The sequence below is a fragment of the Rhizobium sp. M10 genome, from assembly GCF_002531955.1.
Lineage (GTDB): Bacteria > Pseudomonadota > Alphaproteobacteria > Rhizobiales > Rhizobiaceae > Rhizobium > Rhizobium etli_C.
The window spans coordinates 1-55,634 of the sequence record NZ_NWTA01000006.1 but is presented as its reverse complement, the minus strand read 5'-3'; the positions used below and the strand labels follow the sequence as shown (position 1 = coordinate 55,634).

The 55,634-nt window shown below is 62.2% G+C and carries 60 protein-coding genes (2 of these 60 only partly in view); 30 read left to right on the top strand and 30 right to left on the bottom strand.

The genetic code is table 11. From position 1 onward, the window contains the following. A protein-coding gene (locus CO671_RS11720; protein WP_097606055.1) for a GlxA family transcriptional regulator crosses the window boundary here: on the top strand, positions 1–4 show its end. The gene continues 986 nt to the left of window position 1, outside the view; 4 of the gene's 990 nt are visible here — the last part of the coding sequence; its start codon lies beyond the left edge, outside the window; the stop codon is at positions 2–4. On the opposite strand, the gene CO671_RS11715 is transcribed toward CO671_RS11720, so the two are convergent. Next, on the bottom strand, positions 1–854 hold the 5' portion of the coding sequence (locus CO671_RS11715) for a LysR substrate-binding domain-containing protein (RefSeq protein ID WP_097606301.1). 19 nt of this gene lie to the left of the window's left edge; only the first 854 of its 873 coding nucleotides appear in the window; it begins with the start codon at positions 852–854; its stop codon lies beyond the left edge, outside the window. The genes CO671_RS11720 and CO671_RS11715 overlap by 23 nt on opposite strands. 110 nt (positions 855–964) lie before the next feature. Between CO671_RS11715 and CO671_RS11710 the strand changes: the two genes are divergently transcribed. After that, positions 965–1,870: an EamA family transporter gene (locus CO671_RS11710; RefSeq protein WP_097606300.1), complete on the top strand. Its 906-nt coding sequence runs from the start codon at positions 965–967 to the stop codon at positions 1,868–1,870. A 284-nt stretch (positions 1,871–2,154) separates the two neighbouring features. On the opposite strand, the gene CO671_RS11705 is transcribed toward CO671_RS11710, so the two are convergent. Next, a complete protein-coding gene (locus tag CO671_RS11705) occupies positions 2,155–2,589 on the bottom strand; it encodes a hypothetical protein (RefSeq protein WP_097606054.1) in 435 nt (144 codons plus the stop codon). Between the two features lie 611 nt (positions 2,590–3,200). Here CO671_RS11705 and fdhA point away from each other — a divergent pair. Further along, positions 3,201–4,391: a formaldehyde dehydrogenase, glutathione-independent gene (fdhA, locus tag CO671_RS11700; protein ID WP_097606299.1), complete on the top strand. Its 1,191-nt coding sequence runs from the start codon at positions 3,201–3,203 to the stop codon at positions 4,389–4,391. Positions 4,392–4,501: 110 nt separating this feature from the next. Here the strand turns inward: fdhA and CO671_RS11695 are convergent, their stop codons facing one another. Next, on the bottom strand, positions 4,502–5,308 hold the full coding sequence (locus CO671_RS11695) for a transporter substrate-binding domain-containing protein (protein ID WP_097606053.1): 807 nt from the start codon (positions 5,306–5,308) through the stop codon (positions 4,502–4,504). 124 nt (positions 5,309–5,432) lie between these two features. Here CO671_RS11695 and CO671_RS11690 point away from each other — a divergent pair, with 124 nt between their 5' ends. Continuing rightward, positions 5,433–7,805 carry an EAL domain-containing protein gene (locus CO671_RS11690; protein WP_097606052.1) on the top strand — a complete coding sequence of 791 codons (2,373 nt, stop codon included), beginning with the start codon at positions 5,433–5,435 and terminating at the stop codon, positions 7,803–7,805. A gap of 139 nt (positions 7,806–7,944) precedes the next feature. Beyond that, positions 7,945–8,529, top strand: a complete 585-nt coding sequence (locus CO671_RS11685) for an isochorismatase family cysteine hydrolase (protein WP_010029332.1) — start codon at positions 7,945–7,947, stop codon at positions 8,527–8,529. A gap of 33 nt (positions 8,530–8,562) precedes the next feature. Here CO671_RS11685 and CO671_RS11680 read toward each other — a convergent pair whose 3' ends face one another. The 3 genes from CO671_RS11680 to CO671_RS11670 all read right to left on the bottom strand — a co-directional run bounded on the left by CO671_RS11680 (position 8,563) and on the right by CO671_RS11670 (position 10,020). Next, complete coding sequence (locus CO671_RS11680) at positions 8,563–8,889, bottom strand: hypothetical protein (RefSeq protein WP_097606051.1); 327 nt, start codon at positions 8,887–8,889, stop codon at positions 8,563–8,565. A gap of 163 nt (positions 8,890–9,052) precedes the next feature. After that, the gene (locus tag CO671_RS11675; protein ID WP_097606050.1) at positions 9,053–9,508 is read right to left on the bottom strand and encodes a pyridoxamine 5'-phosphate oxidase family protein; all 456 of its coding nucleotides are present in this window, start codon (positions 9,506–9,508) and stop codon (positions 9,053–9,055) included. Positions 9,509–9,681: 173 nt separating this feature from the next. After that, positions 9,682–10,020, bottom strand: a complete 339-nt coding sequence (locus CO671_RS11670; protein ID WP_097606298.1) for a TraR/DksA C4-type zinc finger protein — start codon at positions 10,018–10,020, stop codon at positions 9,682–9,684. Positions 10,021–10,250: 230 nt separating this feature from the next. Between CO671_RS11670 and CO671_RS11665 the strand changes: the two genes are divergently transcribed. Beyond that, positions 10,251–11,075 carry a universal stress protein gene (locus CO671_RS11665; RefSeq protein ID WP_010031100.1) on the top strand — a complete coding sequence of 275 codons (825 nt, stop codon included), beginning with the start codon at positions 10,251–10,253 and terminating at the stop codon, positions 11,073–11,075. 281 nt (positions 11,076–11,356) lie between these two features. On the opposite strand, the gene adhP is transcribed toward CO671_RS11665, so the two are convergent. Then, on the bottom strand, positions 11,357–12,424 hold the full coding sequence (gene adhP, locus CO671_RS11660; protein WP_170964968.1) for an alcohol dehydrogenase AdhP: 1,068 nt from the start codon (positions 12,422–12,424) through the stop codon (positions 11,357–11,359). A 197-nt stretch (positions 12,425–12,621) separates the two neighbouring features. Here adhP and CO671_RS11655 point away from each other — a divergent pair, with 197 nt between their 5' ends. Then, a complete protein-coding gene (locus CO671_RS11655; protein ID WP_097606049.1) occupies positions 12,622–13,458 on the top strand; it encodes a universal stress protein in 837 nt (278 codons plus the stop codon). A 79-nt stretch (positions 13,459–13,537) separates the two neighbouring features. Next, the gene (locus CO671_RS11650; protein ID WP_097606048.1) at positions 13,538–14,521 is read left to right on the top strand and encodes a zinc-dependent alcohol dehydrogenase family protein; all 984 of its coding nucleotides are present in this window, start codon (positions 13,538–13,540) and stop codon (positions 14,519–14,521) included. 83 nt (positions 14,522–14,604) lie between these two features. Here the strand turns inward: CO671_RS11650 and ugpC are convergent, their stop codons facing one another. After that, on the bottom strand, positions 14,605–15,672 hold the full coding sequence (gene ugpC, locus CO671_RS11645; protein WP_097606047.1) for a sn-glycerol-3-phosphate ABC transporter ATP-binding protein UgpC: 1,068 nt from the start codon (positions 15,670–15,672) through the stop codon (positions 14,605–14,607). Positions 15,673–16,014: 342 nt separating this feature from the next. Between ugpC and CO671_RS11640 the strand changes: the two genes are divergently transcribed. From CO671_RS11640 to rbsK, 6 genes are all read left to right on the top strand, one after another. Next, positions 16,015–17,655, top strand: a complete 1,641-nt coding sequence (locus CO671_RS11640) for an extracellular solute-binding protein (protein ID WP_097606046.1) — start codon at positions 16,015–16,017, stop codon at positions 17,653–17,655. Between the two features lie 72 nt (positions 17,656–17,727). Next, entirely contained in the window at positions 17,728–18,846 is a 1,119-nt protein-coding gene (locus CO671_RS11635; RefSeq protein ID WP_097606045.1) for a sugar ABC transporter permease, read from the top strand. Next, positions 18,846–19,757: a carbohydrate ABC transporter permease gene (locus CO671_RS11630; protein WP_097606044.1), complete on the top strand. Its 912-nt coding sequence runs from the start codon at positions 18,846–18,848 to the stop codon at positions 19,755–19,757. Before CO671_RS11635 ends, CO671_RS11630 begins: the two co-directional genes overlap by 1 nt. A gap of 16 nt (positions 19,758–19,773) precedes the next feature. After that, positions 19,774–20,802 carry a LacI family DNA-binding transcriptional regulator gene (locus tag CO671_RS11625; RefSeq protein ID WP_097606043.1) on the top strand — a complete coding sequence of 343 codons (1,029 nt, stop codon included), beginning with the start codon at positions 19,774–19,776 and terminating at the stop codon, positions 20,800–20,802. Positions 20,803–20,845: 43 nt separating this feature from the next. Then, the gene (locus CO671_RS11620) at positions 20,846–21,307 is read left to right on the top strand and encodes an RbsD/FucU domain-containing protein (RefSeq protein WP_097606042.1); all 462 of its coding nucleotides are present in this window, start codon (positions 20,846–20,848) and stop codon (positions 21,305–21,307) included. Next, positions 21,304–22,233: a ribokinase gene (rbsK, locus tag CO671_RS11615; protein ID WP_097606041.1), complete on the top strand. Its 930-nt coding sequence runs from the start codon at positions 21,304–21,306 to the stop codon at positions 22,231–22,233. Before CO671_RS11620 ends, rbsK begins: the two co-directional genes overlap by 4 nt. 57 nt (positions 22,234–22,290) lie before the next feature. Here the strand turns inward: rbsK and CO671_RS11610 are convergent, their stop codons facing one another. From CO671_RS11610 to nirK, 6 genes are all read right to left on the bottom strand, one after another. After that, positions 22,291–23,016: a response regulator gene (locus CO671_RS11610; RefSeq protein WP_097606040.1), complete on the bottom strand. Its 726-nt coding sequence runs from the start codon at positions 23,014–23,016 to the stop codon at positions 22,291–22,293. A gap of 132 nt (positions 23,017–23,148) precedes the next feature. Then, positions 23,149–23,481, bottom strand: coding sequence for a hypothetical protein (locus CO671_RS11605; protein ID WP_097606296.1), 333 nt, complete (start codon positions 23,479–23,481; stop codon positions 23,149–23,151). Positions 23,482–23,572: 91 nt separating this feature from the next. Next, on the bottom strand, positions 23,573–24,253 hold the full coding sequence (locus CO671_RS11600; protein ID WP_097606039.1) for an NnrU family protein: 681 nt from the start codon (positions 24,251–24,253) through the stop codon (positions 23,573–23,575). A gap of 61 nt (positions 24,254–24,314) precedes the next feature. Further along, on the bottom strand, positions 24,315–25,010 hold the full coding sequence (locus CO671_RS11595) for a Crp/Fnr family transcriptional regulator (protein ID WP_097606295.1): 696 nt from the start codon (positions 25,008–25,010) through the stop codon (positions 24,315–24,317). Between the two features lie 2 nt (positions 25,011–25,012). Further along, complete coding sequence (locus tag CO671_RS11590) at positions 25,013–25,966, bottom strand: SUMF1/EgtB/PvdO family nonheme iron enzyme (RefSeq protein ID WP_097606038.1); 954 nt, start codon at positions 25,964–25,966, stop codon at positions 25,013–25,015. An 80-nt stretch (positions 25,967–26,046) separates the two neighbouring features. Further along, a complete protein-coding gene (gene nirK, locus CO671_RS11585) occupies positions 26,047–27,201 on the bottom strand; it encodes a copper-containing nitrite reductase (protein ID WP_097606037.1) in 1,155 nt (384 codons plus the stop codon). Between the two features lie 201 nt (positions 27,202–27,402). Here nirK and CO671_RS11580 point away from each other — a divergent pair, with 201 nt between their 5' ends. Further along, on the top strand, positions 27,403–28,617 hold the full coding sequence (locus tag CO671_RS11580) for an NnrS family protein (RefSeq protein ID WP_097606036.1): 1,215 nt from the start codon (positions 27,403–27,405) through the stop codon (positions 28,615–28,617). A 43-nt stretch (positions 28,618–28,660) separates the two neighbouring features. Here CO671_RS11580 and CO671_RS11575 read toward each other — a convergent pair whose 3' ends face one another. Genes CO671_RS11575 through CO671_RS11560 form a run of 4 tightly spaced genes read right to left on the bottom strand, consistent with a single transcriptional unit; the run spans position 28,661 to position 31,135 of the window. Further along, positions 28,661–28,960: an iron-sulfur cluster assembly protein gene (locus CO671_RS11575; RefSeq protein ID WP_170964967.1), complete on the bottom strand. Its 300-nt coding sequence runs from the start codon at positions 28,958–28,960 to the stop codon at positions 28,661–28,663. Then, positions 28,947–29,477 carry a DUF2249 domain-containing protein gene (locus CO671_RS11570; RefSeq protein ID WP_097606034.1) on the bottom strand — a complete coding sequence of 177 codons (531 nt, stop codon included), beginning with the start codon at positions 29,475–29,477 and terminating at the stop codon, positions 28,947–28,949. The genes CO671_RS11575 and CO671_RS11570 overlap by 14 nt, the downstream gene beginning before the upstream one ends. A gap of 5 nt (positions 29,478–29,482) precedes the next feature. Continuing rightward, positions 29,483–30,832, bottom strand: coding sequence for a hypothetical protein (locus CO671_RS11565; protein WP_245424973.1), 1,350 nt, complete (start codon positions 30,830–30,832; stop codon positions 29,483–29,485). An 18-nt stretch (positions 30,833–30,850) separates the two neighbouring features. Beyond that, positions 30,851–31,135: a DUF2249 domain-containing protein gene (locus tag CO671_RS11560; protein ID WP_097606032.1), complete on the bottom strand. Its 285-nt coding sequence runs from the start codon at positions 31,133–31,135 to the stop codon at positions 30,851–30,853. A gap of 217 nt (positions 31,136–31,352) precedes the next feature. Here CO671_RS11560 and hemN point away from each other — a divergent pair, with 217 nt between their 5' ends. After that, on the top strand, positions 31,353–32,705 hold the full coding sequence (gene hemN / locus CO671_RS11555; RefSeq protein ID WP_097606031.1) for an oxygen-independent coproporphyrinogen III oxidase: 1,353 nt from the start codon (positions 31,353–31,355) through the stop codon (positions 32,703–32,705). Positions 32,706–32,808: 103 nt separating this feature from the next. On the opposite strand, the gene CO671_RS11550 is transcribed toward hemN, so the two are convergent. The 6 genes from CO671_RS11550 to CO671_RS11525 form a co-directional block, all read right to left on the bottom strand. Next, positions 32,809–34,695 (bottom strand): VWA domain-containing protein, encoded by a 1,887-nt coding sequence (locus CO671_RS11550; protein WP_097606030.1) that lies wholly within the window; start codon positions 34,693–34,695, stop codon positions 32,809–32,811. A gap of 3 nt (positions 34,696–34,698) precedes the next feature. After that, positions 34,699–35,514, bottom strand: a complete 816-nt coding sequence (locus CO671_RS11545; protein WP_097606029.1) for a CbbQ/NirQ/NorQ/GpvN family protein — start codon at positions 35,512–35,514, stop codon at positions 34,699–34,701. Positions 35,515–35,543: 29 nt separating this feature from the next. Further along, entirely contained in the window at positions 35,544–36,884 is a 1,341-nt protein-coding gene (locus tag CO671_RS11540; RefSeq protein ID WP_097606028.1) for a cbb3-type cytochrome c oxidase subunit I, read from the bottom strand. Between the two features lie 19 nt (positions 36,885–36,903). Continuing rightward, the gene (locus CO671_RS11535; protein ID WP_097606027.1) at positions 36,904–37,356 is read right to left on the bottom strand and encodes a cytochrome c; all 453 of its coding nucleotides are present in this window, start codon (positions 37,354–37,356) and stop codon (positions 36,904–36,906) included. 101 nt (positions 37,357–37,457) lie between these two features. Then, positions 37,458–37,751: a hypothetical protein gene (locus CO671_RS11530; RefSeq protein ID WP_010028846.1), complete on the bottom strand. Its 294-nt coding sequence runs from the start codon at positions 37,749–37,751 to the stop codon at positions 37,458–37,460. Next, positions 37,748–38,296, bottom strand: coding sequence for a cytochrome c oxidase subunit 3 (locus tag CO671_RS11525; RefSeq protein WP_245424972.1), 549 nt, complete (start codon positions 38,294–38,296; stop codon positions 37,748–37,750). The genes CO671_RS11530 and CO671_RS11525 overlap by 4 nt, the downstream gene beginning before the upstream one ends. 96 nt (positions 38,297–38,392) lie before the next feature. On the opposite strand from CO671_RS11525, the gene CO671_RS33705 reads away from it, so the two are divergent. Continuing rightward, positions 38,393–38,548: a hypothetical protein gene (locus tag CO671_RS33705; protein ID WP_016737102.1), complete on the top strand. Its 156-nt coding sequence runs from the start codon at positions 38,393–38,395 to the stop codon at positions 38,546–38,548. A gap of 7 nt (positions 38,549–38,555) precedes the next feature. Beyond that, positions 38,556–39,044: a hypothetical protein gene (locus tag CO671_RS11515; protein ID WP_097606025.1), complete on the top strand. Its 489-nt coding sequence runs from the start codon at positions 38,556–38,558 to the stop codon at positions 39,042–39,044. Positions 39,045–39,071: 27 nt separating this feature from the next. On the opposite strand, the gene CO671_RS11510 is transcribed toward CO671_RS11515, so the two are convergent. The 6 genes from CO671_RS11510 to CO671_RS11485 all read right to left on the bottom strand — a co-directional run bounded on the left by CO671_RS11510 (position 39,072) and on the right by CO671_RS11485 (position 45,194). Further along, entirely contained in the window at positions 39,072–39,554 is a 483-nt protein-coding gene (locus CO671_RS11510; RefSeq protein WP_010028447.1) for an NUDIX hydrolase, read from the bottom strand. A 68-nt stretch (positions 39,555–39,622) separates the two neighbouring features. Beyond that, positions 39,623–41,218 (bottom strand): copper resistance protein CopC, encoded by a 1,596-nt coding sequence (locus CO671_RS11505; RefSeq protein WP_097606024.1) that lies wholly within the window; start codon positions 41,216–41,218, stop codon positions 39,623–39,625. A 20-nt stretch (positions 41,219–41,238) separates the two neighbouring features. After that, positions 41,239–41,766 carry a DUF1775 domain-containing protein gene (locus tag CO671_RS11500; RefSeq protein ID WP_097606023.1) on the bottom strand — a complete coding sequence of 176 codons (528 nt, stop codon included), beginning with the start codon at positions 41,764–41,766 and terminating at the stop codon, positions 41,239–41,241. Positions 41,767–41,824: 58 nt separating this feature from the next. Further along, positions 41,825–42,268: a pseudoazurin gene (locus CO671_RS11495; RefSeq protein WP_097606022.1), complete on the bottom strand. Its 444-nt coding sequence runs from the start codon at positions 42,266–42,268 to the stop codon at positions 41,825–41,827. Positions 42,269–42,510: 242 nt separating this feature from the next. Further along, positions 42,511–44,436, bottom strand: coding sequence for a PAS domain S-box protein (locus CO671_RS11490; protein ID WP_097606294.1), 1,926 nt, complete (start codon positions 44,434–44,436; stop codon positions 42,511–42,513). 26 nt (positions 44,437–44,462) lie between these two features. Continuing rightward, positions 44,463–45,194: a helix-turn-helix domain-containing protein gene (locus tag CO671_RS11485; RefSeq protein ID WP_097606021.1), complete on the bottom strand. Its 732-nt coding sequence runs from the start codon at positions 45,192–45,194 to the stop codon at positions 44,463–44,465. A 237-nt stretch (positions 45,195–45,431) separates the two neighbouring features. Between CO671_RS11485 and ccoN the strand changes: the two genes are divergently transcribed. The 12 genes from ccoN to CO671_RS11425 form a co-directional block, all read left to right on the top strand. Next, complete coding sequence (gene ccoN / locus CO671_RS11480) at positions 45,432–47,054, top strand: cytochrome-c oxidase, cbb3-type subunit I (RefSeq protein WP_097606020.1); 1,623 nt, start codon at positions 45,432–45,434, stop codon at positions 47,052–47,054. 8 nt (positions 47,055–47,062) lie between these two features. After that, entirely contained in the window at positions 47,063–47,797 is a 735-nt protein-coding gene (gene ccoO, locus CO671_RS11475) for a cytochrome-c oxidase, cbb3-type subunit II (RefSeq protein ID WP_097606019.1), read from the top strand. Between the two features lie 8 nt (positions 47,798–47,805). Next, a complete protein-coding gene (locus CO671_RS11470) occupies positions 47,806–47,958 on the top strand; it encodes a CcoQ/FixQ family Cbb3-type cytochrome c oxidase assembly chaperone (RefSeq protein ID WP_003568501.1) in 153 nt (50 codons plus the stop codon). A 1-nt stretch (position 47,959) separates the two neighbouring features. Further along, on the top strand, positions 47,960–48,823 hold the full coding sequence (gene ccoP, locus CO671_RS11465) for a cytochrome-c oxidase, cbb3-type subunit III (RefSeq protein ID WP_097606018.1): 864 nt from the start codon (positions 47,960–47,962) through the stop codon (positions 48,821–48,823). A gap of 10 nt (positions 48,824–48,833) precedes the next feature. Beyond that, on the top strand, positions 48,834–49,019 hold the full coding sequence (locus tag CO671_RS11460) for a hypothetical protein (RefSeq protein ID WP_097606017.1): 186 nt from the start codon (positions 48,834–48,836) through the stop codon (positions 49,017–49,019). Positions 49,020–49,188: 169 nt separating this feature from the next. Next, positions 49,189–50,757, top strand: a complete 1,569-nt coding sequence (gene ccoG, locus CO671_RS11455) for a cytochrome c oxidase accessory protein CcoG (RefSeq protein ID WP_097606016.1) — start codon at positions 49,189–49,191, stop codon at positions 50,755–50,757. Continuing rightward, positions 50,754–51,239 carry a FixH family protein gene (locus CO671_RS11450; protein ID WP_097606015.1) on the top strand — a complete coding sequence of 162 codons (486 nt, stop codon included), beginning with the start codon at positions 50,754–50,756 and terminating at the stop codon, positions 51,237–51,239. The genes ccoG and CO671_RS11450 overlap by 4 nt, the downstream gene beginning before the upstream one ends. Next, a complete protein-coding gene (locus tag CO671_RS11445; protein ID WP_097606014.1) occupies positions 51,236–53,524 on the top strand; it encodes a cation-translocating P-type ATPase in 2,289 nt (762 codons plus the stop codon). Before CO671_RS11450 ends, CO671_RS11445 begins: the two co-directional genes overlap by 4 nt. Then, positions 53,521–53,679, top strand: a complete 159-nt coding sequence (gene ccoS, locus CO671_RS11440) for a cbb3-type cytochrome oxidase assembly protein CcoS (protein WP_010029083.1) — start codon at positions 53,521–53,523, stop codon at positions 53,677–53,679. The genes CO671_RS11445 and ccoS overlap by 4 nt, the downstream gene beginning before the upstream one ends. Positions 53,680–53,709: 30 nt before the next feature. Next, positions 53,710–54,375: a cyclic nucleotide-binding domain-containing protein gene (locus CO671_RS11435; RefSeq protein ID WP_097606013.1), complete on the top strand. Its 666-nt coding sequence runs from the start codon at positions 53,710–53,712 to the stop codon at positions 54,373–54,375. A 98-nt stretch (positions 54,376–54,473) separates the two neighbouring features. Beyond that, positions 54,474–55,346, top strand: a complete 873-nt coding sequence (gene ccmI, locus CO671_RS11430; protein WP_245424971.1) for a c-type cytochrome biogenesis protein CcmI — start codon at positions 54,474–54,476, stop codon at positions 55,344–55,346. Continuing rightward, the coding region (locus CO671_RS11425) for a cytochrome c maturation protein CcmE (protein ID WP_141514463.1) at positions 55,343–55,634 on the top strand (292 nt) is incomplete at its 3' end. The genes ccmI and CO671_RS11425, both read left to right, overlap by 4 nt.

Genomic DNA, 55,634 nt, shown 5'->3' with positions numbered 1-55,634 from the left:
ATAGGCTGGAATGCGTCCCGCAGCATTTCGGCCAATTCCCGCACGGCCTCGCTGGAGCGGAAACTATTGCGGCGCAGCACGACCTTTGAGGAATCGACCGGCGGAAAGCCATCCTCGGCGGTCAATTCGCGGCAGCCGGGCGGAATGCTGCTGCGGGAAAGCGTCGTGACGGCAAGGCCGGCGATCACGGCATTCTTCAGCCCCGAACCGGTATCGGCGATGAAAGCGATCCGGTAGCTGCGGCCGATCTGCTCCAGCGAGCGCAGCGCAAAGTCGCGTGACCAGGTGGAATTGCGATAGGTCGCAACCGGCAGGGGATCGATCTCGTGCAGCCGATGCACCATCGACGTGACCCAGACGGTCGGATCGACGCAGAGAACCTCCCCCTTGTTCTGATCGCTCCAGTCGAAGACGACGGCGAGATCGAGTTCGTCCCGTTCCAGGGCGGCGAGGTTGCGGACCGTGTAATCGCAGGAGATGGTGACTTCGACTGCCGGATGGCGAACCGCGAAAGCCGCAAGCGCTGCCGGCAGCACCGTCTGGCTGTATTCCTCGGGGATTCCGACGCGCACCGGCCCGTCGAGCGGCTTGCTGCGGATCGTCGCGGCCGCCTCGTTCAGGAGATCGATGACCCTGCGGGCATAGGGCACGAGTTGGATGCCCTGGCGCGTCAGCAGCACGCCGCGGGCGCCGCGCTCAAAAAGGTTTTCGCCGATTGCCGCCTCGAGCCTCTTGATCTGGGTGCTGACGGCAGATTGCGTCCGCCCGATGCGCTGGGCGGCCGCCGAAAAGTTCGACGTCTCGGCGACAACAAGGAAGGTTCTGAGAAGGTCGCTTTCGATCGGTTCTTGCATGGCAGCCATAGAAAAAATCGATGATAGCTATCACTACTATTCATTTGTCTGATGTCAATTCGTGGCGCAGAAATGAGCTGCGTTCGACTTCCTTCTTTGAGAATCTCTGCGTGACCATTGAAAATCCGACTGCACGCCTCGCAGGCAGCGAGCACGAGAAGGGGGTGCTTCTCATCGTTGCCGCGACGCTCGCCTGGAGTGCGAGCGGCGTTTACTCGCGGCTCCTTACGACCGATGTATGGACGGCGATCGCCTGGCGGTCGCTGTTCGGCGGCCTGTTCCTGCTGATCCCCTGCCTTTTCCTCGAAGGGGGCATCTCGCGGCGGCAATGGCGTTCCGTCTTCCATCCGTCCGGTCTTGCGATGATCGCATGCCAGACCTTCAGTCAGGGATGCTTCATCGGGGCGCTCTACATGACCACCGTCGCCAATGTGACGATGATCTATGCGACGACGCCCTTCATCGCGGCTCTGTTCGGCTGGCTCATCCTCGGAGAGAGGGTCGCCAGGCGGACGATGATTGCCGGCGCCGTGTCCCTCTTCGGCGTCGGCGTCATCGTCGCCTCGTCGATCGGCGGCGGCACCGGCTGGGGCGACCTCTTGGCGCTCGGCATGACCGCGTCCTTCGCGCTCGTCATCATCATTCCGCGCATCGATCCCGGCGCGCCGAGCCTGCCACCGACCGTCGTCAGCGCCTTCCTGACCCTCGTCATTTTCGCGCCGTTCGGTTCGGTCGGCTCGCTCGACCTGCACAACTGGGTTGTCCTTGCCGCCTTTGGCGCCACCAATTTCTCGCTGGCGCTGGTGCTTTTCCTCGCCGGGGCAAAGCGGATGCCGCCGGCGGAAGCCGCGTTGATCGGCACGATGGAAATCGTGCTGACGCCCTTCTGGGTCTGGCTGCTGTTTTCAGAACAGCCGCCCGTCGCCACTTATTTCGGCGGCGCGATCATCCTCGGCGCTGTGTTCTGGCATACCGCGGTCGACTTCAACCGAGGCCGGCGGTCTTACGACGGCTAATGCAGGTCGCCCGGAAGTGTGCCGCGGTTCCGGGACAACGACATGCATAAAAACAAAGAGCTAAAGGGCGTCGCGTGAATCAAATTTGATGCGACGCGCTTTGGGGCAATTCCAGCAAAAGCGCGTAGCGGTTTGCCGGGAAAAGCGCGAAGCCCATCCTCCGGTGCACCGGAACAACCGTTTTGCGCTGGTCCTGTTCACGTTTGCCGAGGCGGGTGACCTGCCAACTGCCGTGGCAGGCCGCTTCGTCGCGGCGAATGCCAGCCTTACAGCGTCATGGCCTTTTAGCCAAAGAACGCACGAAGCTGAGCGAAAAACCCGTTTGGTCTGGGATCTGCGATCCTTCGCACGCGGCGAGCGACTGCTGCCGCGCTGACGCTTTCACCAAAATGACAGAAGCAGACAAGCTCGTGCAACTGTTCGTCGCTGAGTTCGAAGAACCGTTTGGCTTCTCCATAGCTGTCATTTTCCATTCCGGCCGCCCGCAGAATGGGATCAGCGAACGCAACGGAGATCGGGGTGTCGTCACCCCGCAGGGCAAGCCGATCTGCGATCGGCTGATACTCTGTCTCGTGAAGCGTCTTCAAAAACGGTCTGGGGCTGCGTTCGAGACATTCGGCCCAGCGTTCAATGCGTTCGCGCCGTGTCAGTTCAAGGGGCTTTATGCTCGTGCTGATCTTCGCAACTGTTTTCAGCTGCTCCAGTGCATACTGTTCCATTCCGGCCTCCTATCTTCGGAAAAATAGACGGTCCGCTCCCAAAAACAGCGTGGCTCAGGACGCAGCCGATGTCCAATCACGATTGGAAACGGCATCTGCCGCTGGCCGAACAGATTTGATTACCGCAGGAGATGACGACTTTGCCGATTGTCGTCTTGAGGGGCACCCGTGTCGTTTTTTCGGGCTCTGTTTTTCGTCAGGCATGGTTTTCTTGTCACGTTCACGGCGCTGCCGCGCAAGCGAGCGACATGAAGCATGGCAGGCCGCCGGCGCGCCGCCACGGTGGTAAAGGACTGAAATCCTCAGGGATGACCGGATAGTTATCCGGAAAGATATCCAGATGGATCGAAAGGAGGTTCTGTAGCCCTAAATCATCTCTTTTCGCAGCAGATCTACGGATTGCGGCGGGCGATGACGAGAGCGGCACGACAGGCCAGCCCTATCGTACTCACTCTCTCCTCGATCCAGTCTGTCCCCGCCTATATGCGAAATTCGAACATCGCCCGATGCGGCGTGTGAATACCGGACTGCAGAGGAGGCAGGCCGGAGGAAAGCATTGCCATCGGCTGCATCGGCTGCAGATCGAGGCACTCAACAAATGGGAGGAATCCATGAGCAAGAATAGAGGCGTCGTCTATCTGAGGCCGGGCAAGGTCGAAGTTCGCGACATCGACGACCCGAAGCTGGAAGCGCCCGACGGCCGCCGCATCGAACACGGCGTCATTCTGAAAGTGATCTCGACCAACATCTGCGGCTCCGACCAGCACATGGTCCGCGGCCGCACGACGGCGATGCCGGGCTTGGTCCTCGGTCACGAAATCACCGGCGAGATCATCGAGAAAGGGATCGACGTCGAGATGCTCGACATCGGCGATATCGTCTCGGTACCGTTCAATGTCGCTTGCGGCCGCTGCCGCTGCTGCAAATCCCAGGACACCGGCGTCTGCCTGACCGTGAACCCGGCGCGCGCCGGTGGCGCTTACGGCTATGTCGACATGGGCGGCTGGATCGGCGGCCAGGCACGCTATGTCACGATCCCCTATGCCGATTTCAACCTGCTGAAAATCCCGGATCGCGACAAGGCAATGGCGAAGATCCGCGATCTCACCATGCTCTCCGATATTCTGCCGACCGGCTTTCATGGCGCAGTGCGCGCCGGCGTCGGCGTCGGCTCGACCGTCTACATCGCCGGCGCCGGCCCCGTCGGTCTTGCGGCTGCGGCTTCGGCTCGCATCCTCGGCGCCGCCGTCGTCATGATCGGTGATTTCAACAAGGACCGCCTGGCGCATGCGGCCAAGGTCGGTTTCGAACCGATCGACCTCTCCAAGAGCGATCGTCTCGGCGACATGATCGCTGAGGTCGTCGGCAGCAACGAGGTGGACAGCGCCATCGACGCGGTCGGCTTCGAGGCACGCGGCCATTCGGGCGGCGAACAGCCGGCGATCGTGCTCAACCAGATGATGGAGATCACCCGCGCCGCAGGCTCGATCGGCATTCCCGGCCTCTACGTCACCGAGGATCCCGGCGCCGTCGACAACGCCGCCAAACACGGCAATCTTTCGCTTCGCTTCGGTCTCGGCTGGGCCAAGGCGCAATCCTTCCATACCGGCCAGACGCCGGTGCTCCAATATAATCGCCAGCTCATGCAGGCGATCCTCCACGACCGCTTGCCGATCGCCGACATCGTCAACGCCAAGGTCATCCCGCTCGACGAAGCCGTCCAGGGATATGAGAGCTTCGACCACGGCGCGGCGACGAAATTTGTTCTCGACCCGCATGGAGAGGTCGCGAAAGCCGCCTGACGACAAAGCATCTCGCGCTAAAGTGCGCAGCCGCGCGCTTTAGCTCAAAACGGAGATGGCCGGGAAGACCCGGCCATCTCGCAGCAGTCACACGAAAATTCTGTTGCCGGCTACTGGATGCTGAACGGGAAATACTTGGCATTGATCATGTCATAAGTCCCGTCTTCCTTGATCGTCTTCAACGCCTCGTTCAGGCGTGCAAGGCGCTCCTTGTCGTCCAGACGCACCGCAATCCCGGCACCTTCGCCAAAAAAAGTGACGTCGACCAGATCCGGCCCTTTGAACGCGCAGCAGGTTCCCGCCTTCGTATTGGCGATCCAGTCGTAAATGGCGAGCTTATCCTCCAGGATAATGTCGACGCGCCCATCCGACAGGCCTTTGTACAATTCCGGCGACGACCGGAACACCGTCTTTTTCATGTCGGGATAGAAATGGTTGGCATAAGATTCCTGCGCCGTCGACGAGGTCACTCCGAGTTTTTTGTCATTGAGGGCGGCGGGACTGACGTCAGTGATCGGCGAATCTTTCCGCGCGATGAACACTGACGGGCTGTTGTAGTATTTCTCGGTGAAAGCGACCTTCTGGCGTCGCTCCAGGCTCATCGACATCGATGAAATGATCGCGTCGTATTTTTCGGCAACGAGATCGGGGATCATGTCGTCCCACTTCTCGATGATGAATTGGCATTCGAACTTACCGGTCTCGCAAAGGGCATTGGCAATATCGATGTCGAAACCCTGAAGTTTGTTATTCGCATCGAGATAGTTGAAGGGCGGAAACGCACCTTCGACGGCAACTCTCATCGGCATTCGCTCTTGCGCGGCCACCGGCAGCGGCGAGACCGCCGCCAAAACGACACCCACCCCGCCCACCATCAGCGCGCCGCGCAATAAAGTCTGAATGGATATTCGCAACATCGCCGGAACCCCCTGGGCGTGATCGATCTCGCCCTATAGTGCGCCGCAGCCTTTAATTCTACGTGAACGCTTATTTGTTAGCGTCGACGAATGCGCCCGTATCGTGGTGTCCAGGGGTCCAGGCTTGCACATCGTAGTTCCATCCAGCTCCAACACGTTCCAGAAGTCCTGGATCGCCTCGGGAAGAATTCTCTTTCTGATCGCCATCAGCGGGCTCGGAGCGATTGGACTCGTCGTGCTATCGGCGCTCTGGGCAGGAGCCGAAAGCGACGCTGCGGCCCTTGATCGCCAGCGTCAGCTGGTGAATGCGCGCCTGCGCGAACAGGTCGATCAGGTCGCCCATGTCATCGGTCAGTTCGGCAACGGCTATCTCGCCCGCGTTTATCCCGCGTCCCGATCGGCAGGTGTTTCCTCCAGCCTCGATACGATTCTGACCGCGGCGGCCGGCAGCGCTATCAGCGAAACCGCAATGTCCGCCTTCGGATACGATCAGGCCTTTGTCGTCGACGAGAAGGCTCAGCTGAGCATGCTGACCGACGCGAAGACGGAAAAACGCTATCGCTGGATGAAGCCTCTGTTTTTGCCGCTCCTCAGGGATAGCCGTCTTACGGCACGCCACAGTCCGACTTTCAGCGACCGAACGCCATCCTCGCTGGAAAGCCGTCGGGCGAGCGCGGTTCGCCCCAACCATGCGCTGGCCAATCTGATGCGGCTGGAAGGCCGGCCGACGATCGTCGGCATCGTCGCCATCAACGAAGCTCCCGATGGACAGCCGCAGCCGATGCGGCAATTCCTGATCGTCGTGCGGTTTCTCGATGGTGCGGCCCTCGACGAGTTGAGCCGGCAGCAGGGCCTCAACGGCGCGCGCTTTGCCCGCACGGCCGATGCCGACGAAAATGAGGTCGCGTTCCAAATCGACGCGACGGCAAATGGTGAACCGATCGGCTTCATCGTATGGCGGCCCGATCTTCCAGGTTCACGGGTGATCGGCCGATTGATGCCGGCGCTTTCGATAGCCGCCCTGGTGATCGCCGTGCTGTTTTCGGTGCTGCTCGTGCGGCTGCGGAGCAGTCTCGGCGAATTGAAGAGAAGCGAGTTGCATGCAAGGCAGCTTGCCTTGCATGACGTGCTGACCGACCTTCCCAACCGCGCCCTGTTCGCCATACGGTTCGAGGAGTGCCTGACCGATACGCGGCATTCGACCGAGCGCTCGGCCGTCGCACTTCTCGACCTCGACCGCTTCAAAGCGGTGAACGACACGTTCGGCCATGCCGCCGGTGATGAACTCATCAGGATGGCCGCGGAACGGATCCGTTCCGTCCTTCGTCCTGATGATACGCTCGCCCGGCTCGGGGGTGACGAATTTGCCCTGCTTCTCCGGGACATCAAGGATGACGATCAAATCCTGCTGTCCATATGCGACGCGATCGTTGCCGAACTTGGCAGGCCCTTCCCGCTTCTGAGGGGCGAAGCGGTCGCCCGGGTCGGCGGCTCGATCGGCGTCACCATCGTCCCGGATGCCGGGCGAAATGCCGATGACGTCATGCGTTATGCCGACGTCGCGCTTTACGAGGCAAAGATGGGCGGGAGAGGCCAGTGGCGCGTCTATTCCCCGTCCATGGACGGCGGCAGAAATGCGCGCGACATTCTCAAGAACGAATTGCGCGAAGTTCTGGCCAAAGGCACGGCCCCCTCCGCTGGCAATCCCCAACCCGGCCCGGGCGGCAGCAAGCCGGATTTCGGATCGCTTGAGGTCTATTACCAGACGGTGCATCGCGCCGAGGGCGGATATTCGGCTTCCGGCGCGGAGGCTCTCGTGCGCTGGCGTCACAGTCAGCGCGGACTGCTCACCCCTGCGAGCTTCATCCCCGCAGCCGAAGAGGGCGGCCTCATCGACGCCCTCGGTTTCTGGGTCTTGCGTGAAGCCTGCCGGGCCGCCTGCACATGGCCTGAAGACACCTTCGTGGCGGTCAACGTGTCGCCGGCCCAGCTGAGAAGACCAAATTTCGCCGAGGAAGTCTTCGCCGTGCTCGAAGAGACCGGCCTGCCGCCATCCCGCCTCGAGCTCGAGCTCACCGAGTCCTCGCTCATCGAGGATAATTCGGATGTCTATACGGTACTGAAATCACTGCGCAGCCGGGGCATTCAGATTTCCCTCGATGATTTCGGGACCGGCTTCTCATGCCTCAGCCATCTGGTGCGTTTCGACATCGACCGCATCAAGATCGATCGTTCCTTCGTCTCGCAGCTCGGCGCAAAAGCCAATGGAGCGGCCATCATCGGCGCGATCGTCACCCTCAGCCGCAATCTCGGCATCTCGACGACGGCAGAAGGGGTTGAAACCGAATATCAACGCGACTTTCTGACCGCCCTCGGCTGCACCGATCTCCAAGGCTATTTCTTCTCCAAACCGGTTCCTCTCCGCGAACTCGACGGCTTCGCCAAATCGGAGAGCGGCGCCGGATCACGGACGATCACTTCGGGCGCCATTGCCTAAAAGCGCGTCGCGATCTTTCAGATTCGCTTCCCTTAGATCTTGTTTTACACGCGACATGCTTGAGAGCCTTTGATCTTCCACCACCCGGGAACTTTCGTTCCGGGCAGCGGTTGACGCCCGAAGATGAAGGGAGGATCTGATGGGTGGGATCGGCGAGTGGCGGCACCTTTGCGTCGACATGCAGCGCATGTTTGCCGAAGACACCCCATGGCACGTGCCCTGGATGGTTCGGATCTCTCCACAGATCGAGGAGCTTGCCGGCCGGCATCCGTCCCGGACGATTTTTACCCGCTTCGTGCCGCCCCAGCATCCGGATGCGATGCCGGGAAAATGGCGCGACTATTACCAGAAATGGTGGATGATGACGGGCGAGCACCTCCCGCCCGAGCTCGTCGATCTGGCTTCCTCGCTGGCCTCGCTTGTTCCGCCGGCGCGATATTTCGACAAACGCACCTATTCGCCCTGGATCGACGGCCGCCTCCATAAGATTCTTCAGTCGGAGCGGGTCGATACCCTTGTGATCACCGGCGGGGAAACGGATGTCTGCGTGCTCGCCACCACCCTTGGCGCCATCGATCTTGCCTATCGCGTCATCGTGCTGAAGGACGCCGTCTGCAGCAGCGCCGACGACACTTATGACGCGTCGCTGGAACTGCTGCACGATCGATTTTCCGTCCAGCTGGAACTCATGGAGACGGAAGAGTTCTTGAGCGGCCTCGGCTGATCGTAGGGCGAGGATGAGATGGAGCAGTTGTTCCTAGCGGGTCTTCTGCGGATTTTGGCTACCGGTTCGCACCTCGGCCTCTGCCGCTTCCAGAGCGGCGCTGAACAGCTGGAGCGCGAACTCTTTTGCTGCCTTTTCGTCGTCTGCACAGAGCTTCAATGGCGCGCACTTCTCCTTCAGATTGCGAATGAGCTTTCGGCGAAGCCTGAACACCAGATGCGGATCCGTTTTTGCGAGAAGCTCCTGCAGGCAGGTGACGGCAACCACTTCGAACATCAAAAGCCTGCCTTCGACTTCGCCTTGCGAAGGAATGGGAAAACGCTCACCGCCCCGCTTTAAATCTCGCTCTGTCGAAAGCATCTAAGCCTCCAAACCGATGATAGGCCTCCGCTCGCTGAAATTCCATATCGCAAGTCCACGGCCACTCTTATGTGAAGAAGCAGCTTACAAGCTGTAAATCGGTCTCGCATTGACGAAGGTCAAGCAAGGGTGGGGCTGTTCGGCCCACGAACCGGGAAAAGCTCTAGTCGATGGCAAAAGCGGCGCGGCCTGACAATTTCCGGACAAGGATTCCAAAGAAGATGTGCGGAGATTCGGCGAGCACCGGAAGCTCTTTCGGCTTGAGCGAACCGACTTCCCACCAGTCCGAGTGCTTCTGCAACATTTCCCAGGCGTGGACGCGTTCGCTGCGCCAGATTTCCGTATCGGGAAACTCCTCAAACTTTCCTTCGGCGATGACGCTCGTCCAGCCTCTGCCCACGCGCTGATCCACCTGCAAGCAGACCTTGTCGTTTTCCCGCATCCATTCCAGTTTGCGGCCGGGCATCGAAAAACAGTATGCGACGCCTTTTTCGTAAGAGAAATAGATCGGCACGACATATGGTTGGCCGTCTTTGCAGCAGGCCAGATGCCCAAATCGTCCTTCTTCCAATATGGCATAGCATTCAGCCAGCGTGAATTCCCGTAAACCCAATGACATGAGACGCTCCTCTCGACTGATCGAGGAGTCACTGTAGGCCGACGCTCATTTCGCGCATTGATAAAGAGCAATTTCGCCTTGGATCGATCATGCCCGGCTGAGGGCTTAAGCCATCGAAGACGTGACAGGAGGGGCCATGCTCAGCATGAGACGGCGGCGCTCCTTCTCCAGCCTTACGAGGAACGCCTCTCATCCGCCAGGCGAGCACAGGTCGCGCAGTAGGGCGTGTAGGGAATAGCATCCAGTCGGGCGGTCTCGATGGGGGCGAGACAGGTAACACAGCGTCCGAACGTCCCGTGTTTCAGACGCTCAAGGGCTGCGTCAATCAGCTGGATTTGCGCACCCGCCTCCCTTCGCATTTCCATCAGCACCTGATCATTCTCGAGCTGGGTAACGCGATCTTCGCTATCCGGGTCCAGCGCGGTGCCGAGATCGGCGTCGATCGCCGACATCCGGCGTTGCAGGTCCGCTTTCGCGGTTTTCAGTTTGTCTTCCAGATCTTCGTGTTTCATCGATCGCATCCCGGGAACGGCGGCCCATGCCGGCCTCTGCCAGTCCATTCAACCGACCGACGGTCGGTTATCGAACAGTGGTGGTCACGCTACGGCCGTCGGGGAATGCTGCATTGATCCGCGTCAATGCGTGCTTGCGAGACGTTCGATTTGAGGCATGTCAATGCGCAATTCCGACAGAGCGCCAGAGTATGGCTATCAGACACCCACTCTCTGCTGTGGAGTACACCATGAAACGCCATATCTTTCTTCCACTCCTCACCTATCCGGATGCGACATCGGAATTAATGGTCGCCAACGCCGTCGCCCTTGCGCGTCACATGCAGGCGACGCTGACCGTCTGTGCGGTCGAGATTACCATTCCCCACGTCTCCAATGCGCTGTCTTCGCTGATCATCGATGCGGCACAGATGGCGCGGGAGGCCGGAGCGCTGAGCCGCAAGCGCGCTTCGGTGCTGACGCAGAAGGCAGTGGACGAGGCAAAGGCAGCTTCCGTCGACCTGCGTACGCGCGAAATCAAGGTTGAGGAGCCCTTCGTCGTCGAAGCGCTGGCAGAAGCCTCGCGCGCCTACGATCTCGTGCTTCTGGAACTGGCGGCACTGTCCCGTCCGATCGTCGAGGCGGTGCTGTTCGGATCCGGTCGGCCGCTCATCCTTTATCCCCCGGCGCCTTTCGGCGGCCGGATGGATCACATCGCCATCGCCTGGGACGGCAGCCGCGCCGCAGCGCGGGCGACCCACGACGCCTCGGCCTTCCTGGAGCGGGCATCCAAGGTCTTCCTGCTCTCCGTCATCGACGAGAAGCCCGTGACATCAGAGACGGGCGATTATCTCATCGAGAATATGCTCAAGAGCGGCGTGAAGGCCGAGGCATCACGGCTGCGCGCCCGCGGCGAGCCGGTCGGAGAAGTATTGCAGAGCAAGGCCTTCGAAATGCGGGCGGACCTTCTCGTCATGGGCGGCTTCGGCCATTCGCGCCTGCGTGAATTCGTGCTCGGCGGCGCCACGCGGGCCGTGCTGACCAACATCACACTGCCTGTCCTGCTGTCGCATTGAGGCTCCGGGTGCGCTGTTCGAGAACCGGCTTCGGAACTGCCGGCTCCCGGATCGCATTGTCGATGCCGGTAAGGCCGCGGAACCGATCACAGAGGCCGGCGAAGCCAAGGCGCTGGCGGAACGGTCGAGGCGCATCCGCTGACAATGGCGTGGCGTGGCGTGCATGACGTCAAAGATGAGCTGCGGCGCCGACATAAATGGCGAACATCCGCCGCAGTCTTGCCGGCATGCGAACGTCCCCGCGGCTCTCCCTCTAGGAAGAGCCGCGGACTGCGGGCAGGCTATGCGGCGGACTGCTCCGCCGCTGCGGATGCCTGTCCTGCGATATCGAGCACCATCCGGCCCTCGATCGTTCCCGCCTTAAGGCCGGCGAAAATATCGTTGACGTCGTCGAGCGGCGCCTTGGCGATCTCGGCCCGGATCCGGCCGTCCGTGGCGAAGGCAAGCGCTTCGTCGAGGTCGCGGCGCGTTCCGACGATCGAGCCGCGGACTGTGATGCGCTTCAGCACGACATCGAAGATCGGTGTCGGAAAATTGCCCGGCGGCAAACCGACGAGGCTGACGGTGCCCTTGCGACGCACCATGCCGAGAGCCTGGGAGAAGGCCGGTGGCGAGACGGCGGTGACAAGGACGCCATGCGCGCCGCCGCTCGTCGCCTTCAGCACCGTCTCCACCGTATCCTCGGAAAGCGCGTTCAGCGCGAGATCGGCACCGACGTGGCGGGCGAGTTCGAGCTTGGCGGCGGCGATATCAAGGGCGATGACCTTAAGACCCATGGCCTTGGCATATTGGATCGCGACATGGCCGAGGCCGCCGACGCCTGAAATCGCCACCCACTCACCGGGCCGAGCCTCGGTTTCCTTCAGTCCCTTGTAAGTCGTCACGCCGGCGCAGAGGATCGGCGCGATCTCGGCGAAATCGACACGAGCGGGCAGGCGGGCGGCAAAGGCGGCCGAGGCGATGACATATTCGGCAAAGCCGCCGTTGCAGCTGTAGCCGGTATTGTGCTGGTGCTCGCAAAGCGTTTCCCAGCCGGTTTCGCAATATTCGCAGCGCAGGCAGGCATCATGCAGCCAGGCGACGCCGACAGCATCGCCTTCCTTGAATTCGGTGACGCCGGGACCGAGAGCGGCGACAATGCCGGCTGCTTCGTGCCCGGGGATGAATGGAGGCATCGGCTTGACCGGCCAATCGCCCTCTGCGGCATGCAGATCGGTATGGCATACGCCACAGGCGACGACCTTCACCAGAATTTCACCCGGGCCTGGGACAGGCACTGGCACGCATTCGATTGCGAGCGGCTTGCCGAATTCGCGCACCACCGCCGCCTTCATCATCTTGCTCGGCATGATCTTTATCCCTTCACCATGTTTGTCCGGCACGGATGATGCAGGGCGCGTGCGCCTCGCACATTGACCCATCGCAAAGAAAAAGGCGGAAGATCGGGCCGGGTCGTGCCCGAGCTTGACGTCGATCAAAGCGTGCTCCGCCTTCGGGGATCATTCTGCCCGTATCCCGCATCCGATAGCGAGAAGAGGATAGGATCATGCCATTCAAAACCATATTGAATATTATCGGCGTCAATCAGGGTGCCGACGACATCCGTTCGGCTGTCGAACTTTGCCGGCAGGCGGAGGCCCATCTTTCCGTGCTGGTGGTTTCGCTTATCTCTCCGCCGCCGATCGCCGGCTACGGAGAAATCGTCCTGAATTCCTGGCTGGAGGAGCGCCGGAGCGATGTCGCAAGGCTCGAAGAGCAGGCGGCGAAGATAGGGGCTCTGCTCGAGCCGCAGGGCATTTCCTTCGGCGTCGAGACACTCTATGCCGAACTTGGCTGGGCCGATACGCAGATCGGCGAACGGGCGCGTTATGCGGATCTGGTGCTGATCGGCAGCCGTGCCCGCAGCGACGAGGCCCTCGGCCGATCCGCCCTGGAAGGTGCGCTTTTCCAATCGCCGGCGCCGGTCTTCCTAACGCCGGCGGGCCATGCGTCAACGCTCGAACCGCGCAGCGTCATGATCGCCTGGGATTCGCGGGACGAGGCAGGGCGCGCGATCCGTGCGGCGATGGAACTGCTGGTCCAGGCCGACACGGTCGATATCGCCATTGTCGATCCGCAGGCCTCGACCAATGCCAACGGCGAGGAACCGGGCGCCGATATCGCCGCCTATCTCGCACGACATGGTATCAGGGCAACCGTCCAGGTGCTGGCGAGCGGCGGTCGGCCGGTGGGCGAGGTGCTATGCCGTCATGCCCGCGACATCGGCGCCGAGATGATCGTCATGGGCGCTTACCGCCACTCGCGCATGCGCGAGCGCATCTTCGGCGGGGTCACCCGCTCTATGCTCGAGAACGCCGACCGTCCGCTCTTCCTCGCGCATTGAATGCGCAATATGCTCCGGATTGGGTCACAGCCATCCCCGGCGTTTCCGGGGAAGTGGCGCCGCAGATGAGGAGGAGCTGATGAAGGCAATGATCCTCGAAGCGACCGGGTCACCTCTTCATCCGGTCGAGCGGCCCGATCCCGTGCCGGGAAAGGGAGAATTGATGCTGAGGGTGGAGGCCTGCGCCGTCTGCAGGACGGATCTCCACGTCTGCGACGGCGACCTTGCCAGCCCGAAGCTTCCGCTCGTTCCCGGCCATGAAATCGTCGGCATCGTCGAAACGGTCGGGCAGGGGGTCTCTGCGTTGCGGATCGGACAAAGGGTCGGCGTGGCCTGGCTCGGCCATACGTGCGGCGGCTGCTCCTTCTGCCGCAACGGAGAGGAGAACCTTTGCGACCAGCCGCAATTTACCGGCTATACGCGCGACGGCGGTTTCGCCACGCATGTCGTTGCGGATGCCGATTATGCCTTCGCGCTGGACGAGCAGGCCGATCCCGTCGCGCTTGCGCCGCTGCTCTGCGCCGGCCTTATAGGATGGCGTTCATTGAAGAAAGCCGGCGACGGCATGAGGATCGGGCTGTACGGGTTCGGCGCGGCCGCTCATATCATCGCCCAGGTCTGCCGCTGGCAGGGCCGCGACGTCTACGCGTTTTCGAGGGCAGGCGATGATGCGGCACGGCGTTTCGCCCTCAGCCTCGGCGCGGTCTGGGCGGGAGGCTCTGACGAGCGTCCGCCCGTCACGCTCGATGCAGCCATCATCTTCGCTCCGGTCGGAGCGCTCGTGCCGGCCGCCTTGAAGGCGGTGCGAAAGGGAGGCAGGGTCGTCTGCGGAGGCATTCATATGAGCGATATCCCAGAGATGCCCTATGCCTTGATCTGGGGCGAGCGAAGCGTGGTTTCGGTGGCAAATCTCACCCGTGGCGACGCGGAGGAATTCTTTCCCGTTGCCCGTCAGGCAGGCGTCAGAACCCACACGACCGTCTATCCGCTTGCCGACGCCAACCGGGCGCTCGACGATCTGCGCACCGGCCGGTTGAGCGGAGCGGCCGTGCTGACGCCGTAAAGGCAAACCGTCTTCGCGCGAATAGAGCATCATCGCGGCTCCTCGCCCGCCTGCGCCTGCGGATCGGCCGGACATCCAGGACGTCAATCCCGCCGCAGCGTCTTGCCGGATTCCGCATCGAACAGATGAAGCTTGCCCGGCCGGGCCGCTATCGTCACGACCTGCCCCGGCTCGAAATCGTGACGTTCGGACAGCACCGCGACAAGCTCGCCGGAGCCGTAGCGCAGAAACACCATCGTCTCATGGCCGGTGGGTTCGGTGACGTTGACGGTCGTTTCCAGGCCGCCCGGGCTGAGGGACAGATGTTCGGGCCGCACGCCGAGAAGCACGGCCTGTCCATCGGACGCCTCCGGCGTGAAGCCGAGCGCAATCTGGTCGCCGGTCTCGGTGACGAAGACCGCACCATCGGCCTTGTAGCGGCCTTTCAGCAGATTCATCGACGGCGAGCCGATGAAGGTCGCCACGAACGTATTGCGCGGACGATCGTAGAGTTCCAGGGGCGTTCCGGTCTGCTCGATCTTGCCGCCCTGCATGACCACGATCTTGTCGGCCATGGTCATCGCCTCGACCTGGTCATGGGTGACATAGATCGTCGTGGTTCTCAGCCGCTGGTGGAGCTCCTTGATCTCCTTGCGCATCTGCACACGCAGCTTGGCGTCGAGGTTCGACAGGGGCTCGTCGAACAGGAAGACCTGCGGCGACCTGACGATGGCGCGTCCCATCGCAACGCGTTGCCGCTGGCCGCCGGAAAGCTGGCGCGGATAGCGGTCAAGATAGGGCACGAGGTCGAGGGTTTCGGCCGCCGCCTGCAGCCGTTGTTTGATGACATCGGCCGGCTGCTTCTGCAGGCGCAGCGCAAAGACCATGTTTTCGGCAACCGTCTTGTGCGGATAGAGCGCGTAGCTCTGGAAGACCATCGCAATGTCGCGGTCCTTCGGCGGCAGATTGTTGACGACCTTTCCGCCGATCGAGATGGTGCCGCCGGTGATGCTTTCGAGACCGGCGACCATGCGCAGCAAGGTCGACTTGCCGCAGCCGGACGGGCCGACCAGCACCACAAACTCGCCGTCGCGAATTTCGATATCGACGCCGTGCAGGATATTTAAGGCGCCGTAGGCCTTGCGCGCCTCCGAAATATTGACCTCAGCCATATGCCTCCCAATCGCTTTCCGGCCACCCCAGGGGCGGTCCCAAGGGATATGCGTCGCTTGACAATATCCACGGCATTGGGCTCGAGGCAACCGCGTTCTGCCGCTGCCCGAGAGACCGTGAGACCTCCTCCATGAAACGTTTCATTTATTATTGACTTTTGTCGCTTGCCGTCTAATGCTCGATGGCGAGACCGAGAGGAGCGGTTTCAAGCAAGAATTATGAAACGTTTCATTTTCTTGCTTACCAGATAGTTCTGCACGAGACCAGTCCCAAAAATCGGACCGGAACCAGTTCGGAAAGACCGGCTGGCGGCAGCCCAACGAAGCGTGGAGGAGGAATACATGAAAGTCGAAATATACGATGCACTGATGCGCCGTCAGGCAAGCCGCCGCGACGTTTTGCGCGGAACGGCGAGTGCAGCAGCACTGCTCGGCCTGTCCGGCGCGGTCGGCGGAATTCCCGGGATGGCGTTCGCTGCCGATGATCTGCGCGCCCAGATCCTGCAGATACCGGGGGTCGGCAAGGGCTCGCCGACGGATGCAGACTGGCAGAAGGTCGGCGAACTCTGCCTCGGCCCGACCAAGACCAATGTCAAGCAGGGCGAATTCGCCGGTGTCGAGTTGACCTTCATGGGGCTCAACAACCAGAATCTGCACAACTTCCTGTTCCGCGGCTTTCTGAAGCCTTGGGAAGCCTATACCGGCGCCAAGATCAACTGGATCGACCTTGCGCAAGCCGACTACAATGCCCGCCTTCAGCAGTCGATCGCGACCGGCACTGTCGATTTCGACATTCTCGAAATGGGCGCCCCCTTCGAAGGCGACACAGCCGGACGCGGGCTTCTGGACGAGATGCCCGACTGGGCGGCAAAGCAGATCGAAGCCGACGACCTGGTGAGCTACCTGAAGCCCCCGGTCGGCACCTGGGACGGCAAGACCTATCGCGTGACGATCGACGGCGACTGCCACACCTTCGCCTACCGCAAGGATTACTTCGGCGAGGGCTCGATCAGCGGCATGGCCGAACCGCCGAAGACCTGGCAGGAGGTCAACGCAGCATCCAAGGCGCTGATCGGCAAAACCGATCCGCTGACCGGCCAGCCGGCCTACGGCTATCTCGATCCGCTGAAGGGCTGGGGCGGTTTCGGCTTCTATTTCATCGAGAACCGCGCGACCGCCTATGCCAAATATCCGGGCGACCCGGCCTGGCTGTTCGATCCTGACAACATGAAGCCGCTGGTCAATAATCCCGCATGGGTCCAGGCGATCCAGGACGTCTTGGATCTGATCGCGGCCAAGGCCTATCCGGCCGATCAGATCAATGCCGATCCCGGTACCACGGCCTTCTCGCAGTTCCTGGCCGGCACCGGCGCAATGCTGATGTGGTGGGGCGACGTCGGCTCCGGCGCGCGCACCTCGGACACCTCGGTCGTCGGCGACGTGGTCGGCTTCGGCATCAACCGCGGCTCCGACCGCGTCTACAACCGCAAGACCGGTCAATGGGAAGACAAGTATAACGAAGCGCCCAACATGGCCTATATCGGCTGGGGCATCTACGTCACCAAGCAGGTCTCCAGCGACGAGAAGAAGCGCAAGGCGGCCTGGTCCGCTGCCGCCCATCTCGGCGGCAAGGATCTGTCGCTGTGGACGTCGGCCTATCCCTCCGGCTTCCAGCCCTACCGTCAGTCGAACTTCAACTACGACGAATGGGAAAAGGCAGGCTACGACCGCGCCTATATCGAGGACTATCTCGGTTCGAACGCCGACAGCTACAACCATCCGAACGCCGCGATCGAACCACGCATCCCCGGCATCTTCCAGTATTACTCCGTCGCCGAGGACGAATTGGCGAAGGGTTTTGCCGGACAGTACAAGTCGGCGCAGGAAACCGCCGATGCGATTGCAGCCGCCTGGGAAAAGATCACCGACCAGATCGGCCGCGACAGCCAGCTGAAACTCTATCGGGCGAGCCTCGGGCTCTGACCCTCTGACCAAACGCGCCGGCGGATCGAAAGCGATTCCGCCGGCGCCTTTTCTATCCGGGCGAGGAATATCATGTCGACAGTCGAAGGCGACCTGCTGCACACGGTCGAAGCCGGCTCCATTTCCGCGAGCCGCCGTTTCTGGGGCCGCGCGGCTCTGTGGCTCAGCGCCGCATGGTTCATAGCGTCCTTTGTCTTGCAGGGGGTTCATGAACTCGGCTGGACCGAATGGGGTTTTGCGAACTGGCGACCCGTCCTCTATGCTTATTTCCTCTGGGCCGCAGTTCTTTGCGTCACGCGCGTCGTCATTTACGGCGAGGCCGGCAAGAAGGCGCTTTTTGTTCTGCCGGCCGCGCTTTTCGTCGTGTCGATGGTGGTCTTCCCATTGCTCTTTGCGCTCTGGATCGGCTTTTCCGATTGGAACCTCGCCTCTTCCGCCGGGCGGCGCTTCAACGGGCTCGACAATGTGCGACGGATGATCGCCGACCCGTTCTATGCCAACGCCTTGCTCAACATGATCCTTTATTCCCTGGCGATCGTCGTGGAATATGCGATCGCATTCGGCCTGGCGCTGCTCCTCAACCAGGAAATCCTTGCCCGGAAATTCTGGCGGGTCACCTTCCTCGTCCCCTTGATGCTGTCGCCGGTCGCCGTGAGCTGGATGGTCGGCAAGTCGATGCTGGAGACCCGTTTCGGCCCGATCGCGCGCTTGGCCCGCTGGCTCGGCTGGGAAAACCCTTCGTTTTTCGGCGATCCGCTGACGGCGCGGCTTTCGATCATGATCATGGATGCCTGGACCTTCATTCCCTTCATGATGATCATGTTGCTCGCCGGATTGCAGGCCTTGTCACGGGAGGTGCTGGAGGCGGCCGAAGTCGACGGCGCCACCCGCTGGCAGCGCTTCTGGCAGGTCATTTTCCCGCTGATGCTGCCGGTGTCGGTCACGGCGGTGATGATCCGTATTATCTTCAAGCTCAAGCTCGCCGACATCATCATTACCGTGACATCGGGAGGCCCGGGCGGGGCGACCGATTCCGTCACCAGTTTCATCTATCGCGAATACCGCGACCGTTCGAATGTCGGCTACGGGACGCTGCTCGCGCTCGTCTATCTGGTGATCATCGTCATTGGGATGACGGGGCTGATGAAGATTTCCGACCGTATCGTGAAGCGGATGACAGGAAGGCTCTGATGGTTCGCATCGATTTCGAAAAATACGGGCGGGGCCAGCGCATTCGCTGGTGGGCCATGCGATTTGCCGTCTACGGCCTGCTCGTCGTCTGGGCATGTGTCTGCATCTTCCCGCTGTTCTGGACGGTTTCGACCTCGTTCAAAACAGCCGCCGATGTCATGCGCGGCAATCTGATCCCCTGGTTCAATTTTACCCCCAGCTGGCTCGGCTGGCGCTCGCTCGGGCTCTCCCCCGATACCATCTCGCAGGTATCGACGGTGCGCGACGAATTCATGCGCCGGCTCTGGAACAGCGTCATCATCTCGGTCACGGCATCCGCTCTTGCGGTCGTGCTCGGATCGCTGGCGGCCTATGGGCTCAGCCGCTTTTCCTACAAGTTCGGCCATATGCGCAATTCCGACATTTCCTTTTTCTTCCTGTCGCAGCTCATCATGCCGCCGGTCGTCCTCGCCCTGCCGTTCCTGGTTCTCTACAAGGAACTGGCGCTGCTCGACACTTATGCGGGCATGATCGCCGTCTATACGCTGATGGTCCTGCCGATCGTCGTCTGGATCATGCGCGACCAGTTCGCCACCATACCGGTGGAGCTCGAGGAGGCAGCCCTGGTCGACGGCCTGTCGGTCTGGGGCGCGTTCGCCCGCATCATCGTGCCGCTGGTTCTGCCGGGCATGGTGGCCGCCTTCCTGCTGGCGCTGATCCTGTGCTGGAACGAATATTTCTTCGCCGCGCTGCTGACTTCCACCAATACCAACACGCTGCCGGTGATGATCGCCAGCCAGACAGGCAGCCAGGGCATCAACTGGTGGTCGATGGCCGCCCTTTCCACCGCCGGAATCCTGCCGCTGGTCGTCGTCGGCGTCGTGCTGGAAAAGCATATCATCGCCGGGATGACCGCGGGCGCCGTAAAATAGCTGCGGGATGTGAGACATGGCGAAGATGCCGACAGTCAAGGACGTTGCCGAACATGCGGGCGTATCCGTGGGCACCGTTTCGCGCGTGTTGTCGGGCGAAGCCGCGGTCAAACCGGTGCTGCGCGAGAAGGTCAACAACGCCATTTCGGCGCTTGGCTACCGGCCGAACGTCACCGCGAGAGCCCTGCGCACCAGCAGAACCGACGTCATCGGCCTCGTCGTTCCCGACATCACCAATCCCTTTTTTGCGCAGCTTGCGGCAAGCGTCGAGCGTGCGGCGCTCGAATGCGGGCACAGCCTGATGCTGGCAAGCTCGCATAACGACAGCGAGGCGGAGCAGAGCCACGTTTCGGCCTTTCTCGACCGGGCGGTGCGCGGCATCATCGTCGTGGCTTCGAGCGACGGTTCCGGTCTTGATCTGCCGGCGTCGGTCCCGGTCATATCGCTCGACCGGCGCTTCGGCACCTTTCCCCTGGTGTCGACCAACCATGCGCAGGCGGCCACGCTGGTTGCCGATCATCTCTATGGGCTGGGGCACCGGCGCATTGCCTATATTGCCGGCCCGACCGACACCGAAGCAGGGCGCATGCGCAAGGAGGCCTTCGTCAGCCGCATGGACGGATTCGCCAAGACCGGTGAGGCCGTTGAGCTGGAAATCGCTTACGGCAGATTCGACTACGAGTCCGGCGAAAGAATTGCCCGTACCCTGCTTTCGCGCCCGGCGCAGGACCGGCCGACGGCGATCGCGGCCGCCAGCGACCAGCAGGCGATCGGCGCATTACGCGCGGCCCGCGACCTCAAGATCGACGTGCCGCGAAAACTATCCGTCACCGGTTTCGATGACATTTCGCTCGCCAATCTGGTGGTGCCGCGGCTGACGACCATACGCCAGCCGGCCGACATGCTGGCACGGCGCGCGGTCAGCCTTCTGCTGGCGGAGCCGCCGGGCACGGCAGACGAAACGGTCGACGGATCGCTGATCGTGCGCGGTTCCAGCGGCCCATGCCCGCAAGCCAAGGCGGATATAACAGGACATACCAATTGAGGCACGGCCGGTGCTCCGGCGACGAGAAAAGGATGGAAGATCAATGCTCAAAGGAATTCGGGCCGCGCTCAACGGCGACATTCTGCAAGCACTTTGCAACATGGGACACGGCGACTATCTCGTCATCTCCGACATGAATTTTCCATCGGATTCGATAGCCCGCCAGACGCGTCTCGGTAAATTGCTGACCATGGAAAACATTCCCGCGCCGCAGGCAATCGACGCGGTCCTGTCGGTCTTGCCGCTGGACACACCGATCCAGCCGTCGGTGGGCCGCATGGAAGTGATCGGCAAGCCCGATGAAATTCCGCCGATTCAGCAGGAAGTCCAAGCGATTGTCGATCGCGCCGAGGGCAAGCCGTCGCCGATGTATCCCGTCGAACGCATGGCCTTCTACGACATCGCCAAGCAGGCCTATTGCGTGATCGCAACGGGGGAACTGCGGTTCTATGGATGTTTCCTGCTGACCAAGGGCGTCATCCCGGCGGAGGAGGCGGTCCGATGAGCGAAAAAAGCGGGATCGTCATTTTAGGCATTTTTGCCGCCGACACTGCCTATAAGGCAAAGCGCCTGCCCCATATTGCCGAGACGCTGATGGGCTCCGGTTTCACCCTCGGGCCGGGAGGCAAGGGATCCAATCAGGCAATTGCGGCGGCAAAGGCGGGCGGCAAGGTGACCTTCATCTCACGGGTCGGCAACGACCCGTTCGGCGCGATGGCGCTTTCAGCCTATGCGGAGGCCGGCGTCAAAGCCAATGTGATGAAGATGGACGGCGTTTCCAGCGGCGCCGCCTTCATCTTCGTCGACGAGGTGAGCGGCGACAATGCCATCATCGTCGCGCCGGGTGCGGCGGGCCTCATCGGCATCGAGGATGTCGATGCGAACCGGGCGGAGATCGAAAGCGCCGCCATCTTCATGACCCAGCTCGAACAGCCGCTCGAGGCCGCCATGCATGGATTGTCGATGGCGAAAAAGGCAGGGGCGACGACGATCTTCAACCCGGCGCCCGCGCGGGCGATCCCGGACAGCATCTACGGCCTGTGTGATTTCATCGTCCCCAATGAAGTCGAAGCAGCGGAATTGGTGGGCCACGCAATCGAAACCGATGAGCAGGCGCGTGCAGCGGCTCGCACACTGGTCGATCGAGGGGCGCAAGCGGTGATCATCACGCTCGGCGCACGCGGGGCCTACTATCACGCCGCCGGGCAGAGCGAATTCGTCCCCGCATTTGCCGCGGGAAATGTCGTTGACACAACCGGTGCCGGCGACGCCTTTCTCGGCGGGTTCGCGACGGCGATCTCCGAAGGACAGGCGCCAAGCGAAGCCGTGCGTTTCGGCTGCGCGACCGCTGCCATCGCGGTCACACGCCCCGGCACCGCCCCCGCCATGCCTTCACGCGCCGAGATCGACACACTGCTGCGGTCGGCATGAGCGACGAATGCGAGGAACCCGAAGGAGCAGCGAAGCCACCACCCTCCGCTGAAACCGTCAATCCAGTCTTGCGGTAAAGACGTAGCCGACGCCGCGCACTGCCTTAATGAATTGCGGCTTCTTCGGGTCCGTCTCGATCTTGCGTCGCAGCCGGACGATCTGGGCATCGATCGTCCGGTCGAAGGCTTCGAGGTTTCGGCCCCTGGTCAGGTCCATCAGCACGTCGCGGGTCAGGACCCGGCCGGCATGGCGCACGAAGGTCGTCAGCATATCGAATTCGCCGGTCGTCAGTTCGATCTCCGTGCCCTCGGGGTCGAGCAGCTGGCGGCGGCTGAGATTGAGTTTCCACTCCTCGAAGCCGATGATCTCCTCGCCGGCCGCTTCGGCGCTGCGCGCGGAAGGTTGCCGGCGGCGCAGGATCGATTTCAGGCGGGCATGAACTTCCCGGAGATGGAAGGGCTTGGCGATATAATCGTCGGCGCCGACCTCCAGACCGACGATTCGGTCGACGACGTCGTCGCGCCCCGTCAGCATCATGATCGGCACATCGGACTGGGCGCGGATTTCGCGGGCAAGGTCAAGGCCGTCCGCGCCGCCCGGAAGAACGAGGTCGAGCAGGACGGCGTCGAAATTCTGCTGGCGCAGGCGCACGCGCATTTCGGCGCCGTCGGCAGCGGAAGAGACCGTATAACCCTCATCCTCGAAATAGCGCGTCAACATCTGGCGAATGCGCGGGTCGTCGTCAACGACGAGAAGATGCGCGTCATGCTGCGGTGCTGCCATCGTCCATCCGCCAAGCCGTTGCTCGTTACAGATCGTATCCAATGGCACTGTCTTTAACATGCCCTTCAAGCTGGTGTCACCAGCACGTGGTCCGTTGTCCTCATCGGAAGCCGGCAGCCGATCCGGCCGAGATCATCCGGATCTGGCGTCGTGCAGCGGATGGCGAGCCGCCTGCATTGGCACCGGGCTTTCCGAGATTTGCCAGGCGCAGAGCCATCTGCGGACATCATTGGCGGTGATCCGAAGCGTGTCGCCGCTCGCAGAGGCGAGGCGGCGTGCAGCGATCTGGCAGAAGGTATCGACGTGCTGACGAAGGCGGAGTTCCGTTGCCCGCGGCGGCGACGCCACCGACAGCAGGGCGCGCCGCGAGACCACGAGGGTCTTGATCTCAGGCCCGAAGCGCACCTCGATGCGACCCGATTTGTCTTTGACGTCCAGGCTTGCTGTGACGATTTCATAGGGCATTTTATCGCTCCGGATCATTGGCTAGTCGTCGCGGCTGCCGCCAGATTTCTCTGCAAGCTAAAGGCCCGGCTGAAAGATGCTTTGACCTCGATCAAGTGAAGAGGGCGAGGGGATCCACGCCGAACATCGCGCTGTGGCCGCCTGCAAACAGCAGCCACAGGACCAAAGCCATACTTGCCAGGCTTGCGAGCAACATCGGCATATCGAGCGTCGGCTGTTCGCCCTTGAAACAGGCGGCGAACGGCCAGATCGAGGTCTGGTCGGCCAGGCTTGCCCAGGACCCGCCGAGGCGTCGTTTCGACCTCTTTTCGGTCATCGGGATCGCAGCCAGCGCAAACACGGCAAACCCTCCGAACAGCAGCAACGAGCGCAGGTCGCCATTGGCGGCGATATGGCCGCTCGCCCAGGCGGCGAACCCCCACAGGACGGGATGTCTGGTGATCTTCGTGACGGCGCCGAGGGTCGCCGACCGGTTCAATGTGATCGACAGCGGGTTGGCGCTCAAAAGTCCGGCGATGACGAGAAAGATACCGAAGGGGGCGAGCACAAAAGCGATCGCGGCATTGCCGGGTCTGACCTCCCACAACGGGATATAGTCCAACGCCAGTGCGGCGGAAAAAACCCAGATCAGCGCGAGCGTGGAAGCGGCAGAGTAACCGACGAAATAGACCGGGCGGCCGACGCGTCGGATTATCTGTGAACGAATGGCCGGAACCGCCGGAACGGAATGGAGTGCGACAAAGAGTGCGAAGGCGGCAAGGAACTCGGCCAAAACTCATTCTCCTGGTTTCGCAGTGAAACTTGCCAAGGGCCGTGCGGGCATGGCGGCAACTTCAATCCCGCTTGCCGTCGGCGAGATTGAGAAGTTTCTGAGGATCGGTGACCGTCAGCTTCTGCCGGCCGCCTTCGACCAATCCCTTCGCCTCCCAGGCGCTCAGAATTCTCGACACGGTGTGCAGCGTCGTTCCGGTCATTTCGGCAATATCCTGGCGCGATATCGGGAAATCGATGCGAATGCCGCCTCCGACCGGCCGCCCCGCCTGTTTCGACAGCCTCAGGACGGCATGCGCCACCCGCTTTTCCACCTCCTCGGTCGACATTTCGCGAATGCGCGTATGGGCTTCCTCCAGCCGCTGGCCGATCGTCTGCATCGCTGTCACGGCTAGGCGGGGATTCTGATCGACGAAGCGCGGCCACATATCCGTCGGCCAGCTGATGACGAGGCTTTCGGCCGCCGCTACGGCCGTCCCGGGATAGTCTTCCCTGCGCAACGCCATCGCGAAGCCGAACAAATCACCCGGATGCACCATCCGCACGATGATCTGCTGTCCGTCCGGCGTCACCTGCGTCACCTTCAGACGACCATGCAGGAGCAGGAAGAACGACTTTGCGCGGGCGCCCTGTTCGAAAACCGCGTCACCCTGGGCGACGCGGCGCGGTGCGGCATGCTGCAGCATCGCGTCGAGATCCGTGTCCGTCATTCGTTCAAACAGCGGCAGCGACTTCAAAACCGTCCGGTCAACTTTCATCGTCATCCTGTTCTGCCGTGGAGGCTCGTCGCCGGATCGAACACTTCGGTCATTGCTCTGCGCATCCGGTCTTTCAGGCTTTCAAGGAATCCTTGGCTGCGAACGAGGCGAAAGCCGAGATTGTCGGGCGGACTGCCGACGGAACATCCGCCACCCTTGGGAATTCGGACGAAACTGCTCATCGGGGCGCGATGCTTGCCGGCAGCGATCATGATCCCGCAGCTTTCGGGGTCGGGCTCTTCGACGCGGCCGATCCGGCCGAGCTCAACTCGCTTGTTGCAGGTCGACGTCCACTCCCAGACATTGCCGGCGAAATCCACCAGACCGGTTTGGCTGATCCCGAACGAGCCTTGCGGCTGTGGCCGCGGGTCGATTGCGGCCGCTCTGCGCGCTTCGCGCTCGTAATCAGCCAACCAGCGGTTTGCCGGATTGCGATCATTGGGGTCTATGCCGAGAGCGTCGTCGGGAAAACGGTCGGCGGCGGCATAGGCCAGCTCGAAATCGGTCGGCAGCCGCCATTGGACACCGGTGTGTTCCGACAGCCAGGCCGCATATAGGACCGCGTCGTCGTAGCTCACGCCGGTCACCGGCGTCTCTTCCCGCGACGGAGCCTCGTCCCGGTTCTCGGCCGGCGCACAAATGGCATCGGCCACGCAGCGATTATAATCGCGAAGCGTGGTCTGGAACTTCATGATTTCAAGTGTTGAAATCACGTTCATGTCGAGTTTGGGCGCGTCGACGGCCAGGCCGTCGTGAAAATATTCGCTGGCGTCACGATAGGTGAAACGGTGCGGCGCAATGACGATTGTCTGCGGCGGCGCGACAGTCACGCCGCGGCCCTCCGTCGCAACGAGTCCGGCTTGCACCGCGACCGCGGCCGAGAGGGCCGCGAACAGCACGAGAGGAATTGCGATGGATATGCCTGAAACTGGTTCAATCGCTGCATTGCGGGCCATGATATTTTCGCAGATAGCGCCCCCAAAATGAGAATGGTGCGCGGGTCGCCCCTGACCCGCGCACCGCCCCCTCCGCCTGGTCAGCTTGCCGACGGTGCCCTGACCGAGGTCATGAGATCGTCGTCCCATTCACCGGTCACCTTAAAGTGGGCCGCCGCCCCCAGCTCGAAGGCCTCGATAAGGTTGTGGTTCACGTAGGCATAGATGCCTGGCTGAGCGAAGGTATAAAGGGCAGCACCTGCCGTGCCGCCGGGAATGAACCAGGTTTCCTGATCCGTGTCGGGCGGGTTGAGGAATTTGCCGGTCGCCCAGACATATTCGCCATGCCCGCCGATCAGATGCGGCCGCGTGTCCCGGTTGGCCTGCGAATGGACGATCAGCACGGTTTCGCCGACCTTGGCCGTCATCGCATTGTCCCCGGTCAACGCCCCAACCGCGCCGTTGAAGACGATGTGCGTCGGCGTCAGCGTTTTCATCGCAGCGACCATATCTTCGTAGGCTTCGCCGGGACTGTCGTATTTCTTGAACTTGCCCGTCTCGTCGCGCGGGATGTAGTAATCCTGTTCGCCGACATAATAGACCTTGTCGTAGACGAGGGGCTTGCCCTTGCCGTCCTTGAGGCCGTCGCGCGGCAGGACCATGATCGCGCCGTTCATGCCCGACGTGACGTGCCACGGCACCATGCCGGGAGGTGCGCAGTGATAGACGAAGACGCCGGCCTTGGTCGCCTTGAAGCGCAGAACGGTGCTTTCACCGGGATTGACGACCGTCAGCGCCCCGCCGCCCAGCGCGCCGGTTGCGGCATGGAAGTCGATGTTGTGCTGCATCGTATTGGTGTCGGGGTTGACGAGGGTCAGCTCGACATAGTCGTCTTGATGCACCACCATCAGCGGCCCGGGAACCGACCCGTCAAAAGTCATGGCGTTGATCTCGGTGCCGTCCTTGTCCAGGATCATCTTTTTTTCCTGGATGGTCAGCGTGAACTCCTTGATCTTCGGTCCGCCCTCGGCCTTCTGCTTGTGCGCATGAACGAAGGGCGGCTTGACGAGCTCGACCTTCTCGCGGGCAAGCTTCGACAGGTCGACCTTCGTCTGTTTGACGGTCTTGAGAGCCTCGGCCGCGGCGGCCTCTTCATTGGCATGCGCGGCGCTGGATACGATGATTGGCGTCAGCGCTCCGGCAACAGCAGCACCCGTCAGCATCTTGCGCCGGGTCATTTGCAGAGTATTTGTCATTTCTAATCTCCTGTAGTCGAAGACTGAGCGGACGCCGCCCTGTCGAAGGGGAGAGTAGAAGAAAGCCGACGGAAATCTTTGACGTGGCGCAAACTGGCTGTTTGTGCCGGCACAAAGTTCAACGGATCATCTTTGCGTAATCTCAACGACTGTTGTCTTGCGCCCGCGCATTTCTGTGTGATCAAAATGGAGACATCGATCATGCAGATTACCAAGGACGCGAAGACCAGGACGCCGCGAGGAATGAGCCGCTCCGGACTGGTCCTCTTCTCTTACGGCTTTCGCCCCTTCTTTCTGGCGGCGGCATTGTGGGCGATCGCCAGCATCGGCCTCTGGGCGGCGTTCCTGAACTACGGGGTCCCCGTGGCAAGCGAATACGGGGCGCTCTACTGGCACGCGCACGAGATGCTCTTCGGCTTCGCCCCTGCGGTTCTCGCCGGGTTCCTTCTCACCGCAATTCCGAACTGGACCGGACGCCTTCCCATATCAGGGCCTCCGCTCGCCGTGCTTTTTGCGGTGTGGTGCGCCGGCCGGATCGCCATGTTGGCGGGCGGCGGCATCGGGGTGACAGCCGCCGCCGCCATCGACAGCCTGTTCCTGCCGCTCATGCTCGCCTTGTGCGCGCGGGAGGTGGTGGCGGGAAAGAAATGGAAGGATCTCAAGGTCGTCGCCGGCCTCGCGGTGCTGTCGGTCGCCAATTTATGCTTTCATATCCAGGTGATCGGAGGCGGAAATCCGGAGCTTCCCATTCGTCTCGGCCTCGGCGCCTACGTCCTGCTGGTTACCATCGTCGGAGGGCGCATCCTGCCGAGTTTCACCCGAAACTGGATCAATCAGCGCGGCCGCACCGATTTCCCGGTCCCCTATAACCACTTCGATACCGCAACCGTCATTGCCGGCGCCGTGTCTCTCGCCAGCTGGGCGATCTGGCCCGACTCCATCGCAACCGGCTTGTTGGCGGCCGCCGCAGCGGTGATGAACGCGGCCCGGCTCGCCCGCTGGCGGGGCTGGGTGACCTGGCCCGAACCGATCCTTTTCGTGCTGCACGCCGCCTATGGTTTCGTCCCTTTGGGATTTGCCGCGGTCGCCTTCGGAGCAATCGGCCTCTCCCAGGTCGCCGTTCTTCATATCTTCGCGATCGGCGCCATGTCGTTGATGATGCTGGCGGTCATGACGCGGGCAAGCCGCGGCCATACGGGGCGGCAATTGAAATCGAGCCGGGTGACCAACGCATCCTACATCGTGCTTGCCGCCGTTGCTGTCCTTCGGCCCCTGGCCGAATTGCTGCCCGCAGTCACCGTGGAGATATTGTTGCTGTCTGCAATCGGCTGGACGGTGGCGTTCGGCCTGTTTGCGCTCGAACATGCTCCGTTCCTCTGCCGCGACCGGAAACCTCTTGTCGCGAGAAAGCCATGAAGGCGAATGCCGCCGCGTTTAAAAAACGCGGCGGCCTGCGCATCTATTCCCTCGGCAGCCGTCCCATCATCTCCGGCGACCAGGCCGGATCGTAGACCATCTCGACGATGGTAGCCGAGACGCCGTCGACCGCATCGGTCCGTACCTTCACCGCTTCGGCGATGAAGGCGGAAACCGGACAGAAGCGGGTCGTCGTCGTCATTTCTATTCTGACGGCGCCATCCTCCGAAATGCCGACAGCGTAGATCAGCCCGAGCTCGACAATGTCAGTTCCGAGCTCCGGATCCTCGATGTCGCGCAGCGCCGCCAGGATTGCCGATCTGGAGATCTTATGCGCGGGCATCGGAAACATTCGCGGGTGTCGCTCTGATCATGATCCTGTAGATCTTGCCGCTGGCGTCGAAATCCCCGATCCATTCATGGCCGCGCGCCTTCAGCTCATTGAACAGAAACAGCGGCTCGCGGTTCAGAAGCGCAAACAGCACCTCGCCGCTTTCCATCGATTCCAGCCGCGACAGGATGCGCTCCATCGGCTCCGGCGGCGCGAGATCGGTCAGATCGAGGTTCCAGCTCGGCTCCGGCCAGATCGCTTCCGCCGATGCGGCTGCCGTGACGGCTTCGGTGCCCGGTTTCTCACGAGGAACAAAATCGATTTCCCAGTCGTCCTCGGCAAGGCGCCGGCTGCGATGCGAATAGCCGCGCTGCTCCAGCTGGCGAATCAACGGGACGGGTTCGAATATGGCGTGAAGCCGCACGCCCTCGTCCGGATCGAGACTTGCGAAGGTATCCATGATGAGCTGAAACGGCATGCCGCCGTCGCGCAGGATCTGTCTTACGTCGAGTTCGCGGAGCTGAACCATTGGCATTACCTCTGTGGTTTGGCGGCGACGAAAAGCGCCGGCTGTTGAAAGGGTGCGCCCTTTGTGGCGGGGGCGACATTCGCCAGGCGGCGTGCCAGGACAAGCTCAATGGCGAGAGCAGCGGTAACCAATGTCTGTGCCGTGACGGCAAGACGGAAACCGGCATCGGATCCGGCCGCGATCGCCGTCGCTGATGCGACGACGGCGAGATAGAAGATATAAAGCCAGGCGGCAGCCCGTCGCCCATTGAGAAGGTCGGCCAGCCGCGGCGTAGGCCGGCGCCCAAGAAGCGGTCCGAAGGCCTCGATCCAGGTCAGGAAAGGGACGATCTTCAGGAGCTGGGACAAGCCGAGCCCCGTCAGCCAGCCGAAAACGAACAGATAGGTTATCGCGGCGAAAATCTGCGGGCCGGCATCGCCGGCAAGGGCCGCCGCGAACATCGGAACGGAAAGGCCCAGCAGGACGAAAGCGGGCAGGGATCCCGACATGTTCAGCTCGAGAGCTTTTCGGCGTCTTGCCCGATAGGTCAGGAACAGCTCAACCAGATAGGCCGCGATCGGCAGCTGGAAGAACAGCGATCCAATCAGAAAGACGCGTTGACCGAGCGAGGGTTCGAAGATCGTCGAGACCGTCGCAACGCCGAGCGTGGTCGCCGCGAACGCTCCCGTGCCACGGACGAACGGTGATTTCTGCATCTCTTGGGAAAGCAGGAACATTGGCAGCAGCTTGTAGCTGACGCCGATCGCGGCAAAGGTCATCCATCCGGCGAGGCCGAAGCTCGCGTGGAAGGGCACGGCATTCACGACAAACGCGCTGATGCCGGGGGTTGCGGTTACTCCCGACACCGTAACGGCAAACAGCGATCCCAGCACGACGGTCACCGCAAGGCATGCAATGGCAAGTATGACGAGCGGCGAGGCGGCATGGGCCGCCCGGCCGCGCCACAGGCCGGATAGCAGCACCAATGCGATCGACAGGAGCGAGGCCAGCAAGACCACTGATGCCGCGACCATGATCGGACCGGCCGCGGCCGATCCCGCGTCGATCAGTTGGAAGCCGCATAGGAGAAGTGCGAGCCCGGCGACCGTACCGGCAAGGCAGGGCAGATCGAGCCGCCCGGTCGGCGGGCCGAGGCCCGTCAGCACCGGCGTGAACTGCAGCAGCGCCCCGATCATCAGCAGGCCGAGCCAACCGATCGTTATCGAATGCACGATAATGAGCGCACGGGGTTCGGCCACCGCCGAGGACGGCACCCAGATCCCTGCCGAAAGCAGGCTTTCCGCCAGAAGCAGGAAGAAGAGCGCCGCGCCGAAATAGGCCATCGTCCAACGCGACAGGGTTGTGCCGACGGGCATCATCACGCCGATCCGAACTCAGTGGCTGCCACAGCAGCAATCGCAGCCGGCATCCTGCCGGGTGATCTGCACCCGCCAGATATCAGGGCCTTGCTCCAGATAATCCCAGGAGAACTTGCCGGGAAATCCGGTTTCAAGCTGATAATGCAGGGGCCGAGGCTCGTGATCGCTGGTGATCAGCAAACTGTCGCCGGGGGCCAGCGCATGGAGCGTGCCGAAGATCCGGGGATGCCGCTCGACCGGCGACAGCACACGGACATCGATATGGGGCGTTTCGTTCTGAACGTTTTGCGTTTCAGTCATTCTTGCTCGTTTCCTTGTGCCGCGTCTCTTCGAACAGACCGGACCGCGGCTCGTCCCGTGTCAGAATGAAATCCTAGGCGGCTTCGGCAGAACTGACTTTGACAGCGGACAAATATCCGGATGATTCCTGGCTAAGACATCATCATTGATTTGGGACAAGGAAGCCGGCGCGGCCGGAGGTCATAAAGCATCCTGCTTTTTGAAAAGGGATGCGACAATGTCCGATGATCTGATCGCCAAATACGGCGATGCGCGACTTCCGCGTTATACGAGTTACCCGACGGCGCCGGCTTTTTCAGCCGCCGTGGGGCCGGATGAATATGCCGGTGGCCTCGCCGATATCGCAAAAGCCGGCCCGGTTTCGGTTTATCTCCACGTCCCATTCTGCCGTTCGATGTGCTGGTACTGCGGCTGCCACACGACGATTACCCGGCAAGACGCTCCGGTCGCCGACTATCTTGACGTGATGAGGGAGGAGATCGAGCTCGTCTCCTTTGCGGCTGGCAACGACGTGCCGGTCAAGAACGTGCATTTCGGCGGCGGCACGCCGACGATCATGAAGCCGCAGGAATTTTCCGCTCTGATGGCAAAGCTCCGGAGCGCCTTCACCTTCGAGGCGGATGCCGGCGTCGCCGTCGAGATCGATCCGCGCACGTTGGCTGCCCCCATGATCGATGCGCTCGCCGAAAACGGCGTCGACCGGGCAAGCCTCGGCGTCCAGAGTTTCGATCCGGTTGTGCAGGCGGCCATCAATCGGCTGCAATCCTTCGAGCAGACGGAAACGGCGGTCGTCGGCCTGCGCTCTTCAGGCGTGAGCAGCATCAACTTCGACCTGATTTATGGCCTTCCGAAACAGACCGTCCAATCCTGCGTCGAAACAGTTCGGTTGGCGGCAAGGCTGCGTCCCGAACGTTTCGCCGTTTTCGGTTACGCCCACATACCCGCGTTCAAGAAGCATCAGCGCCTGATCGACGAAAGCACGCTGCCGGACGCAATACAGCGCAACGAGCAGGCGGAAGCCATCGCCGAGGAGCTGCAGAAGGCCGGATATCAGCGCATCGGGCTCGATCATTTTGCACTGCCGGACGATCAGCTGGCGCTCGCCGCGCGCAACGGCGCGATGAGAAGAAACTTCCAGGGCTATACCACGGATGATTGCGACAGCCTGATCGGTCTCGGTGCATCTGCGATCGGGCGGCTGCCGGCCGGCTATATGCAGAACCACGTGCCTCTTGGCCTCTATGCCGAGCGGGTTGCCTCCGGCGTCCTGCCGACCGCCAAGGGATATCTTCTCAGCGAAGAGGACAAGCTTCGGGCGAAGATCATCGAAAGACTGATGTGCGATTTCGAAGCCGATCTCGGCACATTGAGCAGCGGGTCGGGCTTCGACACCGGCTTCCTTGTCGAGCGCAACGACCGTCTCGGCGGGCTCATAGCCGACGGCGTCGTGACGATCAGCGACGAGCGGATTGTCGTATCCCAGGATGCACGCTTCATGGTCCGTGCCGTTGCGGCGGCATTCGACGCCTATTTCGGCTCGCACGGACGCACGCACAGCAAGGCGGCCTGATGCATGTCGCCCGGAAGTGGGCGGCGGATTTGCATGACAACAAAGAACATCAAACCAGGCCGGAGGCGCCAGTCGGGCGGCTCCGGCCTGTTCGCTCATCCCCTCAGGCGGTGAGGTTTCGATAGATCGCCGGCAGTGCGCCCGGGAGTTTCGAAAGCTCCGAGATCACGGCAAAGCCCGCCCTTCCGAAGATTGCCGGCAGATAGTCTCCGGCGTTGCGGTCCACGGTGACGGCAAAGACGGCCTGGCCAAGCGCACGGGCTTCGGCGACCGCTTTTCGACTGTCTTCCAGGGCAAATCGTCCTTCGTAATGATCGACATCGTTCGGCTTGCCGTCCGTCAGGATGAGGAGGAGCTTTTTCCGTGCGGCATGCTTGTGCAGCTGTCCCGAAACATGCCTGAGGGCCGCGCCCATTCGCGTGTAATAGCCGGGCTTGAGATCGGCGATCCGCCTCGCGGTCGTCTGCGAGAAAGTTTCCTCGAATTCCTTGATGCTGTCGATGCGCACCCAGTTGCGGCGTCTCGACGTGAAAGTGTGAATGGAGAAGCTGTCGCCGCAGGCATCCAGGCCGCGCGCAAAGACATCGAGCGCCTGTTTCTCGACATCGAGGACCCTGCGGTTATCCACCCAAGAGTCCGTCGACAACGAGACGTCGACGAGGATCGACGTTGCAAGTTCGTGTGAGGCAGGGCGGGCGCATTCATAAATACGGTCATCCGGCTGCCCGGTTGCAAGCAGATCGGCGCGCGCCCGTATCACCGCCTCGAGGTCGAGGTCGTTGCCGTCGAGCTGCGCCTTCCGGAGCTCCCGCTTCGGCCGGAGCGTCTCGAATTGCCGTCTGATCTTGCGCACGATGGCCTGATCGGTCGCGACGGTCGCCTGCTGGGCGGCCGGGACGGTGCCGAGGAGGACGCGGCAGTGATCCTCCATATATTGCCTTCTACGGTAATCCCATTCGGGATAGGTGAATTCGCCGTGGATCTGCGAGACGTCCGAGGCTTCCGGGGAGAGATCCAGGTCGAAACGGAATTTCGACTTCGGCCGCTCACGTGTTTCGCTCAAGTTGATCTCGTCGAGTTCATCGGCCGCGCCGGCATCGTCGTCGTCGCGGTCATCCGTCGGACGGTCGACGTTGACCATCTCGGCCATGGCGAGGATCTTTTCGAAGCGGTTGAGGATGAAGGGATCGCGCTTGCGGTCGTCGGCGTCCTTCTTACGGACGGCTTGGTGCGAAGAGCGGGCAGGGGCCGCCTCGCCACCCTCGGAGGGGAGGTCCTCGCGGTCGGATGTTGCAGCCTCCGCGCGTCCGGTGAAGTCGGGCCAGATCGGGACAGGCAGCATCGGCAGATAACCTGGGGGCGCCTTGGCTGCCGTCGGCCGGATAAGGTTGGGCAGCCGGTCTCCCAATGGAAATGCCAGGGCGAAGCGCAGATAATCCTCGACCTGCCTCTCGGCCTTGGGCAGCCTGCCGCGGGTTCGGCATGCGAGAATGGCCTCGCTCAGGCGGAGGTGGCGGGCATGCATGCCGGGAAAAATCTCGACCACCCGCGCGACGTTTCCGCGCCCCGCTTCGATCCGGGCGATGTCGGACAGCATGGCGTCGTCCGCCCTGCGGTCGGGAACGGAAGCCACCGCGATATAGGCCGCGAGCCAGAAATAGAGATCCCGGTTCAGCCGTTCGTCATCGAAGATATCGATCGAGGCGGGCAGATGGATGGCGCTGCCGTCCCAAGTCGGATGATCGCTTCTCTCCTCGCCGAGGCCGACCACTTGGCGGAAACGCAGCCGATGCGACGAGCTCTGCTGGCGCGATTTCTGGATCTGCACCGTCGGCTCGCCGCCGAAGGCGCGGAAGCAGACCGACAGCTGCGATCTGATGTCGGCCAGCTTGACCGCATGCTGCGGATGGCGGGGCCAGGAGCGCGTGTCGCCGACAAGGCGGTGCCACGCGCGTCCGACCGTTTCCTCGAGTTCCAGGAATTCGAGCATCGCTCACCTGCCGAGCGTCGCTGCGGCCACTTCGACAAGGGCGGCCTTCACATCGGCTTCGTCGGTCAGCGGCTCGATGATCGCGGCTCTGACCGCCTCGACAAGCGGCATCCCTGCATCGACGAGGGTGGCGCAATAGATGATGAGGCGCGTCGACACGCCTTCCTCGAGATCCTGTCCTTTGAGCGTGCGAAGCCGGCGGGCAAGGTCCACCAGCGGCGCCACCCGGCTTTCGGCCAGGCCGCTTTCGATCGATACGGTCGCGATCTCGCGGTCCCTGGGAAGAAAATCGAACTCGATCGACACGAAGCGCTGGCGCGTGCTGGGCTTCAGCGATTTCATCAGATTCTGGTAACCTGGGTTATATGACACGACCACCATGAAAGACGATTGCGCCTCGATGAGCTCGCCGGTGCGCTCGAGCGGCAGGAGCCGGCGGTCGTCCGTCAGCGGATGAAGAACGACGGCGACGTCTTTGCGGGCTTCGACGATCTCGTCGAGGTAGCAGACGCCGCCCTCGCGCACGGCCTTGGTCAGCGGACCGTCGACCCAGACGGTTTCGCCGCCTTTCAACAGATAGCGCCCGGTCAGATCGGCGGCGGTGAGATCGTCATGGCAGGATACGGTGGAGACCGGCAGTCCCAGGCGCGCGGCCATGTGGCGGACGAACCTGGTCTTGCCGCAGCCCGTCGGCCCCTTGAGCAGAATGGGCAACTGCCGGCTCCAGGCGCTCTCGAAAAGCGCACATTCGTTGCCATGGGCGGTGTAGTGCGGAATTCCCGCATTCGGATTGAGCGGGAGATTAAGCGCGATCGTCATTTCTCTGTTCTCCAAGAGGGGGAGCCCGCCTATTCGGCGGGCTGTGCGATGGCGTCGGGCAGGCGGGCGCGGCCCGGGACAAGGACCGACCAGATGAACATCAGCGCACTGATGAAGACGAAGACGCCGGAGCCGAGCCTGACCCAGTAAAAGACGCTGAGCTGGTCCTGCACGTCCATGTAGGCCTCGCCGAGGATTCTCTGCAGGTGAACCTGGATGATGCCGGCAAAGGTGAGGGCGAAGGTCATGACCGACATCGCCGTGCACATGATCCAGAAGCTCGTGATCGAAAGCCACTGATTATAAGGCGCACGGCCGCGGATCTGAGGAATGGCATAGGCCATCGCCGCCAGATTGAGCATGACGTAAGCGCCGAAGAAGGCGAGGTGCCCATGCGCCGCCGTCACCTGCGTGCCATGCGTATAATAGTTCACCGAGGACAGCGTATGCAGGAAGCCCCAGACGCCGGCGCCGAAGAAGGCCATGACCGAGCATCCGATCGACCACAACAGCGCCGCCTTGTTCTCATGCTTGCGGCCGGCCTTCCAGGTCATGACGAAGGTGAAAATCACCATCGTGAAGAAGGGGGCGACCTCGAGCGTCGAGAAAAGCGAGCCGATCCACTGCCAGTATCCGGGCGCACCGATCCAGTAGTAGTGATGGCCGGTGCCGAGAATTCCGGAGAAGAGCGCCAGGCCGATGATCACATAGAGCCATTTCTCGATGACCTCCCGGTCGATGCCGTTCAGCCTGATCATCAGGAAGGCGAGGACCGAGGCCATGATCAGCTCCCAGACGCCCTCGACCCAGAGATGGACGACATACCACCAGTACATCTTGTCCAGCGCCAGGTTGACGGGATTGTAGAAGGCGAAGAGGAAGAAGATCGCCACACCCCAGAGCCCGAACAGCAGGATGTTGGTGATGGTGGTCTTGCGCCCTTTCAAGGCCGTCATCGTCACGTTGAACAGGAACATCAAGGCCACGAGCACGATGCCGACCTTGATGGCGAAAGGCTGCTCGAGAAACTCGCGGCCCTCGTGGATGTGGAACAGGTAACCGATGACGGCGACCGCGGCGGCCACCAGGAAGATCCAGAATTGCGCGATGGCGAGTTTCGGGCTGTAGAGTTCCGTCTCGCACTCCTCCGGAAGCAGGAAATAGGTGGTGCCCATGAAGCCCATCAGCAGCCAGACGATGAGCGCGTTCGTGTGGATCATGCGGACGATGTTGAACGGCAGCTCGACCGACAGCGTATTCGGCAGAACGTAGATCGTTCCCGCCAGGACGCCGAACAGCAGCTGCGCCATGAAAAGGCCGAGCGCTCCGTAGAAATAGAGCATGGCGACGCTTTGTGTCTTGTATTTCATTGCTTGGTCCTCTCGCCCGTCAGCCCGCCTGGTTCGGCGGCCACGCCTGCGTGTTCATCTTGCTGACCCATTCGAGGAAGTCCGCGAGATCGTTCACTTCTTCTTCGGTCAGATTGAATTGCGGCATCTGCCTGCGGCCCTCGATGCCGGAGGGTTGCGCCGCCATCCAGGCGTGGAGCGCCTCACGGGCGCTTGCCGGATCCTTGTCGCCGCCCCAGCGTATCCAGACGTTGGACAGCTCGGGTGCGAAATAGGCGCCTTCGCCGTCCAGCGTGTGGCAGTTGATGCAGGCGTTCTTCTCCCAGACGTGTTTGCCCCTGCCGACGCTCTCGGTCAGCTTCGTCTCGTCGGTCGAAACGGTCCTGATGTAATAGTGGCTGTGGGCCGTCAGCCCGACGAATATGGCGAAGAAGAAGGCCGATCCGCCGTAGAACACGTTTCGGGCCGCGGTTTTTGTCAGGCGTTCAGCCATCGATGATCCTTTCATGTCGGTGGCGGAGCCCGCCGTGACGTCGAAAACGGAGCCACAGGCTCACGCCCCCTGGATGACGGAAAGGCGGCGACGGGTCTTTGTTAATTCGCAAAGACTGCCGAGAATGCGAAGGCTCGGACCAAAGCTGCGGCGAGCACGGCCGCCGCCCACAGGGTCAGAGAGAGACCGAGCGGCGAACCCTTGATGCGCAGACCGAGGAAGTCGGAGACGACCAGGCGCACCTTGACCAGCGCAATCACCGCGGCGGAAAGCGCCAGTCCAGGTTTTGCCGCAGCGCCTGACAACAGCACCGACGCCGCGAAGACGCAGGATGTCAGTATCAGCAGGAGGATCAGCGCCCGCGACGGAGCGGCCAGCCTGTTGCCCGTCTTCATAGAAGATAGACCACCGGGAACATGACCAGCCAGACGATGTCGATGACATGCCAGAGGGTCGTCATGAGATGGATATTCTCAGGCGATGGGAAACGAGCCATCAGCGCGAGGACCAGGGCTCCGAACAGGACATGCGCCAGGTGAAATCCTGATATCAGGACGTAGAGCTGCGAGAAGGCGTCCTCGGCAAGCAACGATGCACCTTCCGCCCGATATTCGTAAAGTTTGAGAGCGACGAACAAGATCCCGCCGGCGGCCGCAGCAAGCAGGGCCAGGCGTTGCCGCCGTGCGGTGCCGGAGCGCGCGGCGAGCGCCGCAAACCAGCCGCTCACCAGCAGGATTACGGTATTGGCAAGGGCGATATCCTGATGAAGCCTGGCCTTTCCGGCCGCAAATAGCTCCGGCTGGAACCACGACGCCATGACGAAGCCCGTCAACAGCGCCGCAAAGGCCACGAGTTCGCTCCACGCCAGGATCCATACCAGCAGATCGTCGCTCTGGGGTGGGGCTTGGCCGTGGGGCTCGGATGAAATCATCGCTGTCATGGCTGCGACCATAGGGGCGATATCGCGCCCACTCTTTGACCGATCGCAAAGAGTGGGCCGGTCGGAACGCCTAGGGTCTGCCGAAAGGAGATCCTGATGACCGACGCGCAAATAGGACTGTCGATAGCAACCCCCGTGATCATCGTATTCGCAATCGCCCTCTATCGGATGGGCGTGCTGCAGCGGACGGGCACGATCTCGGCGGTTCTCGCGTCAATCGCGATCGCCGCGAGCCTGTTCCTGCAGAGGTAATACCATCATGAAGACACCGATCCCGACCGATCTCACAGAACTCGAAAGCTGCTACGACCAGCTGATGTCCTGGTGCGACGTGCTCCAGGCCGTCGCCGATTTCCTGCCTTGCCACATCGACGAACACCTCTGCGGCCGGATCTCAAGCGGCCTGCTTCCGCTGCTGCTGACAACGCATGAGCTTGAAAGGCGCCTGATCTCGGCGGGGCTCGGCGTGATCATGGACGCCGGGGAAAGAGCCGAGGCGGAAGAACGCCGGCGGGTCGGGCGCCTGTTCGATCATGGCGCCGCGCAGGACATCGTCATCACCCTGGAAAGCCTGGGTGAGGGGCGCTGCCGGCTGTCATGGGAAGCGGTCGGATACCAGCTGCGCTCGTTCTTCTGCTCGATACGCGGCCATATCAGGTCGGAACGCGAAATCATGCGATTGGTGCAGCGGGCCATGGCGGCTGCAGCGCGTCCGGATAATGCAATCGATCAGACAGAAGCCGCCTGAGCCAGGACGGATTTCGGTTCTCAACGTTTAAGAAAGCGCTTGCCGTTCGACGCGCCGGAACAGGCTTTTCAATTCCGGCTCGTTCACCAATGAGGCCGCCTCGAGAGGCGGCATCCAGGCGAGCGTGCGTTCCCGCCGTTCCGGGAAGTTGGCCTTGGTGCGACGAACCGTCATGATGTGAACCGTCACGAATGACGGCACCTGCCTGCCATCCTGAAGCGTCTTGAGATAGGAGAAACAGCCGAAAGCGCGTTTCTTCGCCCGCCCCTTCACACCCGCCTCTTCCCAGGCTTCGCGCTCGACCACCTCATGGGGCGCCAGCCCCTTGATCGGCCAGCCCTTGGGGATGGTCCACCGGCCGGTTTCGCGCGTCGTGATCAGCAGAACTTCGGAACCGCCGCCGGGTCCCTCCCGCAGGCAAAGTGCGCCGAATTGCTCCAGCGCCTTGCCGAGGAGGATCGTCTCGGCATGGCCGGCAAGCTCGGACAGGAGTGTCGGCGCCTTGTGCATCCCTCAAAGATGGGTCGGTTGTTTATTTCAGGCAAGTAGACGCCTTGGTTGAATTTCCGCCATGGCCGCTATTCCGACAGGCTGCCTTCAAGATGGACGGAATGGAAATCGTCGATGAGCACTTCCAGATCGGCCAGCCAGCCATTCGGATCCCTCACCGGAAGGCCGCTCGCCTCCCATCCGCCCTCCGGCGCCCTGGTCAGTTGGAACTTCATCGGCTCGATTGCCGATCCAGGGTTTTTCAGGCGAAGAACGACCTGCCGGGGATCGAGCGCGCCGAAATCGGCAGCCATGACGGCGACGTGAATATTTGCGCTCCCGTTGCTCCCGGCTTCCAGCTCGAGTTGCGCCATCACCTCGTCGGCATGCAGATGCACGGACGCCATTGCCGAAACCTCGGCGGCTTCCGCCTGGTCCGGCCCGGCAAACCGCCAGAGGCCGGCCGCGCCGATAATCGCGACGGCCAGGATGACTTCAAAGAGGATGCTTCGCCGCAGCCGTCTTCTCGCAACCGCGTCGCCCGCCAAAGTCGCGCCGGTCAGCCAGAAGCGGTTATAGGCGGCCAGCACGCAAAGAGCGGCGACGAACATGATCTTGACGACGAGAATCCGGCCGTAGAGCGACGACAGGATCTGGCCAAGCGCCGGAAGCTCCACCACCGCCAGCACGAATCCGGCAACGATCATCATGATGAACGCAAACGGGATGTTTCGCGAGAAGCTCTCCAGCGGGCGCAGCTTCAGTGGCGTCCGGCAGAGCTGCCAGAGCGGTAGCAGGCTTCCTATCCAGAACAGCAGCGTTGCGCTGTGGAGAAATATCGCGACCCTCGCCAGCCAACGCGGATCGGCCACGCTGCAATGCCCGCTGAAGGTGAAGGAGCTCGCTGCCAGCATCAGGGCAACGACGGCAAGGATGCGGCCGGCGATTTTGACGCCGGCGAAGGGAAGTATGACGGCCAGGAACGACAGAAAGAACAGGCCGGCGCAAATTGCCGCATTGCCTTGCAGGGCGATCCTGAACGGCTCAGCGCCGGCGAAGACAAGGCCATCTCCCGTTTCGTCCAGTCCCTGCAGATAGAGGCCCGCCGCCAAGAGCGCGCTTCCGGGCAGCAAGGCCGTGGCGACACCCGCCGGGCCGCGGCCCCTGGCCAGCCAGCGGTCGAAAACGGCGCCGCCGACCACGAATGCCAGCAACAGCACGGTGGCGGTGTGCGCGAGCCAGATGGCAATCGGCAAAAAAGGATCCGCCCGCTCGCCGACCGCAACGGGCAATCCTGCGGTGGCGGCGCCGACATGGAATAGGAGGGCGCCGCCGATCGGATGGCCGTCCTCCGACTCGACGCGGTAGCTCACGATCGCGGTACCGCTGATATCCGAATTTGCAAATCGCAATCGGACAGCGGACCCCGATGCCGCGGCGTTCAGCTCCTGATTGACGCCACGGCCGTCGGTTGCTGTCGCCCGCAGGACCCGGACCGGCTCATTGAAATGCAGCTCGATCTCGGCGGGCGGCCGGTCCAGTGTCTCGTTGGCGGCCGGCGTCGAACTTATCAGTGTGGCGTGGGCAAGCGCGCCGGTCGGCAGAAACGTGCCCATCGCGATGATGGCGGCCGCGCAGGCCGCCTGAATGAGCCGTGTCGCGAGGTTGCCTACCGAGCACCACATGATCGACGGCTCTCGCCCGCTCACGAACGCGGTTGTTCGACCACGTCGAAGAACGGGGCAGGGGTTTCGTAGTCGTCGGACGACCTGCCTGCCGCGGGAATGTCGATCCAGCGTTCGACGGCGCCTTCCGTGCATTCCTGGACGACCGGAACGTAAATGCGGGTCTTGGCCGGAATCTCCTTCGCGACCGTCGCGCGGAATACTAACTCGTCATATTCGTCGTCGGCGAGATTGCCGCCGGACCAGGTGATCTCGCCCACCCCTTCCTTCACGGGCTTGCCGTGCAGGTCATAGCTCTTTTCATAGGCCGCATTGACCTTCTCGACAGTCCAGCCCGGTTTCGGCATTGGCTTTGCCGACAGCAGCCCCTCCGGGATCTTCACGCGGATCTTGACCGTGGCCTTGCCCTCGCATCCGTGTCCGACGCGAAGCACTGCCTTGTACGCCTTGCCTGACGGCGCCTGGCTCTGCTCGAGGGTGACGTGAGCATCGGCTGCGCCTGCGAGGCAGACAGCCGCCACGAAAGCAATCGTCATGGGCTTGAACATCATGGTTCTCCATTGTGCGGGATGGCGCGCAAGCGCGGCCATCCGCACCTGCCGTTGATCACTGGGTGATGTGTGTGAGCTCGGCATCGAGCCGCTTGCGCACCATGTTCGGCACCTTTGCGATCTTGATCGCTTCGAGATTGGCCGGGCCGTCGCCGACCTGGATCAGGGCAACCATGCCCATGCCGACATGCGGCGTGCATTTCAGGACATAGGCGCCCGGAACATCGAATTTCGCCTGATATTGTTCGTTCGGCTTGGACTTGAATTCGGCAACGCCATCCGGAATGAGGCCTTTGAAGGTCTCGACATTGTGGCTCTTGTCGGTGGGAATGAAGGTGACGGTGTCGCCGGGGGCGATCTTCAGGAAGCCGGGCTCGAACACCATCGCGCCGTCCGAGCCCTTGTTGAGCATCTGAACCTGGTGGTCGGCGGCCATCAACGGCGCTGCCGAGGCAATCAAGGCTGCCGCTGCAGCGATCAGACCGAATTTCAAACGCATTTGCAATCTCCTGTTCTGCGAGGCTCGATCAGCCTCATGAATCTGTTCTAGGAGATGCCGGAACTGGGTTCTTTGACGCCCGTCAAACTCGGGAAAAAAAGCCGACGATCCGAATTTTCAGCTGTTTGCCCAGCGCCTTGAGGAATATGGCCGCCCGCGAGCGATGCAGCATCCCCGGAGGACACGCAGGCTCGGCGAACGCCGGCGCTGCGGGATCATTCGGGATGGCCGCAAGTCTGAGCTCACTTCGCGTCGAGAAGCTCGCGGAGCTTCAACGCCAGTTCCCTTGCGGTATAGGGCTTGCGCAGCCACTGTGCGCCGGGAACGATGCCTTTGCCCGCAAGACCCGGCTCGGAATATCCCGAGGTGAACAGAACGGCGATGTCGGGCCGCAAGATGCGCACCTCTCGTGCGAGTTCGTCACCCGTCATCCCGCCCGGCATCACAATGTCGGTAAACAGCAGCGCGATGTCGGGATTTTCCCTGAGGAGATCGAGGGCGCGGTGGCCGTTCTCGGCTTCGCGCACCGTATAGCCCATCGAAGCGAGCCTGGCGACGGCCACGCGGCGGACGCGGGCGTCATCTTCGACCACCAGCACCATCTCGTTCCCGCGCGGCAGCTGGCTCTCGCCGGCGCCCTGATCCGGCGCGGATTCGCGAGGCTTCGCCCCGTTGACCGCCGGCAGATATATCCGAACCGTCGTGCCGCGTCCCACCTCGCTGTAAAGCTGGAGGTGCCCGCCCGATTGCTTGACGAAACCATAAACCATGCTGAGCCCGAGACCGGTGCCCGAGCCGACTTCCTTCGTGGTGAAAAACGGTTCGATCGCCCGCTTCCTGACTTCCTCGGTCATGCCGGTGCCGGTATCCGTCATGGTGACGAGGACGAAGTTGCCGCTGCGCACCTCCGGATACATTTTTGCATAATCGGCATCGAGATGGACCCGCGAAATCGTCGTCGTCAGACTGCCACCTTTCGGCATGGCGTCCCTCGCGTTCAGGGCGATGTTCAAAATGGCGTTCTGAAGCTGCGAGCTGTCGACGAGGACATCGAGGCCCGACCCGTCGATGACGGTCGACAGCCGGATATCTTCTCCGAGCGTTCGCCGCAGCAGATCCGCAAAGCCGCTGACGAGCTGACCGAGATCGGCATGCTTCGGGTTCAACGGCTGGCGCCGGCCGAAGGCCAGCAGTTGGCCCGTCAGGACAGCTCCGTCCTGCGCGGCGGCCTGGGCCTCCCTGAGAATGTCGCGAAGGCTGCCGGGCGGCAGCTTGTCCTCGATCATTTCGAGGTTGCCGCTGATGACGGTGAGGAGGTTGTTGAAGTCGTGGGCGAGGCCCCCGGTCAACTGTCCGATCGCCTCCATCTTCTGCGCCTGGCGAAGATCCTCCTCGATCTTGAAGCGGCTCGTCAAGTCCCGGACGAAGCCGGTGAAGATCCGCTCGCCGTTGGCCGTCGCCTCGCCGACATGGAGTTCCATCGGGAATTGCGAGCCGTCGGCCCGCTGGCCTGTTACAACGCGCCCGTAGCCGATGATCCGCTTTTCGCCGGTTTCGATGTAGTGGTCGATATAGCCGTCGTGGGCATCGCGATAGGGGTTGGGCATCAGGTTGCTGACGTTACGGCCGCAAATCTGATCCGCCGGCATGCCGAACAGTTTTTCGGCAGCCTTGCTGAATGACAGAACCGTACCCTTGTGGTCGATCACTACCATGGCATCAGGGACGGTGTCGAGGATCGAACTGAGGTGCGCCTCACGAGACTTGACTGCCTCCTGAGCCCGCCGCAAGGCGCTGACGTCGCTGTTCGTCTGGATGACGGCAAGCTCTCCGTCCGACAGATTGACCAGCACGCAGCGGGACGCGACATGAATCTCGTGGCCGCCCTTGTGGCGGTGAATGATCTCACCCTGCCAGAAGCCGCGCGATTTCAGCTGGTCGCGGATGTTTTCCGCTGGTTCGGGGAACTTGGTCGCCAGCAGTTCGTAGACCTTCTCGCCGACGGCCTCCTCTCTTGCCCAGCCATACATGTTCTCGCAACCGATCGACCAATGCGTGATCGTCCCATCGAAACGATGGACGAGGATATCTGCGCCGTCGAGCACGTGCACCATGGCATCCAGCTCCTGCGGCGATGCGGTTCTGGGTGACACGAGGCGATGGGGCATGAACGTCGATCCTGCGGCTTGTTGCATCAGTGCAGGTTGACCCTATGACAGGAATCCTCCGAAAAATCATCAGCGTCGCCCGACAACTGTACCAGCCGGCCGAGATTGACGATCCTGAGGTCGTGCCTGCCCTCGGGAACAACGATGTTGCGCGACGCAAGTTTCGTGATCGTGCGGGATACGGTCTCGATGGTCAGGCCGAGATGGTCCGCAATGTCCTGGCGGTTCATCGGGACGCGCAGCAGACCCTGTCGCGGCTGCGGGTTGCGGCGGGATGCAAGCTTGACAATGAAGCTGCAGAGGCGCTCCTCGGCGTTCTTCTTCGACAGCAGCACCATCTGTTCATGCGCAGCGGCCGCCTCCTGGCAGAGCAGCGAGATATAGGCCGGGCCGAGCGCATTCGACCGAGCGACCTCTTCGTGGAAGCTCTTGCGCGATATCCGGCGGATCTTGCATTCGGTGACGGCCTCGGCCGTGAAGAGGAAATCGTTTTGCAGCGACGCGCCGATGAGATCGCCGGCGAAATGAAACGCGGTGATCACGCGGCGACCTTCGCCGATGATGCGATGCAAGCGGACGACGCCTTCTTCCACCTGGAAGAGATGGTTGGCCTTGTCGCCCTCCCAGCAAATCGCCTTGCCGGCTGCGACGGGCTCGGCCGCCGAGCTGACGAAAAGCGACGACAGCGATTGGCCGGCATGAAGGGCTTCTAACGTCTTCTCGGCATTGTCGAACGCGTGGTTGTTCTGCATCAGCATCGTCGTGTCCCCCTGTGGCAGTGGGTGCAGTAGAAAGCCACTGCGTCACACGGGAATGAGCAGACGGTGCCAAAGGGTGAAAGTTTGTAACAGTGTGTAACAGCGGCGGTTCGTCCGCCGCTTCCAGTCCGCTTGTTGATGTAGATCAAGGAGCCGTTCCCGGCTTCGTGACAGTCCTGCCTCGAAATCCGAGAAAGCCGGCCGCGAGGCGGTCGTCTGTGCACTGGGGACGACATCATGAATTACACGACGGAAACGATGGTGGTCGCGGTCGCAGCGTTTCTAGCGCTGCTCGCAGCCGCATTCGCGCACGATCATCTCTTTGCGGTCCATATGGGCATACTTTGCCTCTGCTTGGTTGCGGGAACCCTGCTGCTTGTGCGGAAGGTCGACTTCGCACCGGCGGACCAACGGCGGAAAGTCGACCTCTCAGGCTATTTCGACGAGGTGATCCGCTACGGCTTGATCGCCACGGTATTCTGGGGTGTGGTCGGCTTCCTGGTTGGCGTCGTAGTTGCCCTGCAGCTGGCCTTTCCCGACCTCAACATCGCGCCCTATCTCAATTTCGGCCGGCTGCGGCCGGTTCACACCTCGGCCGTCATCTTCGCCTTCGGCGGCAACGCGCTGATCATGACGTCGTTCTACGTGGTGCAGCGCACCTGTCGCGCGCGCCTCTTCGGCGGCACGCTCGCCTGGTTCGTCTTCTGGGGCTACCAGCTCTTCATCGTCATGGCGGCGACCGGCTATGTGCTGGGCATCACCCAGGCCCGCGAATATGCCGAGCCCGAATGGTATGTCGATCTCTGGCTGACCATCGTCTGGGTTGCCTATCTCGCCGTCTATCTCGGAACGATCCTGAAGCGCAAAGAGCCGCATATCTATGTGGCGAACTGGTTCTATCTCGGCTTCATCGTCACCATCGCGATGCTGCACGTGGTCAACAATCTGGCGGTTCCGGCATCGTTCCTCGGTTCGAAGAGCTATTCGCTCTTCTCCGGTGTCCAGGACGCGCTGACCCAATGGTGGTACGGCCATAACGCCGTCGGCTTCTTCCTGACCGCCGGCTTCCTCGGAATGATGTACTATTTCGTGCCGAAGCAGGCCAACCGGCCGGTCTATTCCTACCGGCTGTCGATCATTCACTTCTGGGCCCTGATCTTCATGTATATCTGGGCCGGCCCGCACCATCTGCATTACACGGCGCTGCCCGATTGGGCGCAGACGCTCGGCATGGTCTTCTCGGTCATGCTCTGGATGCCCTCCTGGGGCGGCATGATCAACGGTCTGATGACCCTGTCGGGCGCCTGGGACAAGATCCGCACGGACCCGATCATCCGGATGATGATCGTCGCCATCGCCTTTTACGGCATGTCGACCTTCGAAGGCCCGATGATGTCGGTCAAGGCAGTCAATTCGCTCAGCCACTATACCGAATGGACGATCGGCCACGTGCATTCCGGCGCGCTCGGCTGGGTGGGCATGATCACCTTCGGGGCGATCTACTATCTGACGCCGAAACTGTGGGGGCGCGAGCGTCTCTACAGCCTGCGGATGGTCAACTGGCACTTCTGGCTCGCAACGCTCGGCATCGTGATCTACGCCGCCGTGCTCTGGGTTGCCGGCATCCAGCAGGGGCTGATGTGGCGCGAATACAATTCCCAGGGCTTCCTCGTCTATTCCTTCGCGGAAACGGTCGCGGCGATGATCCCCTACTACGTGCTGCGTGCGGTCGGCGGAGCGCTTTACCTGGCGGGCGGCCTCGTCATGGCCTGGAACGTGTTGATGACGATCCGCGGCCAGCTGCGCGACGAGGCGGCAATCCCGACCACTTTCGTGCCCCAGGCACAGCCTGCCGAATGAGGTGAGACATGGCATCGATACTTGATAAACATAAGATCCTCGAGAAGAACGCGACGCTTCTTCTGGTCGGCTCGCTGCTCGTCGTCAGCATTGGCGGCATCGTTGAAATCGCACCGCTCTTCTACCTGCAGAACACGATCGAGAAAGTGGAGGGCATGCGGCCCTACACGCCGCTCGAGCTCGCCGGACGAAACGTCTACATCCGCGAAGGCTGCTATCTCTGCCACAGCCAGATGATCCGGCCGTTCCGCGATGAAGTCGAACGTTACGGCCATTACTCGCTCGCCGCGGAATCGATGTACGACCATCCGTTCCAGTGGGGATCGAAGCGGACGGGGCCGGATCTGGCCCGCGTCGGCGCACGCTACTCGAACGAATGGCACGTCCAGCATCTGGCAGATCCGCGCGCCGTCGTGCCGGAATCGATCATGCCGAGCTATGCCTTCCTCAAGGAGCAGGAGGTGACGGTCAAGGGTGTCGGAATGGACCTCAAGGCCAATGAGGACGTGGGCGTGCCCTACAACGACGACATGCTGGCGAATGCCGAGGCCGATATGAGGGCTCAGGCCGATCCAAATGCGGACACGACGGCCCTGCTTGCGCGCTATCCGAAGGCAAAGGTCGGCGATTTCGACGGCGACCCGGCCAGGCTGACCGAGATGGACGCTCTGGTGTCCTACCTGCAGATGCTCGGAACGCTGGTCGATTTCTCGACCTATGACGACGCGACCGGCTACCGGTGAGGGGATCCATGGAAACCTATACTGCAATGAGACACTTCGCCGACAGCTGGGGCCTCCTGGCAATGGCGGCATTCTTCGTCGGCGCGGTCGTGTTCACCCTTCGCCCAGGCAGCAAGCAGACGGCGAAAGAAGCCGCCGATATTCCCTTGAAGGACGATTGAGATGTCGGAAAAACATATCGATGAATTGAGCGGCGTCGAAACGACCGGACATGAATGGGACGGCATCCGCGAGCTCAACAATCCGATGCCCCGCTGGTGGGTCTGGACCTTCTACGTCACCATCCTGTGGGCGATCGGCTATGCCATCGCCTATCCGGCCATCCCGATGATCACCTCCGCCACGAAAGGCTATTTCGGCTACTCGACGCGCGCCGAACTGCAGCAGGACCTCGATCTCGCCAAGGCATCCCAGACGAAGTTCCATGATCTGATCGCGGCCAAGACGGTGCAGGAAATCGACGCGGATCCGGCTTTGCGTGAATTCGTCATCGCCGGCGGCGCGTCGGCATTCAAGGTGAATTGCGCGCCCTGCCACGGCTCGGGCGCGAGCGGCGGGCCGGGATTCCCGAATCTCAACGACGACGACTGGCTGTGGGGCGGGGACCTCGATGCCATTCAGACCACGATCGCTCATGGGATCCGCTTCGACGGCGATGCGGAGAGCCATGCTTCCGAGATGCCGCCCTTTACCGATGTTCTTCAACCCATCCAGATGAAGCAGGTCGCCGCCTATGTCTGGGGACTGACCAATACGCCCTCCGATCCCGCGCTCGCGGAGGCGGGAGAGCAGGTCTTCATCGACAACTGCGCCGCATGTCACGGTGAAGACGCCAAAGGCAAGGCGGAAATGGGCGCGCCGGATCTTGCCGACGCGATCTGGCTGAAGGCGCGCGGCGAAGACGCCATTCTTCGCCAGGTGGCCTCTCCCAAGCATGGCGTCATGCCGGGCTGGGCGGGACGTCTCGGCGACACGACGGTCAAGGAGCTGACCATTTTCGTCCATTCGCTGGGCGGCGGCACGTAAGGAGAAAGCCATGACAGTTCATGACCACAATCCGATCCTCGGTCTCTACGGCACGCCGCGCGCTGTTATCCGATCGCGTGTCTCGGCGCGCGCTACACCGATACCTCCGTCTGCCGAGCAAGACGACCCGGCAAAGATCGGCAATTCGATCGTAAGTTTGACCAGCCTCAAAGATCACAAGCAGACGAGCCGATAGTGTCAGCTCCTGTCGAGGACGTCCCAGCGGTGTTTCTCCCCCGCTGTCCTCCGGCCACGCCCTTACCCCGGGCGTGGCCTTTTCGCTTCCGGAAAGGTCTTTCTTGATCTGCATCAAGGAACGGATGCGCCGCGGATGGGACAAGAGCGGGTGAAACCGGACAGGTCCCATGAATCTTTATACCGCCCCCGATCCAAACGACATCGAGCGCGTCAGCGTCGAGCCGGTCAATGCCCGGCGCAACCGCCAGCCTCTCTATGCGCCGCGCAAGAAGATTTTTCCAAAGCGCGCCGAGGGGCGATTCCGCCGGTTCAAATGGATCGTGATGCTGATCACACTCGGCATTTACTACCTCGCGCCGTGGATCCGTTGGGATCGCGGTCCCTTTGCACCTGACCAGGCAATCCTCATCGACCTCTCTTCGCGACGCTTCTTCTTTTTCTTCATCGAAATCTGGCCGCAGGAATTTTACTATGTTGCGGGGCTGCTGGTCATGGCCGGGTTCGGCCTCTTTCTCGTCACCGCCGCGGTCGGCCGCGCCTGGTGCGGCTACGCCTGTCCGCAGACTGTCTGGGTCGATCTTTTTCTCGTCGTCGAACGCGCCATCGAAGGCGATCGCAACGCGCGGATGAAGCTCGACGCCGGCCCCTTCACCTTCGACAAGCTCCGCAAGCGGGTGATCAAGCACGCGATCTGGCTCTTGATCGGCGTCGCCACCGGCGGAGCGTGGATCTTCTATTTTGCCGACGCGCCGAGCCTGGCCGCTTCGCTGTTTTCCGGCAGCGCTCCTGCCGCTGCCTATGCCACGATCGCCACCCTGACCGCCACGACCTATGTGCTCGGCGGTTTCATGCGCGAGCAGGTATGCACCTATATGTGTCCGTGGCCGCGCATCCAGGGCGCCATGCTCGATGAGAATTCGCTTGTGGTCACCTATAATGACTGGCGGGGCGAGCAGCGGTCGCGCCACACCAAGAAGGCCCAGGCCAAAGGCCTGCCGGTCGGCGACTGCGTGGATTGTAATGCCTGCGTCGCGGTCTGCCCGATGGGGATCGACATTCGTGACGGCCAGCAGATGGAATGCATCACCTGCGCCCTCTGCATCGACGCCTGTGACGGCGTCATGGACAAGCTCGGAAAACCGCGCGGTCTGATCGCCTATGCGACGCTCAGCGAATATTCGAGCAACATGTCGCTTGCGACGGACGGAGGGCGGACAGCCATCCAGCCCTCCAAGGTCCGAAACGACGATGGAAGCTTCATCCCCGCGGTCCGGCACTTCGACTGGCGCATCATCTTCCGTCCGAGAATCGTCTTCTACGCCGTTGTCTGGGCATCGATCGGCATCGCCATGGTCGTCCATCTCGCCTTCCGCGAACGGCTCGAGCTCAACGTCGTCCACGACCGCAACCCTCAATATGTTCTGGAAAGCGACGGCTCCATCCGCAACGGCTATACGCTGCGCGTCCTCAACATGGTGCCAACGCCGCGGGACGTCACCATCACCCTCGTCGGGCTGGAGGGGGGCACGATGCGCATTCCCGAATTCGGCCGGCAGGATGGCCGCAGCTTCACCGTCCATGCCGAACCCGACGCGGCCACGACGCTCAAGGTCTTCGTCACACGCAAGCCCGACGGAGCCGAGATCAATGAATTCCTCTTCGTCATCGAAGATACGGGCCATGCCGACCGGGCGACCTATCGCGCGGCGTTCAATGCACCGGGAGACGGGAAATGAAGGCTTCCACTCAAGGTTTTACCGGCTGGCACATGCTGCTTGCGATCTCGGCATTCTTCGCCGTGGTGATCGCCGTCAACGTCACCATGGCCTTCTATGCCTCGTCCAGCTGGAGCGGCTTGGTCGTGGAAAATACTTATGTGGCCAGCCAGCAATTCAACGGCAAGGCGGCAGCGATGAAGGCAATGGCCGCCTCCGGTGTCGAAGGCGCTTTCTCCCTCAAGGGCAGCGAGATCCGCTACGAGATCCACGACAAGGGGGGTGCGCCTGCGATCATCGACGATGTCACGCTGAGCTTCAAACGGCCGGTCGGCGATCATGAGGATTTCAGCCTGACGCTGCGCAAGACCGGCGAGGGGCGGTTCGAAGCCGATCATGAGGTCGCCGGCGGCGACTGGATCGTCGAGGCCATATCGAGACGGAACGGCGTGGTCATCATGCATGAGGCCAAGCGCTTCGATACTGCGGAGTTCGGCCAATGACCTGCTGCTCGATGGATACCGAAAGCGTTCTCGCCCTCAGTGCGACATCCTCCAGCGCCGAGGAAGTCCGCCTTGCCAGCCATCCGCTCGGGGCCGGATTGCACCAGCTCGATCTCAGCGTACCCGACATCCATTGCGGCGGCTGCATATCGACCATCGAAAGCGCGCTGTCGGCGCTTGCCTTCGTCCGGAAAGCCCGGGTCAATCTCACCGCCAGACGGGTTAGCTGCGTCTATCAGGAGGAGATCGACGGGCGGGCGACCGATCCGTCCGAAATGCTCGCGGCGGTCAATGCGGCCGGATACCGCGCGCATCTCATCACGTCGACAGCGCCCGAAACCGACAGGATCCGGAACCAGCTGCTGCTGGCGATCGGCGTTTCCGGCTTTGCCGCCGCCAACATCATGCTGCTCTCGGTGTCGGTCTGGTCGGGCGCCGATGCGGCGACGCGCGACATGTTTCACTGGGTCTCGGCGATGATCGCGGCGCCCGCGCTGGTCTATGCTGGACGCTTCTTCTTCAAGTCGGCCTGGAATGCGCTGAAGCGCGGGCGCACCAACATGGACGTTCCGATCTCGCTCGCGGTGACGCTGTCTTACGCCGTCTCCCTGTGGGAGACCATGCATCATGGCGAACATGCGTGGTTCGACGCTTCGGTGTCCCTGCTGTTCTTCCTGCTGATCGGCAGAACCCTCGATCATGTGATGCGGGAAAAGGCCCGCGCGGCGATCAGCGGGCTTGCCAGACTGGCGCCGCGCGGGGCGCTCTTGATGATGCCGGACGGATCGCGGCGCTACGTCGCGGTCGAAGAGATCGCGCTCGGAGATGACATCGCGATTGCGGCCGGCGAACGTGTTCCCGTCGACGGCAAGGTCGTCAGCGGCGAGAGCGACGTCGACCTCTCCATCGTCACCGGCGAGAGCAGCCCGGTCGCCGTCGCCCCAGGCAGCGCGGTGAATTCGGGTGCGATGAACCTGACCGGCTCGCTCGTCCTGCGGGCGACGAAAGTGGCGAGAGATTCGCTTCTTTCGGAAATCATCGGCCTGATGGAAGCGGCCGAAGGCGGAAGGGCTCGCTATCGCCGGATCGCCGATCGGGCTGCAGCACTCTATTCCCCCGTCGTGCACCTGCTGGCGCTGGCCTCCTTCGTCGCCTGGGGCGTGCTCGGCGGCGACTGGAAACAGGCCATGCTGGTCGCGGTCGCGGTGCTGATCATTACCTGCCCCTGCGCATTGGGCCTTGCCGTGCCGGTGGTCCAGGTGGTCGCCGCCGGCGAACTTTTCCGCAGGGGCATCATGGTCAAGGACGGTTCGGCGCTCGAAAGGCTGGCCGAGGCGGATATCGTGGCCTTCGACAAGACCGGCACCCTGACGATGGGCCGGCCCCGCCTCATCCGGGCCGACGCGATCGACGCGGGCAATACCGCCATCGCCTGCGCATTGGCGGCGCATTCACGCCATCCCCTTTCTCAGGCTCTGGTGCGGGACATGGAGATCGTTTCCTCCGTCGCCTTCGACAGGGTCACGGAGATCCCCGGCGGGGGACTGGAAGCCTGGAGAGGCGCGGACGTCTATCGGCTGGGCAACCGGGCCTTTGCTTGCGGAAATAACCTCGCGTCCCGCGCGGGCGACAGTCCGTTTTCGGAAGTGGTCCTGTCGAAGAACGGCGCCGATCTCGCCCGTTTCCTGTTTGACGACACGCTTCGCCCGGGGGCTGTCTCGGCCGTCCGCCAGCTTGCCGCAACCGGCCTTGAAACGCTGATGCTATCCGGCGACAGGCAGACCGTCGTCGACAATACTGCGCAGGCTCTCGGTATCGACCGGGCTCTGGGCGTCCTGACGCCGAAACAGAAGGTGGAGGAATGCCGCAAGCTGAGCGCCGAAAGCCACCGGGTGCTCATGGTCGGCGACGGCATCAACGATGCTCCCGCACTTGCCGCCGCGCATGTCTCGATGGCGCCTGCCACGGCATCCGACATCGGCAGGCAGGCCGCCGACCTCGTCTTTTTCCACGACCGGCTCGATGCCGTTCCGGAAGCGATCGCCATTGCGCGACGATCCGCCAGCCTGATTCGGCAGAACTTTGCCCTCGCCATCGGCTACAACGTGCTGGCGGTGCCGATCGCGATCGCCGGATTGGCGACGCCGCTGATCGCGGCGGTGGCCATGTCGACATCGTCGATCATCGTCGTGACGAACGCGCTGCGGTTGAACGCCTTCGGCAAGCGGCCCGGCCTGCCGGCCGAAGCGCGCGCCGGCGGGAATGCGGAGGTCAAAACCGCATGAACATGCTGATCTATCTGATACCGATTGCGCTGCTGATGGGCGGAATGGGCCTGCTGGCATTCCTCTGGTCGCTGAAGAGCGGCCAGTACGACGATCTTGAGGGCGCCGCCTGGCGAATCCTCGCCGAGGACGAGACCGATCGGAAAAAATCTTGAACCGCACACAGGCCAACGAAAGGACGACCGATGCTTGCGAAAAATCCCATACTTTTGCGGTCTGACCTGTTCGACGGCCTGGATGAGGCGACGATGGAAGAACTGGTCGCCACGGCTCGGTTCCGGAGCTTCGCACCGGACGAGCGGATCATCGCCGAGGGCGAGCCAGCGTCCTTCGTCTATTGCGTCATGCGCGGCTTCGTGCGGCTTTCGAAGTCGGAGAGCACCGGGCGCGAGGCAGATATCTGCATCTGCGAACCGGGCGACACTTTCGGCGAATATCTCCTGTCAGGAGGCGGCGCCTACGCCTACAGCGCGTGGTCAGCAGACGGCGCGGAGGTCGCGTTGTTCGAACTTTCGCAATTGCGGGCGCTCACCGACCGATATCCCGTCATGCATCGCAACGTCATGCGCATCATGACCCGGCATCTGCTCGGCGCGATGGATTGCATAGCCGGAGACCGGCTGCACACGGCCGCGCAGCGTGTTGCCAATTACCTCGTCAGCCGATGCCCGGCCTCAGCCTTGCAGGCCACGTTTCGGCTGCCGTATCGGAAGAGAATTCTGGCCGGCAAACTCGGGCTCGCGCCCGAAGCCCTTTCCCGGGCTTTCGCCGCGCTCGTTCCTGCAGGGGTCGAAGTCAGAGGCAAGGTCGTCCTGGTCGACAGCGTCGATCTGCTGCGCAAAGCGTGCTGACCTCGGAAGCAGGGCGGTAACCGCGCCGGAATTTGACCGGCGTCAATGTGACGATCGCTTGCTCCGTTATGTTCAGGCGCAAAAGGCACCTGGACGTCATGCTTATCTGGATTGTTTTTGCGGTCATCGCGACTGCCGTCATCGCTTCCCTTCTTCATCCGCTCGCTTCGGGCCCTTTCCGCATCGACGGTGGCGCCGACGACGCATGCCGGGTCTATCGAGACCAGCTTCGCGAACTCGACAGGGAAGTGGAGACGAACCAGCTCGGGCGCAACGAGTACGAATATGCCCGTGCCGAAGTTGCGCGGCGGCTCTTCAAGGCAAGCGAACAGCAGCCTGAACACCGCCGGAAACCGCCGCATGCGCAGCGATGGGCGAAGCTCGCCATCGTCGCAGTTCTTCCGCTCGCGAGCATCGGCCTTTATGCCCGGCTGGGTTCGCCCGACATGGCCTCGCAGCCGCTGCAGGCACGACTGGAAGATCCTGGCCAGAAACTCGCAGTTCTGATCGCCAGGACGGAACGCCATCTTGCGGGCCAGCCCGATGATGGGCGGGGGTGGAGCGTCATCGCCCCGGTCTATCTCAGGACCGGCCGGTTGCCCGAGGCGAAAACGGCTTATCGCAACGCCCTGCGGATCCTCGGCCCCGATGTGGATCGGCTGGGTGGTCTTGCCGAGGCCCTGATGGCCGAAGCAAAAGGCTCGGTGACCGCGGATACGCTTGATATCCTGCGGCAGATCCTCCAGCTCGAACCGAAAAACCCGCGCGCACTGTTCCACATCGCTCTCAGCTTCGAGCAGGCGGGACGGCATGCCGAGGCGCTGGCAGATTTCGAGGCGCTGGCGAAATCGTCGCCGGCCGGCGCGCCCTGGCTATCGCTCGTCAACCAACATATTTCCGCCAATGGCGGAGAACCGCTGACCGCCTTGGCGCGGGAGCCTCGCATAACAGCTCAAGGAGATTCGAGATGACGCGCAAGCAGAAGCGCCTTGCGGTGATCGCGGGCGGGATGGGTTTCATCCTTGCGGCGGTGCTGTTGGTGATGTTCGCCTTCAGCCAGTCGGTGGCCTATTTCTACATGCCGGCGGATCTGGCCAAGACCCCGGTGGCGCCTGAGACCCGCATCCGGCTCGGCGGGCTGGTGGGCGCGGGCAGCGTCGTGCGCGGCGCCGGCTCGACGGTGGAATTTGCCGTCACCGACGGCAGCGCCAATGCGGTCAAGGTCCAATATACCGGCATCCTTCCCGATCTGTTCCGCG

Coding starts and splice junctions, on each gene's coding strand:
- CO671_RS11665 (WP_010031100.1), top strand. CDS start 10,251: ATGAAACGCCATATCTTTCTTCCACTCCTCACCTATCCGGATGCGACA.
- ccoP (WP_097606018.1), top strand. CDS start 47,960: ATGTCGGAAAAACATATCGATGAATTGAGCGGCGTCGAAACGACCGGA.
- CO671_RS11675 (WP_097606050.1), bottom strand. CDS start 9,508: ATGTCATTGGGTTTACGGGAATTCACGCTGGCTGAATGCTATGCCATA.
- CO671_RS11695 (WP_097606053.1), bottom strand. CDS start 5,308: ATGTTGCGAATATCCATTCAGACTTTATTGCGCGGCGCGCTGATGGTG.
- CO671_RS11510 (WP_010028447.1), bottom strand. CDS start 39,554: ATGCACAAGGCGCCGACACTCCTGTCCGAGCTTGCCGGCCATGCCGAG.
- ccoS (WP_010029083.1), top strand. CDS start 53,521: ATGAACATGCTGATCTATCTGATACCGATTGCGCTGCTGATGGGCGGA.
- ccmI (WP_245424971.1), top strand. CDS start 54,474: ATGCTTATCTGGATTGTTTTTGCGGTCATCGCGACTGCCGTCATCGCT.
- CO671_RS11460 (WP_097606017.1), top strand. CDS start 48,834: ATGACAGTTCATGACCACAATCCGATCCTCGGTCTCTACGGCACGCCG.
- ugpC (WP_097606047.1), bottom strand. CDS start 15,672: ATGGCTGAGGTCAATATTTCGGAGGCGCGCAAGGCCTACGGCGCCTTA.
- CO671_RS11515 (WP_097606025.1), top strand. CDS start 38,556: ATGAAGACACCGATCCCGACCGATCTCACAGAACTCGAAAGCTGCTAC.
- ccoO (WP_097606019.1), top strand. CDS start 47,063: ATGGCATCGATACTTGATAAACATAAGATCCTCGAGAAGAACGCGACG.
- CO671_RS33705 (WP_016737102.1), top strand. CDS start 38,393: ATGACCGACGCGCAAATAGGACTGTCGATAGCAACCCCCGTGATCATC.
- fdhA (WP_097606299.1), top strand. CDS start 3,201: ATGAGCAAGAATAGAGGCGTCGTCTATCTGAGGCCGGGCAAGGTCGAA.
- CO671_RS11545 (WP_097606029.1), bottom strand. CDS start 35,514: ATGACGATCGCGCTTAATCTCCCGCTCAATCCGAATGCGGGAATTCCG.
- CO671_RS11565 (WP_245424973.1), bottom strand. CDS start 30,832: ATGCCCGTCGGCACAACCCTGTCGCGTTGGACGATGGCCTATTTCGGC.
- CO671_RS11435 (WP_097606013.1), top strand. CDS start 53,710: ATGCTTGCGAAAAATCCCATACTTTTGCGGTCTGACCTGTTCGACGGC.
- CO671_RS11625 (WP_097606043.1), top strand. CDS start 19,774: ATGGCGAAGATGCCGACAGTCAAGGACGTTGCCGAACATGCGGGCGTA.
- CO671_RS11680 (WP_097606051.1), bottom strand. CDS start 8,889: ATGCTTTCGACAGAGCGAGATTTAAAGCGGGGCGGTGAGCGTTTTCCC.
- CO671_RS11530 (WP_010028846.1), bottom strand. CDS start 37,751: ATGAAGACGGGCAACAGGCTGGCCGCTCCGTCGCGGGCGCTGATCCTC.
- CO671_RS11705 (WP_097606054.1), bottom strand. CDS start 2,589: ATGGAACAGTATGCACTGGAGCAGCTGAAAACAGTTGCGAAGATCAGC.
- CO671_RS11655 (WP_097606049.1), top strand. CDS start 12,622: ATGCCATTCAAAACCATATTGAATATTATCGGCGTCAATCAGGGTGCC.
- ccoN (WP_097606020.1), top strand. CDS start 45,432: ATGAATTACACGACGGAAACGATGGTGGTCGCGGTCGCAGCGTTTCTA.
- ccoG (WP_097606016.1), top strand. CDS start 49,189: ATGAATCTTTATACCGCCCCCGATCCAAACGACATCGAGCGCGTCAGC.
- CO671_RS11620 (WP_097606042.1), top strand. CDS start 20,846: ATGCTCAAAGGAATTCGGGCCGCGCTCAACGGCGACATTCTGCAAGCA.
- rbsK (WP_097606041.1), top strand. CDS start 21,304: ATGAGCGAAAAAAGCGGGATCGTCATTTTAGGCATTTTTGCCGCCGAC.
- nirK (WP_097606037.1), bottom strand. CDS start 27,201: ATGACAAATACTCTGCAAATGACCCGGCGCAAGATGCTGACGGGTGCT.
- CO671_RS11445 (WP_097606014.1), top strand. CDS start 51,236: ATGACCTGCTGCTCGATGGATACCGAAAGCGTTCTCGCCCTCAGTGCG.
- CO671_RS11575 (WP_170964967.1), bottom strand. CDS start 28,960: ATGCCCGCGCATAAGATCTCCAGATCGGCAATCCTGGCGGCGCTGCGC.
- CO671_RS11525 (WP_245424972.1), bottom strand. CDS start 38,296: ATGACAGCGATGATTTCATCCGAGCCCCACGGCCAAGCCCCACCCCAG.
- CO671_RS11560 (WP_097606032.1), bottom strand. CDS start 31,135: ATGACTGAAACGCAAAACGTTCAGAACGAAACGCCCCATATCGATGTC.
- CO671_RS11630 (WP_097606044.1), top strand. CDS start 18,846: ATGGTTCGCATCGATTTCGAAAAATACGGGCGGGGCCAGCGCATTCGC.
- CO671_RS11590 (WP_097606038.1), bottom strand. CDS start 25,966: ATGGCCCGCAATGCAGCGATTGAACCAGTTTCAGGCATATCCATCGCA.
- CO671_RS11605 (WP_097606296.1), bottom strand. CDS start 23,481: ATGCCCTATGAAATCGTCACAGCAAGCCTGGACGTCAAAGACAAATCG.
- CO671_RS11685 (WP_010029332.1), top strand. CDS start 7,945: ATGGGTGGGATCGGCGAGTGGCGGCACCTTTGCGTCGACATGCAGCGC.
- adhP (WP_170964968.1), bottom strand. CDS start 12,424: ATGCCGAGCAAGATGATGAAGGCGGCGGTGGTGCGCGAATTCGGCAAG.
- hemN (WP_097606031.1), top strand. CDS start 31,353: ATGTCCGATGATCTGATCGCCAAATACGGCGATGCGCGACTTCCGCGT.
- CO671_RS11670 (WP_097606298.1), bottom strand. CDS start 10,020: ATGAAACACGAAGATCTGGAAGACAAACTGAAAACCGCGAAAGCGGAC.
- CO671_RS11500 (WP_097606023.1), bottom strand. CDS start 41,766: ATGTTCAAGCCCATGACGATTGCTTTCGTGGCGGCTGTCTGCCTCGCA.
- CO671_RS11540 (WP_097606028.1), bottom strand. CDS start 36,884: ATGAAATACAAGACACAAAGCGTCGCCATGCTCTATTTCTACGGAGCG.
- CO671_RS11610 (WP_097606040.1), bottom strand. CDS start 23,016: ATGGCAGCACCGCAGCATGACGCGCATCTTCTCGTCGTTGACGACGAC.
- CO671_RS11550 (WP_097606030.1), bottom strand. CDS start 34,695: ATGCTCGAATTCCTGGAACTCGAGGAAACGGTCGGACGCGCGTGGCAC.
- CO671_RS11470 (WP_003568501.1), top strand. CDS start 47,806: ATGGAAACCTATACTGCAATGAGACACTTCGCCGACAGCTGGGGCCTC.
- CO671_RS11635 (WP_097606045.1), top strand. CDS start 17,728: ATGTCGACAGTCGAAGGCGACCTGCTGCACACGGTCGAAGCCGGCTCC.
- CO671_RS11570 (WP_097606034.1), bottom strand. CDS start 29,477: ATGGTTCAGCTCCGCGAACTCGACGTAAGACAGATCCTGCGCGACGGC.
- CO671_RS11490 (WP_097606294.1), bottom strand. CDS start 44,436: ATGCCCCATCGCCTCGTGTCACCCAGAACCGCATCGCCGCAGGAGCTG.
- CO671_RS11450 (WP_097606015.1), top strand. CDS start 50,754: ATGAAGGCTTCCACTCAAGGTTTTACCGGCTGGCACATGCTGCTTGCG.
- CO671_RS11495 (WP_097606022.1), bottom strand. CDS start 42,268: ATGCGTTTGAAATTCGGTCTGATCGCTGCAGCGGCAGCCTTGATTGCC.
- CO671_RS11505 (WP_097606024.1), bottom strand. CDS start 41,218: ATGTGGTGCTCGGTAGGCAACCTCGCGACACGGCTCATTCAGGCGGCC.
- CO671_RS11535 (WP_097606027.1), bottom strand. CDS start 37,356: ATGGCTGAACGCCTGACAAAAACCGCGGCCCGAAACGTGTTCTACGGC.
- CO671_RS11595 (WP_097606295.1), bottom strand. CDS start 25,010: ATGAAAGTTGACCGGACGGTTTTGAAGTCGCTGCCGCTGTTTGAACGA.
- CO671_RS11485 (WP_097606021.1), bottom strand. CDS start 45,194: ATGCTGATGCAGAACAACCACGCGTTCGACAATGCCGAGAAGACGTTA.
- CO671_RS11650 (WP_097606048.1), top strand. CDS start 13,538: ATGAAGGCAATGATCCTCGAAGCGACCGGGTCACCTCTTCATCCGGTC.
- CO671_RS11580 (WP_097606036.1), top strand. CDS start 27,403: ATGCAGATTACCAAGGACGCGAAGACCAGGACGCCGCGAGGAATGAGC.
- CO671_RS11640 (WP_097606046.1), top strand. CDS start 16,015: ATGAAAGTCGAAATATACGATGCACTGATGCGCCGTCAGGCAAGCCGC.